Below are 53,612 nucleotides of genomic sequence, written 5' to 3'. Positions count from 1 at the left end.
TGGGGTGGACGAGGCGAATCGTCTTGTCTGCACCCCGGGTCCATCGGGCCACTGCCAGGCTGAGCGAGTCGCCCTTCGGGGACGACCTGGCTGAGAGTTGCAGGGCTCGGTGGCCCGGGACGCGCAGATCGGCCATAGGGCTATGCGCCAAGGACCCGGCAAGGTCCCGGAGCGCCTCAGTGAGCGACCGACCGTCACGTCCCGGACCGGAGTGCTGAATCCGTGGGCTGACGGAAGGAGCACTCTCATGATTGAGGCTACGCCCACCTACGCCGGGATCGACTGGTCCTGGCAGCACCACGCGCTGTGCATCGTCGACGACGACGGACAGCGCATCGAGGAAGCAACCGTGCCGCACACACGGCCCGGGTTGACCAAGATCACCACCCTGCTGCGTCGCCATGGCGTGGAACGGATCGGGATCGAGCGCGGCGACGGACCGGTGGTCGAGCACCTGATCCGCGACGGGTTCGAAGTCGTCGTGATCAGTGCACGGCAGGTGAAGTCACTGCGTGCCCGCTACGGCTCCGCGGGGAACAAGGACGACCGGTTCGACGCGTTCGTGCTGGCCGACGCGTTGCGCACCGACGCCGGTCGCTGGGCGATCGTGCAACCAGACAGCGAACAGACGATCGCGCTGCGGATGCTGGTGCGCGCCCGCCACGATCTGATCGATCACCGGATCGCCGTGCACAACCAACTGCTCGCAGTGCTGCAGCACAACTTCCCCGGCGCGATCGGCCTGTTCAGCCAGCTCGACATCCCCATCAGCCTGGCGTTCCTGCGCCGATTCCCCAGCGAAGCCAAAGCAGCCTGGCTCAGCGAGCTGCGGATGGCGCACTGGCTCAAGGCCAACGCATACTGCGGCCGCCACACCCCGACCCGGCTGGTCGACCACCTGCACGAAGCTGCGACCGGCCGCGTCAGCGGCGCGGCAGCCGAAGCCAGCGAGGTCATCGTGCTGACCCTCGTTGATCTGCTCGCCACCCTGCGTGATGAACAAGCCCGGCTCGAGGCCCGGATCAAGGAAGCACTCCTGGCTCACCCCGACGGCCCGATCTTCCAGTCCCTGCCCCGCGCCGGGACCGTCCGCGCAGCCACCCTGCTGGCCGAGATCGGCGACTGCCGGGCCAGGTTCCCCGACCCCCCAGCACTCGCCGCAGCCGCCGGCGTCGCACCATCGACCAGGCAGTCCGGCAAGCACCTCAACGTCGCCTACCGACGCGGCTGCAACAAACAACTCCGGGCAGCACTGGTCGACTGGGCCCAAGACACGCCCCGCGCGAACGCCTGGGCACGCGACACCTACGACCGCGCCCGAGCCCGCGGCTGCCGACACCCCCACGCAGCAAGAATCCTGGCCCAAAACTGGACCAGGATCCTGTGGCGCTGCTGGCACGACCACACGCCCTACAACCCCGACCTACACGGCCGACTCAACAGCCTCCTGACGAAGGCTGCTTGACATAGGGCTCTCAGCCGGGCTGGTTGCCGGGGACGTTGATCTCCCAGAGCAGGCCGAACCTGTCACGGACCTGGCCGTAGGTGTCGCCCCAGGGCGCCTGCTCCAGGGGCAGGACGACCTCGCCGCCGGCCGCGAGCTTGCCGGCCAGCACGTGGCCGTCGTCCACGGTGTCGGGGACGAGCATGATCGAGTAGGCGCTCGGGGCCAGCGGCAGGCTGTCGTCCATGGCGTCACCGCCGACCAGGTGCAGGCCCTCGGCGGTCAGGTCGGCGTGGGCGACGGCCTCGCCGGGGGGTTCGACCTCCATGCCCATGGGCGGGAAGTCGGCGTAGCGCAGGATCTGGACCTCACCACCGAAGACCTCGTGGTAGAAGGTGAAGGCTTCGGCGGCATTGCCGGGGAACTGGATCGAGATGGTGGAGGACAGGGTCATGATCGACTCCTTCGATCGGCGCGGGCAGCGGCCGCTGCACAAGTGGCACCGGGGTCAACGCTACGCCCCGGCCGTGGCGCTGTCCGGTGATTGCACAGTGGCACCAAGACTGCTGCGCGCCTCGTCCGGCGGCGAAGTTGACAGTTCAACCATCGACACGTAGATTAGTTGCGTATTCAACTTAAGTCCTCGTCACCCCAAGGAACTCACATGTCTGACCTGAACCAGCTCTCCGGCACCTACACCATCGACCCGAGCCACACCGAGATCGGCTTCGTCGCCCGTCACGCGATGGTGACCAAGGTCCGTGGTTCGTTCACCGAGTTCGAGGGCACCGCCTCGACCGAGGCCGGCCTCGTCAATGCCAAGATCAACCTGACCGCCCAGGTCGCCTCGGTCTCCACCGGCAGCGCCGACCGCGACGGCCACCTCAAGAGCGCCGACTTCTTCGACGTCGAGAACTACCCCACCATCACCTTCACCTCGACCGAGGTCAGCGCCCCGGTCGCCGACCAGCTGCGCGTGACCGGCGACCTGACCATCAAGGATGTCACTCGTCCGGTCACCATCGACTTCGAGTTCGAGGGCGCCGCCCAGGACCCCTTCGGCAACGAGCGCGTGGGCCTGTCGGGCAGCGTGGTGGTCAACCGCAAGGACTTCGGCCTGACCTGGAACGCCGCCCTCGAGACCGGTGGCGTGCTGGTCTCCGAAGACATCACCCTCAACTTCGAGGTCTCGGCCATCAAGGCCGTCGAGGCTGCCGCTGAGGAGGCCGCTGTCGAGGCCGCTGTCGAGGAGGCTCCCGTGGCCGAGGCTGCTGCCCCGGTTGCTGAGGCCGCTGCCCCCCGGGCCGAGGCCCCCAAGGCTGAGGAGGCTCCCGCTCGCGCCCAGGCCCGTCAGGGCGGGTTCATGGGCTGGGTGAAGAACCTGTTCTCGTCCTCCTCGACCCGCTGAGGCCGCCGGCAAGCCCTACTTGCCCTACATCGGTGCACTTGCCCCCGTTCCGGAACGGGGGCAAGTGCGTTTTTCTAGCGCATGGGGCGGTCGCGCGCCAGAAACCAATTGTGACCTGCGCCACATCGCCGTATCGTGGCAGGGCGTTCCACGCAGCACCGGAGGAGATGGGCGATGACCGAGGCAGACCACCCGACTCCTGACGCGCACCCGGCCGGGGTCGAGCTGCGGAACCCGGACGCGGTCGACACCAGCCGTCGTCCGCCCGAGCAGCGACGCCGGACCTTCCACAAGATCCTGCTCAACACCGGCCTGGCCAACATCACCACCGGCTACCTGTGGTTCGCGCTGGTCTTCTGGATCTACCTCGAGACCCGCAACGTCATCGCCACCGGGGTACTCGGCGGCGGCTACATGCTGGCGCTGAGTGTCAGCTCCATCAGCTTCGGCACGCTGGTCGACCGGTTTCGCAAGCTCACCCTGATGCGCTGGGCGAGCATGTTCACCCTGGGCATGTTCGCCATCGCAGCCTCGCTGTTCTTCCTGGCCCCCGAGGGCGCGCTGACCGACCTGACCCAGCACTGGATCTGGCTGCTCGGCCTGTCGATCCTGCTGGGTGCCGTGGTCGAGAACATGCGCAACATCGCCCTCTCGACGACCGTCACGATCCTGATCGACCCGGACGAACGGGCCCAGGCGAACGGCCTGGTCGGGGTGGTCGGCGGCCTGGCGTTCATGGTGACCAGCGTGCTGTCGGGGATCTCGGTGGGCCAGTTGGGCATGGGCTGGACCATGGTCATCGCGGTCGGGCTGACCTTCATGTCGTGGGGCCACCTGCTGACCCTCACCATGCCCGAAGAAGTCGAACCCGCCGCCTCGGACGCCCAGGGCAACTTCGACCTGGCCGGTGCCTGGAAGTCGGTGTCCGCGGTGCCCGGCCTGTTCGCCCTGATCATCTTCTCGACCTTCAACAACCTGGTCGGCGGGGTCTACTCCGCACTGCTCGACCCCTATGGCCTGGAGATCTTCAGCGTCGAGCTGTGGGGCATCCTGTTCGCGGTCGCCGGCACGGGGTTCCTGGTCGGCGGCGCGATCATCGGCAAGTTCGGGCTCGGCAAGAACCCACTGCGGACGATGCTGCTGTGCGTGGTCGGGATGGGCCTGCTCGGTGCGGTGTTCACGATCCGCGAGTGGGGCTGGTTGTTCATGGTCGGCATCTGGATCTACATGGTGCTGATCCCGGCGATCGAGGCCGCCGAACAGACCGTGATCCAACGGGTGGTGCCGCTGGAGCGGCAGGGCCGGGTCTTCGGGTTCGCCGGTGCGGTCGAACTGGCCGCAGCCCCGTTCACGGCCTTCCTGATCGCCCCGATCGCCGAGTTGTGGATCCTGCCGTGGTCGCGCTCGGAGGCGGGCGCGGCAGCCCTTCGTCCGCTGTTGGGTGAGGGCACAGGACGCGGGATCGCGCTGGTCTTCCTGGTCGCCGGACTGGTGATGGTGCTGGCCGCTGTCGCCGCGTTCTTCACCCCTGTCTACCGACAGGTCAGCCGCATCTACGCCGAGCAGTCCGCCAAGGACGCCGAGGAACAGGCCGCACTGGCCGCTACCGAGTAGGGCGTCGCCCACCACCCGAGGTCCTTCCAACACAAGCGAAACGCGCTTCGCTATGTAAGCGCCGATTCACATTCGCGAGCGCTGGCCCACGAACCCGGGTCAGCTCATCAGTAGCCGGATCAGGCCGATGAGCCCGACCACGACGATGACCACCCGCAGGGCCCCCGGCCGCAGCCGCCGCCCGTAGCGAGCCCCCAGCAGGCCGCCGATGGTCGAACCGACCGCGATCACCAGTACCACGTCCCACAGGATCCGGTCGGGGGCGACCAGGGTGTAGGTCACTGCCGCGACGACGTTGACCACCAGGGCGAGCACGTTCTTGGCAGCGTTGAGCCGCTGCAGGTCCTCACTGAGCAGGGCGCCGGTCAGGCCCATCAGCAGGATGCCCTGGGCGGCGGTGAAGTAGCCGCCGTAGATGCCCACGGCGAAGGTGCCGACCAGCAGCAGAATCATCCGCCCTCGTCCCAGCGGGGCATCAGCATCGGACGAACCACCCGTGCGTCGCCTCACCCAGTCCTGGATGCGGGGTTGGAACACGACCAGCAGCAGCGCCAGCACCAGCAGGCCCGGCACGACGGTCGCGAACACGGTCTCGGGCAGGTGCAGCAGCAGCCAGCAGCCGACCAGGGCACCGCACAGCGACATGATCACCTGCCAGCGCAGGCGTTTCCACTGGCCGCGCAACTCCCGGCGGTAGCCCCAGGCCCCCGACGCGGAACCGGCGACCAGCCCGATCGCATTCGACATGGTCGCCGAAACCGGCACCACCCCGAAGGCGATCAGGGTGGGGAAGGTGATCAGGGTGCCGGAGCCGACCAGCGCGTTGATGGCGCCCGCCGCGATCGCTGCGATCGCGAGCAGGGCGAGTTCACCCAGCGTCACTGGAGGGTGGCCGTCACCTCGACGGCGACCTCGTCGCCCACCTTGAGGGCGCCCATCATCAGGCTGTAGGGCTTGATCCCGTAGCGGGTCTGGGTGATGGTGCCGCTCACCCGGAAGCCGGCCTCGGTGGCCTCGATGTCGAACTGCTGCACCTCGTTGCGGGCCCCCAGGGTGAGGGTGCCCTCCATCTTCGCCTTGTCCCAGGCGCCGGCGATGGCGGTCGAGGTGAAGGTCAGTTCGGGGTTGGCCGAGACCCCCAGCGAGCTGGCGGCGTTCTTCTCGATCTGGGCCCGGTCCCCGTCGCTGAGCGGCTTGAGTCCCCCGTGGCCCTCACGCACCGACAGCGATCCCAGCTGGGCGACCACCCGCAGCGACGTGGTCTCGGGTGAGTCGCCGACCACGACGGTCGCGGTCCAGTCGCGGACGACGAGGGTCAGGTTGTGGCCGGCCTTGGCCATGCGTCCCTCGCTCGTGGTGCGGAGCAACAGGTCACACGTCTGGGGGCCGAGGTCAAAGCTGCCGGCGATCGGGTTCATGGCTCCCATCGTGCCACGCATCCCACCAGCGCAGCACACGCAGCGCATGGAAGGTCAGCCACCGCGACGGCTCCCCCTGCCCGGAGTCGACCTCGAACCAGACCCGACCCTGCTTGGCCACCTGCTGGTGCCAGGTGCCGTCGTCGTCGCGGGCACGGCGCAGGTCGTCGATGGCTTCGGCGAGCCGTTCGTCCGGGCCGGTGCCGTCGACCTGGGCGGCGGCACGGAAGTAGTCGAGCGCACGCAGGGCGCTGTACCAGCCGCGGTAGGGGTAGGACAGGTGGTTGACCCAGCCGTCGTGCCGCTCACCGGTGCTGAGCCGACGCAGCAGTCCGCGGGCCAACAGGTACTCCTCGGCCTGGCGCCGGGCGGGCTGCAGGGCCAGGTCACCGGTGCGCTGCTCGTAGTCGAGGATGCCGACCAGGCCGTTCAAGGTGGAATGGAACGAGGCCCGCGTCGAGCCGTTGACCCACTCGCAGTTCCAGCCGCCCTCGTCCAGCTGGTGGTCGCCCAGCCAGGTCACGATGGGGCTGACGTCGGTGCCCAGCCAGCCCCCGTTGGCCAGGGTGAAGGCGTTGATGCAGGCGTCGACCTCACCGTCCCAGTAGGGCAGGTCGTCGTACTCCCAGCGGGCGTTGGCGCGCAGCAGGCCGGCGGTGTCGGGCCTCAGCGCCGTGGGCTCCACTCCCCATTCGCGCAGTTGGTTGAGCGACCAGGTGGTCGCGGTCCACGGCTGTGGTTCGTCCTCGGTGACATCGGCGGGGAAGAATGCGCCGCCGGCCCACTGGCCGTCGGGCTGCTGCAGGGCGAGCAGGGCGGCCCCATGCCCCTCGGTGGCGACCCGCGCACGGGTGGCCTTCCAGACCGAATCCGGTTCGTCGGCCAGGTCGCGTTCGACCTGCCAGCGAAGACTCGGGTCGGAATCGAGCAACCAGCCCTTCAGGGCGTCGGGTGTCATGGGCCAACGCTACGCCGCAAGTGCCCCGCAGTCACCAGGACTGCGGGGCACCCTTGGCGCTGGCGCGGGGTGCGCCGGGTGTGGGTCAGCCGAACAGGGTCACACCGTTCCAGCCGGTGCCGATCTGCTTCGCCACTCCCCAGCGGCCGTTGCCGTTGTTGGAGTAGAGGAACAGGCTGCCGTCGGCGCGGCGGCCGACCAGGTCGACCCGGGCGTCACCGGTCAGGTCGCCGGGGGCGAACATCGCGGTGAAGCCGGTCCAACCGCGCCCGACCTTGGCGGCCTGGATGATCACGCCACCGTTGCCGGAGTAGTAGACCAGCAGGTCGCCGGCGGGGTTGGTGGCCAGGATGTCGGCGGTGCCGTCACCGTTGAAGTCACCCACGCTGGTCAGCTGGTTGATTCCGAGCCAGTTCTTGCCGATGTGGCGGGCGTCCTTCAGGCCGTCGGTGGTCATGGTGTAGCGGTACAGGTTGCCATTGGCACCCACCGCTGCCACCTCGGTCGAGCCGTCAGCGTTCATGTCGCCGACCACGACGATCTTGTGCATGTTGCCCCAGCCGGTGCCGACGACGCGCGCCGAACCGAACTGGCCCATGCCCTGGCCGTAGTACATGAACATCAGGCCGTCCTTGCGCAGGCCCAGCAGGTCGTCAATGCCGTCACCGTTCACATCGGGGGTGTGCGAGATCCAGGTGAAGTTCTGCCAGCCGCCACCGGCCTTCGCGTAGGCACCGGACAGGCCGCCGATGGTCCCGAAGTGGGTGGTCAGCACGCCGTCGGGGCCGACGGCCAGGATGTCACCGATGCGGTCACCGGACTGGTCGCCCCAGGCGTAGTCGGTGCCCTTGGGGGGCAGCGGCACGCAGTCGGCCGGGCCGTCACCGCGGACGAAGTCGCCGGTCAGGTCGGCCTGCAGGCTGTAGACCGAGCCGTCGGTGGGCTGGGAGCCGTCGGTGATGGCGCCGTCGAACTGCACCTGGAAGGCGGTGCCGGCGGGCAGGTCACCCAGGGTGAAGACGAGCAAGCCGTCCTCGACGGTAGGCGTCGGTGCGGTGATGAACGCGTCTGCGGGCCAGCGCAGTGCGTCATCGGCGTCCAGGCTGCTGAACTGCAGGAACTGGGTGTGGGTCTGGTTGGTCAGGCTGGCCGCGACGATGTCCCAGTTGTCGCCGGGGGTCAGCACCAGCTTGGCGTTGGTGATCGCATGGTCGGTCGCGACCGGGACGCGCCAGTGCAGCGGGCCGGCGCCGTAGTTGCCGGTCCAGTGGTGCAGCCGGAACAGGCCCTGGCTCTCGGGGTAGTCCTTCGGGTCGACCAGGTACCCGTAGCCGTTGTTGCTCGGGTCGGTGAGCTGCAGGTCGATGTCGGCCGAGGCGACCCAGCGGGCCACGCACCGGTCGGACAGGTCACCGTACTGCTCGAGCGGTGCGTCCTTGGTGGCGGTCTGGGTGATGGTGCCGTCGAAGCGGCGCCCGTTGTCGCCCCACTGGGTGGCCTGGTTGCTCCAGGTGAAGGTGTGGGTGCCCGCCAGGGTGTGGACGATGCCGTTGGCGACACCGCCGACCTCGGCCACCTCGGCGCCCGCACCGGTGGTCAGCGGCAGCACGGTGCCGTCGAAGTTCGTGACGGTGACGACGGCCGGGTCGAGGTTGACCAGGGTGTCATCAAGGGTCACGGTCTGCCGGTTGGCGTAGAGCTGGAACGGGGTGCGCTCCAGGTACTCCGCGATCGGGCTCAGGTCGGTGATGTGGTTGTCGTGCAGGCGCAGCTGGTTCAGCTTCGGCAGGTCGGTAATCTGCTCCAGGCTTTCGTTGGTCAGCGCCCGGTTGTTCAGGTACAGCTGCTGCAGGTTGGCCAGCCCGTCGATCGGGGTCAGGTCAAGAGCGGTGGTGGTGCCGGCCGGGCCCGAGGCCCACAGGCGAACCAGGTTGGGCAGGTCGGCGACGGGCTCGAAGGAAGCAAGGGGATTCGAGCTGGCGTAGATGGCGGTCAGGGTGTCGGCCGAGGCCACCAGCGGTGACAGGTCGGTGACCTTGTTGAACTCAATGTTGACCAGGCCCAGGGTGTCGACGTCCTCGAGGGGCTCGAGGCTGCTGATGCCGGCAGCCGGCGAGGTGGTCGCGTCACGGTGCAGCAGCAAGGTGGCGAGCGACTCCATGCCCGACATGTCGTCGGGCAGCGCCGAGAGGTGGTTGTTGTCGAGGTTCAGCGACGTGAGCTTGGCCGAGCCGGCCAGTTCATCGAAGTCGGTGATCTTGTTGCCCGACAGGTTGACCGTGGTCAGGTTGGTCGCGTGCTCGAGGCCCTCGAGCGAGGCGACGCCCTGCGAGGTGCAGGTAAGGGTGGTGAGGCCGGCCAGGTCGGCGGCCGCGATGGGTGCAGTGGCCCCCTGCCCGAGTGAGGTGTTGATGCAGGCCTTGAGCGCTGCATCGGTGACGACGCCGTCATCGGCGTGGGCGATGAGCGCCCCGCTGAACAGGACTGCGGCGGCCGTGACGAGGGCCGCCAAGCCCCGCTGGGTGGATTTCATGATGCTTCTCCTTGCCAAGGAGGGACGACAACCGTTGTCGCCCCCGCCGAGCTGTCAACCAACAGCCCGGTTAGGATTTCATGTCCTGAATATGAGGATGCAAGGAGGGTCTGACAATTCTTGCAGTGCGGGCACACGACAGGGGCCGGACGATCACTCGTCCGACCCCTGAAGCCCTGGTTTCGCGCTCAGAACAGCGCGATCTTTGCCACCTTCGGGAAGATGTCGTCCAGCGCGGCCTCGTCCTCGGCGGTGGGCACCCAGCCGGCCGCCTCGGCGTTCTGCTGCACCTGCTCGGGGCGCGTGGCGCCGGCGATCACCGAGCCGACGCTGGGCCGCGAGGCCAGCCACGAGAAGGCCACCTGGATCTCGGTGAGCCCACGCTCGGCGGCGAAGTCACCGAAGGCCTTCATCTGGGCCAGGTCGAGGTTCTCGACCAGATGCTGGCGGGTCAGGGTGAGCCGGCTGCCCTCGGGTGCGGTCCCCGAGGAGTATTTGCCGGTCAGCAGGCCGTTGGCCAGCGGGAAGTAGGGCAGCACACCCAGCCCGAAGTGCTCGGCGGCCGGGGTGACCTCGAGTTCGGCGCGCCGGTCGAGCAGGTTGTAGTGGTTCTGGCTCGAGATGAAGCGTTCGGTGCCGGTCATCTGCGCGGTGAACTCGGCCTCGGCGATCTGCCAACCGGACATGTTCGAGTGGCCGATGTAGCGCACCTTCCCGGCGCGGACGAGGTCGTCGAGCGCGGCCAGGGTCTCTTCGACCGGGGTCAGCGGGTCGGGGGTGTGGTACTGGTACAGGTCGATGTATTCGGTGCCGAGCCGGCGCAGCGACGCCTCGGCGGCCCGGACGATGTAGCGCCGCGACCCGCGCGCCTCGAAGTCGGGGCCGTTGACACCCTTCATGTCCATGCCGAACTTGGTGGCGACCACCACGTCCTCGCGGCGCGACCCCAGCGCCTTGCCGAGCATGACCTCGGACAGGCCCGGTTCGTAGCCGTAGGAGTCGGCCGTGTCGAACAGGGTGATCCCGGCGTCCAGGGCGGCGTGGATGATCGTGTCGGCCCCCTCCTGGTGCTCGGTCGGGGTGCCGCGTCGTCCGAGGTTGTTCAACCCCAGCCCGACGGCGGAAACGGTCAGTCCGGAATGGCCAAGTCGGCGGTAGTCCATGGTAACCCTCTCAAGTGTCGTCTGCCCTCGATCCTAGGCTCCTCAGTGGAGCTGGTCGTGGCGGGCCACCTCCCGGTCATGCTTGGTCACCGGGCCCTCGAGGTGCGGGGCCCGCATCTCGGCCAGGTCCTCGCCGCGGCCTTCGCGGCGCAGCGCCTCGATGACCCACTCGATCACCTCGGCGGTGACCTGCGTGCGGGTCCACCACCATCCTGGAGGCGGGCAACATCGTCTTCGACAAGGTGCCGGCCACCAGCTTCGTCTCGTTCAGCATGCGCGTCGATCAGGCCCCCTTCGACAAGCGCGAGGTGCGCCAGGCCATCGCCTGGGCATTGGACCGCGACGCCCTGACCCAGGCGATCACCGACGTTGCCCGAACGATCCTGGGTCGCGACGCCAGCCAGACCTCGGTGGACGAACTGCGCCGCACGCTGGAGCTCGACGTCCCGCTGTGGCAGCGCTACCTGCGTTGCTCGGCAACTTCGTCACCGGCGACTGGAGCACCTCACTGACCCTGGACGTGCCGGTGCGCGACCTGGTGCTGCTGTGCCTGGGCTACGTCGCCCGGCACGTGCGGGGGCGAACTGCAGCCCCGGCCGCAGCCGGAGTGAGCCGGGGCTCAGGCCCCGGGCAGTGACAGGTCGTTCCAGTGGCCCGGCCGCTCGAGGGTGGCCATCCCCACCTCAACCCCGTCGGCATCCACCGAGGCGACGCTGACCAGCAGCGACAGGGTCGGGTAGCCGTGAATGCGGTTGTCGCGGATGATGGCCCGGTCATCGGTCGGGCCGATCGAGGTGGTCCGGGCCAGCACGTCCAGCCAGTCGCCCCACCACGGGGACTCGCCGTCGCCCTCGGTGGGGGCGGCGGCGAAGTCGTCGAGCCAGGCGCTGATCCGCGCCGTGGTGGGGTCGTCGACGTCGTCGTGGGCGACCATGTGGGTGCCCGGGGCCAGGTCGACCACCCGCGGTGAGCCGCCCTCCCAGGAGGTGACCCGCGCCGCCTCAGCGCTCACCCGGACGAGGTTGAACCCCAGCGTGGTCAGCGGGTCCGGCAACGGCCGTCCGGCGACCGCGTCGAGGACCAGCGATCCCCGCGAGGTGACCTCGGGGCCGCAGGCCCCACCGGCGCGGTTCAGCAGCACCGCCAGGGTGGTGTCGTCGGCTGCCAGCCAGGCGCCGCCGGCGAGTTCGTCCATGATGCCCCGCACCCCGGGGGCGTCGGGCCACCAGGTGTCCAGGGGACGCCAGGGGCGTGCGGGGTCCTCATCGCGGACGGCCAGCACCCGGACGGGGCCGGCGCCGGGTTCCGGGACGCGGACAACAACGGTGCACATGGGCAGGCAGGCTACCCCCTGCGGCTGGGGGTGGAAGAATCCAGCCATGGTCATCATCGTTGGTGTCACCGGTGGTATTGCCGCCTACAAGGCTGTCCACCTCGTCCGCCTGTTCATCGCCGACGGGCACGAGGTGCACGTCATTCCCACCGAGGAGGCGCTGCGTTTCGTGGGTCGCCCCACGTGGGAGGCGATCTCGCGCAACCCGGTCACCACCTCGGTGCACGACGACGTGCCACGGGTGCGCCACGTCGCGCTCGGGCAGCGGGCCGACCTGGTCGTGGTGGCCCCCGCGACGGCGAACACCATGGCGGCCATGGCAGCGGGCCTGGCCGACGACCTGCTCGGCACGACGCTGCTGGCCACCACCGCGCCGGTGCTGGTGGCCCCGGCGATGCACACCGAGATGTGGAACCACCCGGCCACCCGCGCAAACGTGGAGACGCTGCGCTCACGCGGGGTCAGGCTGGTGGGCCCCGACAGTGGCCCGCTCACCGGCGGCGACTCCGGCCCGGGACGCATGAGTGAGCCCGAAGAGATCCACCGGGCCGCGCTCGAGCTGCTGCGTAGTGCCCAGGACCTGGCCGGGCTCACCGTGGCGGTCTCGGCCGGCGGCACCCGCGAACCCATCGACCCGGTGCGCTACCTCGGCAACCGGTCGAGCGGGCGGCAGGGGGTCGCCCTGGCGGCGGCGGCCGCCGACCGCGGCGCCCGGGTGCTGCTGGCGGCGGCCAACATCGAGGCCGACGTGCTGCGCGCGGCCCAGCGCCCAGGGGTCGAGGTGTCCACCGCGGGGTCGGCGGCTGAACTGGCGACGCTGATGCGCGGGGCCGCCGAGGAGGCCGACATTGTGATCATGGCGGCGGCCGTGGCCGACTACCGGGTGGCCGAACTGTCCCAGGAGAAGATGACCAAGGAATCGGGACCGGCGCCGGTGTTGACCTTGGTCGAGAACGAGGACATCCTGGCCGGGCTGGCCGCCGACCGGCGCCCCGGCCAGACGATCGTCGGGTTCGCCGCCGAGACGGCCACCGGAGAGGAACTGCTCGCCCGCGGACGACGCAAGCGGAAGCGCAAGGGTGCCGACCTGCTGGCGATCAACGAGGTCGGCTGGACGAAGGGTTTCGAGACCGCCGACAACCGGTTGGTGGTGATCGGTGCCGACGGCCAGGTGGTCGCGGAGGCGTCCGGGTCGAAGCGTGAGGTGGCCGAGGTGCTGCTGGGGGCGATCGCCGAGCTGCACCACGGGGCCGGCGCGGGGGACGCTGGCTAGGCTGGGCGCATGTTGGCGGTCCAGTACACAGAACATGGTGGCCCCGAGGTCCTGCACCTGGTCACCGATGCCCCCGAACCCGAGGTCGGCCCCGGGGAGGTGCGGATCGCGGTCAAGGCGTCATCGGTAAACCCGGTCGACTGGAAGATCGTCGCCGGGCGCCCCGACATGCCGGTGGACTTCCCGGCCACCCCCGGACGAGACGCCGCCGGGGTGGTCGAGTCGATCGGTGAGGGCGTGGTCGGCTGGTCGGTCGGCGACGAGGTGGTCACCTACGGGCACGAGGGTCGCGGGGTGCGCAGCGGCGGCTGGGCCGAGCTGATGACCGTGCCCGCCGACGCGCTGGGCCCGAAGCCGGCCACCGTCACCTGGGACGAGGCCGGCACCCTGCCCTGCGCCGGGCTGACCGCCTACCAGGTCAACCGGCTGGCCGAGGTCGGCCCCGGCGACACCGTGCTGGTGCATGCCGCCGCCGGCGGGGTGGGCCACTTCGCGGTGCAGGTCGCCCGGGCGCTGGGTGCCTCTCGGGTGATCGGGACGGCCTCCGCACCGAACCATGACTTCCTGCGCGGCCTGGGCGCCGAGCCGGTGACCTATGGCGAGGGCCTGGTCGAGCGGGTGCGCGAACTGGCCCCGGAGGGTGTCGACGTGGTGATTGACCTGGTCGGTGGCGGAGTGGTCGAGCAGACTCTGGCGGTGCTGGCCGAGGGTGGCCGGCATGCCTCGATCGCCGACCGACAGATTGTTGACCATGGTGGCCGCTACCTGCAGGTGGCGGCCGACCGGGCCGACTTCACCGCACTGGGCGAGCTGATCGACGCGGGCCGGGTGGGGGTGGTGCTGGCCGCGGTCTTCGAGCTGGCCGAGGCCGACCGTGCCGTCGAGCAGAGCCAGACCCGCCACGTGCAGGGCAAGATCGCCATCCACGTCGCGGGCTGAGGCCCCGGTCAGGTTCACCGTTCGGCGTGCCAGGCCCGGGTCACCGCTGCGGTCGCCTCGTCCAGGTCAATCCCGGACGAGCGGGCCGCTGCGACGTAGGCCAGTGCCGCCCGGTGGACGGCATCGGGAACCGACTGGCCGGGGGCGACCCTCGTCCCCCGGCCCCGTGAGCTGACCACCAGGCCCTCGGCCTCGAGCGCCGCGTAGGCCTTGGCGACGGTGCCGGGGGCGACGTCGAGGTCACCGGCGAGCTGGCGGACCGAGGGCAGCCGGGTGTGCTCGGGCAGGGCGCCGGCCAGGATGTGGCCGCGCAGTTGCTGGCGCAGCTGCTCCGAGGTGGGGGTCGGGCTGTGCGGGTCAAGGTGCAGGCTGAGGCTCATCGTCGGGCCGCCGTCACGATCGCCGATGCCCACAGGAACAGCCCGATGATGATCGCGCACAGGCCGACGCCGAGCTCCAGGACTGCCAGTGCGTCCAGGACCGGCAGGTCCCAGGCGAACTGCTTGCCGGTCTCGTCGCTGAACGTCCCCTCGGTCACCGACGAGGTGGCGCTGCTGGCCATCACGCTCATGGCCCCGGTGTAGAGCAGGGCGCTGCCGGTGCCGACGGCCATCACCACCCGGGCCAGCCCGGCCCGCCATTCACGCGCGGCCTCGCGTTCCTGCGAGGTTCCCCGCAGTGGGTGCCGGGCGATCCTGGCCAGGGCCACGACGGTGGCCACCAGCAACACCAGGGCCAGGGCCAGGGCGGGCAGCCCGTAGTACCACCCGGGGTAAGGGGAGGCAGTGGCTGCCATGAACCCGGAGTCGACCGAGATGATGCGCTGGCGGCCCTGGTCGTCGGGGCTGCCACTGGCCCCGAAGAAGAGGATGGCCGTCACCATGACGACCACGGCGCCGGCCGGGGCGCCGTAGAGCCAGGCCGGTCCCAGCCGGTTCCAGCCCCGGGGCGCCAGTTCGGCTTCGCTGCTGGAGGCGGTGCCGCCGGTGCCCGGGGAGGCGATCAGCCCCACCAGGACGACCAGGGCCCCGACCCCGGGGGCAGCCATCTGGACCAGACCCAGCGCTGGGCCGAACACGGCCCCACCCAGGACGAACAGCGCCACACCGACCAGCACTCCCACGCCGAGCATGATCAACACATTGCCCCGCCGTGGGCCCACACTGCGCCCCCTGCTCATGCGGCTGACCAGCCACGCCGCCACCACACACGCCGCCACCGGCACCAGGATGCCGAGGACACTCACCGCCATGACCGCCTCCTTGCTCGTGACGCGAGACCTTCGTGTATCGCGTTCTTGATACAAAGAGGCTAGCGCACGTGTATCACGGACGCAATACACTCGAGTGAATCCCTGGCGTCGAGTCGGTGGGCTAGCGACCCGGCCGGCATGGTTCAGGCAGTCAGCGACTCGCCGTCGGTTCGCTCGCCGTCGGTCCGCTCGCGCAGGGCCCGGCGCACCCCGAGCGCGGCCCGTCGTCCGGCCCGGTTTGCCCCGATCGTGCTGGCCGAGGGTCCGTAGCCGACCAGCTGCACCCGCGGGTCGACCACGGCGGTGGTCTCGTCGTCGCCGAGCTGGATGCCGCCATACCTCGACCGCAAACCCAGCGGGGCCAGGTGGTCGATCGCGGCCCGGAAGCCGGTGGCCCACAGGATCACGTCGGCCGGCTCGAAGCTCGGACGACCGGGTTCGGGCTCGTCCCAGCTGACGCCATCGCGTTCGATGCGGCTGAACATGGGCTGGCGGGCGTCGTAGACCCCGAGCGCGGCCGCCGCCTGTTCTGTTCGCGCAGGAACAGGCCGGTGTAGCTGACCACCGAGCGGGTGGGCAGGCCTGCGCGGGCCCGTTCGGAGACCTCGGCCACGACCTGGGCGCCGAACTCGGGGGTGAAGTCGTGGTCGATCCAGACCGGTTCGCGGCGCGTGGCCCAGACCAGGTTCTCGGCGCCAACCCGTGGTGCCAGCAGGCCCAGGAACTGCACCGCGGAGGCGCCGCCGCCGACCACGACGGTGCGTCGTCCGTCGAAGAACTCGGGCCCGGGAAAGTCGTGGGTGTGCAGCTGCGTGCCGACGAACCCGGCGCGGCCCGGGTAGTGCGGTACGAACGGCCGCGTCCAGGTGCCGGTCGCGTTGACCAGGGTGCGGCTGCGCAGGGTCAGGGCGCGGCCGTCCACCCGGGCCTCGACCAGGAAGTCCCCACTGTCGTCAGCGGCGCGCCGGACCCGCTGCACCGCCGCGGGGCGCACCACCGGCAGGGAGTGGGCCTGCTCATAGTCACCGAAGTAGGCCGGCACCGCCACATTGGCCCGTTCCTCGGGCCCGGACGAGGGGCGCTCGGTGCCGGGCAGGTCGGCGACCCCGTGCACATCGGCCATCCGCAGCGCGTCCCAGCGGTGCTGCCAGGCACCGCCGGGAGCGTCGTTGGCATCGAGCACGAGGTGCTCAATGCCGAGCCGGGCCAGGTGGTGGGAGGCGGACAATCCTGCCTGGCCGGCCCCGATCACCAGGCTGTCGTGCACGCGGGTGGGGTCGAGGTCAGGCATCACAGGAGGTCCAACGCCGCGGCGGCGCCGGATAGTCCCTCCTGGGCGTCGGTGCGCTCGACCGGCAGGTGGGTGGCCCACCAGCGCATGACGTGCTCGAACCGCTCCACCCGGTGGCGGGGGCTGCCGCTGCGGGTCAGTTCGTGGTTCTCGCCGGGGAAGACCAGCAGTTGGGTCTCCACGCCCTGCCGTTTCAACGCCGAGTAGTAGCGCTGCGCCTGTTCGAGCGGGCAGCGGTAGTCCTCTTCGGAGTGCACCACCAGGGTGGGGGTCCTCACCTGTTCGACCACCGCCATGGGGCTCTGCGCTGCCCGCTGGGCCGGGTCGTCGCCGGTGTAGCCCTCGCTGAAGTACCAGCCGATGTCGCTGGTGCCGATGAAGGTCTCGGGGTCGAGGAAGCCCCGCTCGACGATGGCGGCGGTGAAGCGGTGGTCGTGGGCAATCAGCCAGGCGGTCAGGTACCCGCCGTAGGAGCCGCCCATCACCCCGACGCGTTCGGCGTCGAGGCTCGGGTGGGCCGCGAGGGTGGCGTCGAGGAAGTCGAGCACGTCGGTGGCATCGACGCTGCCCATGGCGTGGCGGATCGCTCGTCCGAACTGTTGGCCGTAGCCGGCCGAGCCGCGCGGGTTGCACTGCACCACCGCGTACCCGGCGGCGACGGCGACCTGCGCCTCGTCGAAGACGTGCACGCCGTACTGGGCGAAGGGCCCGCCGTGGATGTTCAGCAGCACCGGGTGCGGGCCGGGCCCCTCGGGCAGCCAAACCCAGCCGTGCACCGGGCTGCCGTCGCGGGCGGTGAACTCGTGCTCGCTCGGCTCGACCACCCCGGCGTCGGCGAGGGCGGCCCCGAAGGTGGTGATCACCCGGGCCCGGCCGTCCTCGACGACGGCGAGTTCGGCGGCCGAGGTGGGGGTCGCGACCACGGCGACGACCCGCGGGCCACCGGCCCCGTGCGAGAGCACCTCGATGTCGCCGCTGGTCAGCAGGTCGTGGCCGAGCGGGGTGACCCGCGCCAGTTGGACCCGCCCGCGGGTGCGGAACTGGGCGAGGATCCCGCCGCCGGCCCCCTCGCCGGGTTCGGTGAGGTGGCTGCCGACCTCGCCGAGGTCGATGGTCTCAGCGTCGGTGAGTCGGCGGGGTGCCTCACCCGGGGAGTCGACCAGGTAGAGCCCGGCGTTGCGGGCCAGGAAGTCACGCCCAGTCGGGCCCATCTCCTGGGCGACCAGGGCGTACCCGCCGGCGGTGGTGGTGATGGCACTGTGGATCGACAACCCGGCGCTCGCCGGCACGACCACGTGCGGCTGCTCGTCGGGGGCGGCCACGTCGAACTCGACCAGTGACCCCAGCAGGTCGTGTTCGCGGGTGTCGTGGCGGGCGGTGATGACCGCCACCCGGGTGCCGTCGTGGGTCCACGCCGGGCCGGTGTGGTGGTGGTCGCCGCTGCTCAGCCGGGTGGCCGGCGCGACCGCCGGTTCGGGGGTGGGCACCTCGACGCCGTCGAGCCCGTCGCCGGGCTGCGGGGCGCGGCGGTAGCTGGGTTCACCGTGCGGGTCGGGCACCTCGGCGACGAACAGGTGCGCGCGGCGGTCCCTCGTCCAGCCCAGCCCGTTGCCCAGGTAGGCCAGTTCCTCGATCAGCCGCGGGGACTCGTCGCGCGGGCCCAGGCCCTCGACCGAGCCGTAGCGGCCGTGCTCGGCGACCCGGCTGGTGAAGGCGATCCGGTCGCCGTCCGGCGAGAACGCGAACTGGTCGACACCGCCCTCGGCGGCGGTGGCCTGCACCGGTTCGCCGCCGGCGGGGTCGAGGACGAAGACCTGCGGCTTGTCACGGTCGTCGGCGCGCAGGAAGGCGAGCAGTCGTCCGTCCTTCGACAGTTGCGGGGCGGCGTCGGCGACGCCCCGGGTGAGCCGGGTGGCTCGTCCGTCGTCAAGGTTGATGCGCCACAGTTGGCCGACGGCCCGGTTCGCGGCCAGGTCGGGCCGCGACGAGGCGACGACCGCCCACTCGCCGCTGGGGTGCACGGCGGGCCGCGACAGGGCAATGAGGTGTTGGATGTCCTGGGGCTGCATGGGTCTCCTTCGTGGGCCGGCGAACCGAGACTATCGAGCGGTTTCGAACTAGATTGGGGCAATGAGCACCGAGGCCAGCGATTCCATCGACATCAAGCCCCGCAGCCGGGTCGTCACCGACGGCATCGAGGCCACCACCTCGCGCGGGATGTTGCGCGGGGTCGGCATGGGTGACCAGGACTGGGACAAGCCCCAGGTCGGCATCGCGTCGAGCTGGAACGAGATCACCCCCTGCAACCTGAGCCTCGACCGGCTCGCCCAGGCCGCGAAGGAAGGGGTGCATGCCGGCGGCGGGTACCCGCTGCAGTTCGGCACCATCTCGGTCTCCGACGGCATCTCGATGGGGCATGAGGGCATGCACTTCTCGCTGGTCTCACGTGAGGTGATCGCCGATTCGGTCGAAACGGTGGTGATGGCCGAACGGCTCGACGGCACCGTGCTGCTGGCCGGCTGCGACAAGTCGATCCCCGGCATGCTGATGGCCAGCGCCCGCCTCGACCTGTCGAGCGTGTTCCTCTACGCCGGGTCGATCGCGCCCGGGCACGTGAAGTTGAGCGACGGCACCGAGAAGGAGATCACCATCATCGACTCCTTCGAGGGGGTCGGGGCGTGCATGGCCGGGCGGATGAGCCGTGACGACCTGAAGCGCATCGAGTGTGCCTTCGCGCCCGGTGAGGGTGCCTGCGGTGGCATGTACACCGCCAACACGATGGCCTCGGTGGCCGAGGCGCTGGGGTTGAGCCTGCCCGGTTCGGCCGCCCCGCCCAGCGCCGACAGGCGCCGCGACAGTTTCGCGCACCGCTCGGGTGAGGCGGTGGTGAACCTGCTGCGCCAGGGCATCACCACCCGCGACATCCTGACCATCGAGGCGTTCGAGAACGCGATTGCGCTGGCGATGGCGCTGGGCGGGTCGACCAATGTGGTGCTGCACCTGTTGGCAATCGCCCATGAGGCCGATGTCGACCTCGACCTGCACGACTTCAACCGGATCGGTGACAAGGTGCCGCACCTGGCCGACATGAAGCCGTTCGGCAAGTACGTGATGAACGATGTCGACCGGCACGGTGGCATCCCGGTGATCATGAAGGCGATGCTCGACGAGGGGCTGCTGCACGGTGATGCCCTGACCGTCACCGGCAGGACGGTGGCCGAGAACCTGGCCGAGCTGGACCCCCAACCGATCGACGGTGAGGTGATCCACCGGATGGACAACCCCATCCATGCCACCGGCGGGTTGACCATCCTGCACGGCTCGTTGGCCCCGGAGGGCGCGGTGGTGAAGTCGGCCGGCTTCGACGCCGATGTCTTCGAGGGCCCGGCGCGGGTGTTCGAACGGGAACGCGGCGCCATGGACGCGCTGGAGGCGGGCCTGATCAAGAACGGTGACGTGGTGGTGATCCGCTACGAGGGCCCCAAGGGTGGCCCCGGCATGCGCGAGATGCTGGCGATCACGGCGGCGATCAAGGGCGCGGGCCTCGGCAAGGACGTGCTGCTGCTGACCGACGGCCGGTTCTCGGGGGGCACGACCGGGTTGTGCATCGGCCACATCGCCCCCGAGGCCGTCGACGCCGGGCCGATCGCGTTCATTCGTGACGGTGACCGGGTGCGCGTCGACATCGCCGGACGAACCCTTGACCTGCTGGTCGACGAGGCCGAGCTCGTGGCCCGCCGCGAGGGCTGGGCGCCGCTGCCGCCGCGCTACACCCGTGGGGTGCTCGCGAAGTACTCGCGGTTGGTGAACTCCGCCGCCCGGGGCGCGGTCACCGGCTGAGCACCCGGCCCACCGGACGAGCACGACCAGCGTCCACCGTAGGATTCCGCCGTGACCGACGAGCCGAGCCCCACCAGTGATCCACCCGACGAGCAGGACTACCGGGAGCTGATCCGCGAGTCGAACCTGGTGCTGCGCACCGGCAACCTGATGCTCGGCGCCGGCACCAGTTCGCTGCGGGTGCGCACCGCGATGCTGCGGGTCTCCCGTGCCCTGGGCATCGAGCACATGCAGGCCACCATCTCGTTCACCAACATCGTGGTGACCACGCACCAGCGGACCCTGTTCCGCACCCTGGTCGGCGAGGTCACCACCCCGGGGGTCAATGCCGACCGGATCCGCGCGATCCAGAAGTTCGCCCGTGGCCTGCCGGCGCGGGCCGATGCCACCGACGTGACGGCCCAACTCGACCGGATCGAGGCTCGTCCGCCGGTGCACCCGGCCTGGATGGTCACCCTGGCCGTCGGCCTGGCCTGCATCTCGGTGGGCTTCCTGGGTGGTGGTGGCTGGCGGGAGCTGCTGGCGGTCTTCGTCGCGGCCATGGCCTCGTACTCGTTGCACCGGCAGTTGTTGGCCCGCAAGTTGAACCTGTTCGGGTCGGTGGTGCTCTCGACGTTGACCGCCTCGCTGGTCTACCTGGCGGTGTCGTGGTTCAGCCATGGGATGGTGCTGGAGAGCACGCCTCGGATGGTGGCCGGGTTCATCGCGGCCAGCATCTTCCTGGTGCCGGGGTTCCCGCTGTTCACGGGGTCCCTCGACCTGGCCCGGCTCGACCTGCAGGCCGGCATCGGACGACTGACCTACGCCGCCCTGGTGATGCTGTCGATCGGGATCGGTGCGTGGGTGGTGGCCTCGGTGGCGGGGCTGGTGCCGACCCCTCCGCCACCGGTGGTGCTGGACCCCGTGTGGCTGTGGACCCTGCGGGTGCTGGCCAGTTTCGGGGCGGTGTTCGGCTGGGCGATCATGTTCAACTCGCCCTGGCCCGAGGCGGTGTGGTCGGGCATGATCGCGATCGTCGGCAGCATGGTGCGGCTGCTGCTGCTCGAGGCGGGCACCCTCGAGCACGTGGCCACTTTCGTGGGGGCGCTGGTGATGGGGGTGCTGTGCCATGCCGTCGGACGATGGTTCGGCCTGACCCGCCTGATCATGCTGGTGCCGGTGATGCTGGTGATGATCCCGGGGTCGCCGGCGCTGCAGGCGCTGCTGCATTTCAACTCCGGTGACCTGTTCTCGGCCCTCGGCAGCGGCATCTTCGTGGTGCTGCAGGTGATCGCGATGGTCTGCGGACTGGTCGCGTCCATGATGGTGCTCGACCCGGCCTGGGCGTTCACCCGTCGGGACTCGGCGATCCTGAAGCGCTGAGAGCCCTTCGTCCGCTCGTCTGCAGGCCCAGGGGCGCAGTTTGCCCCCGAACGGTGCACTTGCCGCCGTTCCGGAACAGGGGCAAGTGCACCGTAGTAGGGCAACTGGAGGTTGGGTGGACGAGAGCCTCAGGCCTCGGAGTCGTCCACCTTCAGCACCAGTTGGGTGCCGGGCGGCATCGAGGCCACCAGCTGCTGGCGGGCCAGCGCCGGGTGGTCGTCGAGCAGCTTGGCGCCGTTGGCGAGGGCACGCAGCGCCGCGGTGCGGGCACGCGCCTCCTCCAGCTGCTCGAGGGCTCGGGCGCGGGCGGTGGCGAGGTCGATCGCGATGCGACGCACTTCGACGGGCAGCACCACATCACGGACGACGACCTCGAAGACCTCCATGCCCAGGCCCGCCACACCCTGCCGGACGAGCGAGTGCAGGCGGGTGGTCAGGTCGGGCTCGGTGCGCAGCCGGTTGACCAGCACCGCGGCCTCGATCTCGCCGATGATGTCGCGCAGGCCGGTCTGCAGCGCCAGGTACAGCACGCCCTGGGGGTCCTCGTCACGCTGGACGAAGGCGACCGGGTCGACGACCTTCCACCGGGCGACAGCCGTGGCGCGCACCTGCAGCGCATCGGCGGTCCCGATGTCCTGCTGGGCCAGCACGGTGGTGCGCGACTTCATCGAGACCGGGATGACCTTGTCGTCCCAGTGGCGCTGGTGGCGCCCGGGGGTGAGCACGCCCCGGAACTGGCCGCGGCGCAGGAGCAGGGCATTTTCGCCCGGCATGACGGTGACGTGGAACGGGGTGATCTTCATGACAGCGACCTCCTTCGGCGCGGTCGGCCCAGATCTTGGGCAAACAGGGTTTGGGCGAACGGGGTGGGTTGAACGGCTGAACGAACGGCTTGGCACCCTGGGGGCGCCGCCCCGGGAGCCCACGTCGGCGGGTCCACCCGCCGGTGGCGGGAGGACACAAGGCCTCGATGGACTGGAATCCTGGGGCGACACCCGATGGAATGGGGAGTCGAACCCCGCACCTTTCGAGGGTGTATGCCATGCACTGACCTTTTGTCAGCGCGCCCTGTCCCCATTCGCAGGACCTTGCCCGGTACCCCGGCTCGGCTGCTGTGAGGACGTCGTCCATGGTGGCAGCCGGGCCTCACCGGCCGCCACCGATTTATTGGGCCCCCGCTCAGGCCTCGGCCCGCTTGGAGATCTGGCCCAGCAGCTCAGGTTGTCGTCCGGCGCTGAACCGCACGGCGAAGGCCCACAGGCCCCACATCACCAGCGCCCCGACCAGCGCTCCGCCCAGCCCGGCCAGGCTGGGCCACACCGGGTGGTCGAGGGTCAGCATGGCGATGGCGAGGAAGGGACCACAGGCCACCCCGAGCACCGGGAAGGCCACCAGTTGCGCGACGAACGCAGTGAAGGTGCCCGTGTTGGTGGCCATCAACGAGTCCTCGGACTGGGCCACCGGGTAGGGGGCGATGACCGACTGCAGCACGCCGAGCCCGATGCTGACGAACCACACGCCCAGGGTGATGCCGAGCACCGAGACCACCAGCTTCGGCTCGATCACCAGCGGCAACGCGACCGCCATCAGCGCCAGCACCGGGGTGTAGACCAGCAGCCGGGCGACCAGTTTGCCGAGCAGGTCGCTGCGGGCGTCGTCCCCGGCGGCCACGTTGACCCAGTGCGAACTACCGTCGTAGCCGTACATGTTGGTGTAGGTGAGCCCCAGGATCCAGGCCACCGCGGCGACGATGAAGCTCGCGGCCGGGAGGTCGCGCAGCAGGACGGCCGGCACCACGATTGCCGCCAGGCCGAACACGACCAGGATGATCACCCCGACCCGTTGGGTGGGGTCGCGGAACATCAGGATGATGTCCTTGGCCGCCACCCCGCGCACCCGCGGACGAAGCCGTGCCAGCACCGGCGCGAAGGGGAGCTTGAGGGCCCGGGTGGACCGGTCGGACCCGCCGCTGGCCGGTGGGCTGGTCATCACCCTGGTCAGCACGAGCGACCACAGCCACCCGACCAGGGCCACCAGCGCAAGCCCGCCGGCCAGTTCGACCAGTCCGCGCAGCCATCGTCCGTCGTGACCGGCCAGCAGCACCTCGGCGGAGAAGGAACTGGGCAGGAAGCGGGTCACCCGCGCGACCTGGGCCAGCACGTGTTCGGCGGCCGCGGCACCCTGGTGCACGGCGAACTGGCTGATCAGGTTCGGCAGCTGGGACAGCAGCACCACCACCAGCGGCACCGCCACCGCCAGCACGTCACGGATGCCACGTCGGCGCAGCCCGAGCCCCACCAGGGAGATCACCAGTCGGCTCACCATGGCGCAGGTGACAGTGAACAGCACCGCCCCGATCACCACCAGCGGCACGTCGACCGGGCGCGCGGCCAGGCCGATGACCAACCCGACCATGGTCAACACGGTGGCCAGTCCCCCGGGCCCGACCAGCGCCGCCGCCGCCAGGCCGGAGGCGAGTTGGCGTTTCGACAGCGGCAGCAGGGTGAGCTTGACCGGGTCCATCGCGGCGTCGGAGGCGGCGATCAGCATCGGCCCGAGGATCCACACCAGCAGCACCAGCGCCAATCCCAGGTGCACCACCAGCCCCTGCCAGGGGTCGGGCACCCAGCGCAGCGCGATACCCAGGACCAGGCCCGACACCCCGGCGGCGAGCCCCAGCAGCAGCCCGAAGACCGACCCGATGATGCGGGGGAGGTTGCCGGTGCGGAAACCGGCAATGATCAGCGAGACCTTGAGTCGGACGAAGTGCCCAACCATCCCAGCCTCCTCTCGATCTCGGCGCTGGGGGCGCCGACGAGCTGGATGAACCGGTCTTCCAGGTCGAGCCCGCCGCGCACCTGGTCCATGCCCCCGGCCGCGACGATCACCCCGGCGGCCATGATCGCCACGTGGCTGCACAGCTGCTGGACGGTTTGCATCACATGGCTGGACAGGATCACCGTGGCGCCCCGGTCGACCAGCCGGGTGAGCACCTCGCGGATGGTGCGGGCCGAGACCGGGTCGACCGACTCGAGCGGCTCGTCCAGGAACAGCACCCGCGGGTCGTGCAGCAGGGCCGCGGCCAGCGCGATCTTCTTGTGCATGCCGGCCGAATAGTCGATGACCAGCTTGTCGCCGTCGTCGCTGAGTTCGAGGACGGCGAGCAGGTCTTCGAGCCGTTCGCGGACCAGCTTCTCGTCCATGCCACGCAGCAGGCCGTTGTAGAGGAGCAGTTCGCGGCCCGAGAGCCGTTCGAACATGCGACGTTCGTCGGGCAGGATGCCGATGCCGGCCTTGGCGGCGACGGGGTTCGCCCACACGTCGATGCCGTCGACCAGGACGCTGCCCTGGTCGGGACGAAGCAGTCCGGTGGCCATCCTGATCAAGGTCGTCTTGCCGGCGCCGTTGGGGCCGACCACCCCGTAGAAGCTGCCCCTGGGGACGGCCAGTTGGGTTGGTTGCACCGCCACCTTCTTGCCGAAGGCCTTGGCCAGGCCGCGGACGAGCACCGCCGGTGCCTGCACGTTCGGGTCAGCCGGGGCCGGGGTGAGTGGGGGCTGCAGGGGATCCATGCCCCTGACTCTTCCAAACCCGCCGGGGCCCCACAACCAACATGTGGCCAATCCCTCGCGCCACCCGGCTACAGCTGCCCGGCTACTGACGCCCGGCTACTGGTCGGTGGCGGCCAGGGCGTGGCGGTACCACTGCTTGGCCAGCGCCAGCCGTGAGGTGGCCTGGTCCTCGGGGGCGCCGGCGACCAGGGTCAGCAGCACCCCGGCCACCCGGGCCCGCAGCGCGGCGGCATCGTGGCCGACCTCGAAGACCCGGGCAGCCTGCTCGACCCAGCGCTCGAGGCCCGCGTAGTGCTGGGGGGACAACGCCGGGAGCACCGCGGCGTGGGCCAGCACGCAGGCCAGGTCGTCGACCCGGTGGCCGGGGCCAGCGGAATCGACGTCGATCATGGTCAGCCGATCATCGTCGACGAACAGGTTCGCCTCGTACAGGTCGCCGTGGACCGGCACCCAGGGCCCCGCCAGGCGGGAGTCGACGAACGCGGTGATGCCGGCCTCGAGGGCGGCGATCTCGGCGGTGGCCGCGGGCAGGGTGGCTTCGGCGCCGCGGGCGTGCACGTCGAGGCGGGCGGTCCAGGCCTCGCGGGTGGGCAGGTCCATCACCTCGGCGGGCATCGCGTCGAGCAGGTCGACGATGCGTTGCGGGTCGAACCAGTCACCGCCGTGGGTCCAGCGGCTGAGCACCTGCGCCAACGGTTCACCGGCTGCCGAGTCGATCACCAGCACCCCGGGGGCCGGTTCGGCGACCACCTCGGGTGACAGCCCGGCGGCACCCAGCAGCCGGTGGCGACGGGCCTGGTCGGCACCCTTGCGGGGCAGCACGACCTTCACGTACAGGGCGCCGCGCTGGGTGCCGGCCCGCAGCACGGCGCGGCGCAGGGGTCGGTAGGCCAGCAGTTGCAGCTCAACCGAGTCGGCCGGCTGGTCGAGCCAGTCGGCGACCGAGGCGGGGGTGCAGGCCTGCGGCAGGGACGGCAGCCGCGGGTCGGCGGGGTGCTGCCAGAACCGCAGCGTCAGGTCGTCGTGGGTGATGGTGGAGACTTCGCCACTGACCTGGGCCGTGGTGGCGACCAGGTACTCGACCACCTCTCGTCCGTCGGGGGTGGTGATGGTGACGTGGAAGCCCGCCGAGGTGTCGTGCTGGGGGCGGTGGTGCACCTCGTCCAGTTCCACGAGCACCGCGTCGCCCCCGCCGGTCGGTGAACCGGTGAGGGCGGCGCGCACCCATTGCTCAGCTTCGGACGAGGAGAGCACCCGCAGGGCAGTCAGGGCTTCGTCCATGGGTCAGTCAGCCGACTCGACCGAGGGGGCCGAGGCCGGGGAGTCCGGGGAGTTGGGCGAGTTCGGGGAGTTGGGGGTCTTCGGCGAGTCCACCGACTTCGCCGACGGGGCCGAGTTGGGCGAGTTCGGGGTCTTCGGCGAGTCGACCGACTTCGCCGAGGGTGCCGAGGCGACCTTCTTGACCGGCTTGGCCGGGGACTTCGCCGACGGGGCCGAGTTGGTCGAGTTCGCCGAGGCCTGCTTGGTCGGCTTGACGCTGGTATTCGCTGTCTGCTCGGTGGTGGTGGTCGAGGCAGTGGTGGCCGGGGTGGCCGGCCGCTGGGTCTCGGTGGGGGTGGCGGTGACCGTGACGGTCTCGGTGGGGGCCGGGAAGTCCTCGGCCTGGGCGCTGAGCAGCCCGGCCACGGCGGTGATGCCGATGGCTCCCGAGATGGCCCAGACGGTGGTGCTCCTGGAGATCTTCATCGCTTCATACCTTTCGTCGTGCTGTCGATGGATTCATCAAACACAGCGGGGATGAGGCGATGAAGATCTGGGGATGAGAGAGCTCTCATCGGCCCCCGGCTCGGACAAAACCCCTTGTCGGAGCCCCAAGAGTCCTCAGTCGACGACGGCGGCGTTCGCGGCGGCGATGATCCGCAGGTTGTGCGGCAGCGCCCCGTCAGCAGCGACCGCCGACATGGTCAGGATGACCGTGTCGCGCAGCGGGTTGTTCACGAACTTGGTCGAGAAGTAGCCCTGCCAGCTGTAGGCGCCGGCCCCGCCCAGGTAGGCGGTCGAGCCGACCGGGGCGTTGACGTCCTGCTGGATGTCGAGCTGGTAGCCCCACTTGTTCTGGGTCAGCTGCCAGTTGGTCAGCCCGCCGATCTGGTTGCTGGTCATCAGTTCGACCGCGGCCGGGCTGAGCACCCGCACCCCGTCGAGCTCACCCTTGTTCAGCAGCATCTGGGCGAAGCGGTAGTAGTCGCCGATGGTGCCGTGCAGGCCCGCCGCACCACTGAAGTAGGTGTGGTGCGGGCTGTGCGCGCCCTCGGGGCCGAGCGTGAGCGGGCCGACCTGCACGTTCTTGCTGTGCACCTCGTCACGGCCGGGCCAGTAGACCTCGACCAGGCGGTGGCGCTGGTCGTCGGGAATGTAGAACCAGGTGTCGTTCATCTGCAGCGGGCCGAAGACGTGCTCGCGCAGGTACTCGTCGAAGTTCTGGCCCGAGACCACCTCGACCAGCCGGCACAGGGTGTCGACGCTGTTGTTGGAGTAGTCAAACATCTCACCGGGGTGGGCGATCAGCGGCATCGCGGCGAGCTTGTCGATGTTCTCCTCCAGGGTGATCGGCGGGTTGTTCATGTCGTCGCGCACCCCACCCTCGGCATAGAGCTTGGGGACGACCGCGTAGGCGGGGTGCGGGAAGGCACTGTCCCACCAGGTGTTGGTCATGCCGGCGGTCATCGTGAGCAGGTCGTGGATGGTGATCTCGCGCTTCGCGGGAACCAGCTCGTAGCTGCCGTCGTCGGCGAAGACCGCGACCTTCGGGTTGGCGAAGGCCGGGATGTAGTTCGAGATCGGGTCGGCCAGGGCGATGCGGCCCTGTTCCCACAGCTGCAGCACCGCCACGGCGCTGGGCACCTTGGACATTGACGCGAGCCGGAAGACCGCCTCATCGGTCATCGGCACCCCCTCGGCGGCCTTGCCGAACGACTTCAGGTAGCAGACCTTCCCGTGCCGGGCGACCAGGACGACCATGCCCTGGTAGGCGTTCTCGGACAGGTGCTGGGCGACGAGTTCGTCGATGCGGGCGAGTCGTTCGGCGGAGATGCCGATGGTGTGGGGGTCAACGATGGTCTGGGTCATCTGGATCGGTCCTGTCTCGGCGATGAGTGATGTGGACGAACAGCATCCTAGGGATGGAGAGTAATTGTCAAGACCTGTGGATCGGCGTGTCACGCGACGTGTTGTTGGCCTCCTGATTCTTCGGGTCGTTCGACGAGCTTGCCCTTCTCGAAGGTGGCGCCGGCACGGACCAGGGCGACGAGGTGGGGTGCGTTCACCGCGCGCCAGCGTCGTTGCGCTGACTCGATGAGCTTGAACGCCATCGCGATGCCCGCCGCACGCGAGCCGGGTCCCTTGGTGACGCGCTGCCGGAGCCGGACGGTGGCGAAGGTGGACTCGATGGGGTTGGTCGTGCGCAGGTGGATCCAGTGCTCGGCCGGGAAGTCGTAGAACGCGAGCAGGACGTCGAGGTCATCGGTGACCTTCGCGGTCGCCTTGGGCCACTTCGCGCCGTAGGCGGTGCTGAACGCCTTCTCCGCGGCCAGGGCGTGCTCGCGATCCTGCGCGTTGTAGATCTCGGCGAGGGCGGCCTTGGCGTCCTTGTGCACCGACTTGGGCAGCGCGGCGAGCACGTTGCCGATCTTGTGCCACCAGCAGCGCTGCTCGGCGGTGACGGGAAAGACGTCGCGCAGCGCGCGCCAGAACCCCAGGGCGCCGTCGCCGACGGCAAGGACGGGGGCGCGCATGCCGCGGCGCTTGCACGAGCGCAGCAGGTCGGCCCAGGACTCGGTGGACTCGCGGTGCCCGTCCTCGAGCGCGACGAGCTCCTTGGTGCCATCGGCGCGGACCCCGACCATGACCAGCAGGCACACCTTGTCCTGGGTGAGGCGGACCTTGAGGTGGATCCCGTCGACCCACACGTAGACGTAGTCGGTGCCGGCCAGCGACCGCTGGCTGAACGTCTTGGCCTCGTCCTGCCACTGCTCGGTGAGCCGGGTGATCGTCTTGGCCGACAGGCCGGCGGAGGAGCCGAGGAACTGCTCCAGCGCCGGAGCGAAGTCCGAGCTCGACAATCCGTGAAGGTACAGCAGCGGCAGCACCTCGGCCAGCTGCGGGGACTTGCGCGCCCACGCCGGCAGGATCGCCGAGGTGAACCGCTTCCGCTCACCCGTGGCCTCATCGGTCCGCCGGTCGTTGATCCGCGGCTGGCGCACCGGCACCGCACCCGCGGCGGTGCTCACCTCCCGCGGTTGGTGGTAGCCGTTGCGGACCACCAGCCGGTGTCCGTGCTCGTCGACCTCGTCGGCGAAACGCTCGACGTAGGCAGCGACCTCGGCCTGCAGCGCCGCCGCGAGCATCTGCCTCGCGCCGTCACGGACGATCTGATCGAGCAGCGACCCACCACCCGTGGCCGCGTCGACGCTGGACTCGATGTCCTCCTGGACTACCTTGAGCATGGGCGTACCTTCCCGAGCCGGCGCGCCAACGCCGACCCTGATCAGAACTTGCATGGGCTTCAGATCTTGCTCGGGAGGTACGCCACTTTCACGTCACCCCGCCGAGGGCCATCCACAGGTTCTGATCATTGCTCAGGGATGGATCACCCGTAGTGACAGAGCGTTCACGGGACGAGCCGGCGCTGCTCGTCCGCCCTGGGGCGAACCGCCGCCGGTGAGCGAACGCCCAGTACAGCTGCACGCTTTCGTCCGAGTAGTGAGCGACCCGACTAGCGTGGGTGGCGTGATCGAATTCGGAACCGGCGGGTGGCGCGCCATCATCGCCGACGGCTTCACCCGCGCCAACGTCCGGCTGCTGGGCCAGGGCCTGGCCAACCGCATGGTCGCCGAGCAGGTCGCCGGGCGCGGCATCGTGATCGGCTATGACCGGCGCTTCCTCTCGCGTGAGTCGGCGTGGTGGCTCGCCGAGGTCTTCGTGGGAAACCAGATTCCGGTGACCTTGATCGACCGGGCCGCCCCGACCCCGATGATCATGTACACGGTGCGCAGCATCGACACCGCCTACGGCATCGCGGTGACCGCCTCGCACAACCCGGCCTTGTACAACGGCGTCAAGGTCTTCACCGCCGGCGGACGAGACGCTGACGCCGAGGTCACCTCGTCGCTGCAGGCCCAGGTCAATGCGCTCACCGACGACGACGTGGTCGCGGTGCCCAGCCATGAGATCGTCGGCCACGAGCTGGTGACCGTCCAGAAGTCCATGAACTGGTACATCGACTCGATCCTCGACCAGGTCGACACCGAGACCATCCGCCATGCGCACCTGAGGGTCGTCCTCGACCCCATGTTCGGGGTCTCGCAGACCTGCCTGCAGACGATCCTGATGACGGCACGCTGTGACGTCGAGGTGATCAACAGCCGCCACGACACCCTGTTCGGTGGGCGGCTGCCCTCCCCCAACCTGGACACCCTCCACGAACTGCAGGCCAAGGTGCGCGATTCCGGCGCCGACCTGGGCATCGGCACCGACGGTGACGCCGACCGGCTGGGCATCATCGACGACCGCGGCAACTACCTGTCGGCCAACCAGGTCCTGGTGCTGCTGTACCGCTACCTGCTGGTCGACAAGGGCTGGCAGGGCCCGGTGGTGCGCAACTTGGCCACCACCCACCTGCTCGACCGGGTCGCCGCCCGCCACGGTGAGGTCTGCTACGAGGTGCCGGTCGGTTTCAAGCACATCAGTTCAGCGATGGCTGCCCACGACGCGATCATCGGCGGGGAGTCCTCGGGCGGGTTGACCGTGCGCGGCCACATCGCCGGCAAGGACGGTGTCTACGCCGCCTCGCTGCTGGTCGAGATGCTGGCCGCCAGCAAGCGCCACCTCAGCGAGCACTGGGCCGACATCGTCGCCGAGTACGGCTCGCTCGAGATGGTCGAGACGGCATGGGAGTTCACCCCGGTCCGGCGCCAGGCCCTGATGGAGCAACTGTTCGACCGTCGCGAACTGCCATCGTTCGACCGTGAGGTCAGCGAGACGTCCTACCCGGACGGGTTGAAGGTGCGTTTCGGGGACGACGCGTGGCTGGTCGTCCGCTTCTCGGGCACCGAGCCGGTGCTGCGCATCTTCGCCGAGGCACCCACCGAGGCCGAGGCCCACGCACTGGTCAACACCATGGTGGGGTTCCTCGGCCTGGGCCGGTGAACCGCCCAGGACACATCGTCACAACGTTGCGTCGGGTTCACCGCCGGGACTGAAAGGGCGCTGTTAAGCTCTCAGCGTTCGGCCCCAGCAGTGGCCGAGGCCCCGCGGCAACGACGCCGCGTGACCAGTCTCGTGAGGTGTGCCCATGCTCGTCCCCCTGGAGTTGGCGTTGTCGGCCAACAGCGTGACCATCGTGATCGTCATCGCCGCCCTGGCGGCCATCGCCGTGGCGATGTCGCTGGTTTATCGAGGCGAGGTGCTGCGCGCCGCCGACGGCACCGAGAACATGAAGTCGATCGCGCTGGCCGTGCAGGAAGGTGCTTCGGCCTACCTCGGACGACAGTTCCGCACCCTGGGCATCTTCGCCGTGATCGCGTTCCTGGGGTTGCTCGCGCTGCCGATCCACGGGGACGGCAACCCCTGGGTGCTGCGCATCGCCCGCTCGGTCGCGTTCCTGGGCGGGGCCGGGTTCTCGGCGCTGATCGGCTACCTGGGCATGTGGCTGGCAGTGCGCGCCAACGTCAGGGTTGCGGCCGCCGCCCGTGACACCGGCCGCGAACCGGCCATGAAGATCGCCTTCCGCACCGGTGCGGCCGTCGGGATGGCGACCATCGGGCTGGGGCTGCTGGGCGCAGCCCTGGTCGTCCTCGCCTTCGGTGGCAGTGCACCGGTGATCCTGGAGGGCTTCGGCTTCGGTGCCGCGCTGCTGGCGATGTTCATGCGCGTCGGCGGCGGCATCTTCACCAAGGCCGCCGACGTGGGCGCCGACCTGGTCGGCAAGGTCGAGCAGAACATTCCCGAAGACGACCCGCGCAATGCCGCGACCATCGCCGACAACGTGGGTGACAACGTCGGTGACTGCGCCGGCATGGCCGCCGACCTGTTCGAGTCGTACGCGGTGACGCTGGTCGCCGCGCTGATCCTGGGCCGGGCGGCCTTCGGCGAGCACGGGCTGGTGTTCCCGCTGATCATTCCCGCCATCGGTGTGCTGACCGCGCTGGCCGGGGTCTACCTGATGCGCCCGAAGGCCTCGGAGAACGGGTTGACCACCATCAATCGCGCCTTCTACGCCTCGGCGGCCATTTCGCTGGTGCTCTCGGGGGTCGCGTCGTTCACCTACCTGCCCTCGTCGTTCGCCGAGCTGGGCATGACCGACTTCAGCGGCCCGGTGGACGACCCCCGGCTGGTGACCTTCGGCGCGGTGGCCATCGGTATCGCGCTGGCCGCGGTGATCCTGGCGCTGACCGGCTACTACACCGGCACCGAGCACAAGCCCGTGCAGGGTGTCGGCAAGACCTCGCTGACCGGTGCGGCCACCGTGGTGCTGTCGGGCATCGCGCTCGGCCTGGAATCGGCGGTGTTCACCGCGCTGCTGATCGCACTGGCCGTGCTGGGCGCCTTCTCGCTCGGGGGTGCGGGCGTGGTCGGGTTGTTCGCGATCGCGCTGGCCGGCTGCGGGCTGCTGACCACCGTCGGCGTGATCGTCGCCATGGACACCTTCGGCCCGGTCTCGGACAACGCCCAGGGCATCGCCGAGATGTCGGGTGACGTCGATGGTGATGGGGCGCAGATCCTGACCGAGCTCGACGCGGTCGGCAACACGACCAAGGCGATCACCAAGGGCATCGCCATCGCGACCGCGGTGCTGGCCGCCACCGCCCTGTTCGGGGCCTTCACCGACTCGGTCGCCGGTGTCCTGCAGGATCGCTACGCCGACTTCGAGCTGCAGTCGGTGGTGTTCTCCCCGGCGGTGCTGGTCGGGCTGTTGGTCGGTGCCGCAGTGGTCTTCCTGTTCTCGGGCCAGGCCATTCGTGCGGTCGGACGAGCAGCCGGCGCGGTCGTCGTCGAGGTGCGTCGCCAGTTCCGCGAGATCCCCGGGATCATGGAGGGCACCGGTCGTCCGGAGTACAGCAAGGTGGTCGACATCTGCACCCGCGACTCGCTGCGGGAGCTGTCGACCCCCGGCCTGCTGGCCATCACCGCCCCCATCGTGGTCGGCTTCAGCCTCGGTGCGCCGGCGCTGGCCGGGTTCCTCGCCGGCGCCATCGCCGCGGGCACCCTGATGGCGGTCTTCCTGGCCAACTCGGGTGGTTCGTGGGACAACGCCAAGAAGCTCGTCGAGGACGGCCACCACGGCGGCAAGGGCTCGCCCGCCCATGAGGCGACCGTGATCGGTGACACCGTCGGTGACCCGTTCAAGGACACCGCCGGCCCGGCCATCAACCCGCTGCTGAAGGTGATGAACCTGGTCGCGCTGCTGATCGCCCCGGCGGCGGTCGGCATGTCGGCCCTGGGCGAGTCACCCAACCTGCTGCGCTACCTGATCGCCGGGGTGGCCCTGGTGATCGCGGTGGTCATGATCATCTTCAGCTCGCGGACCGGTTCGACCGTGCTGGCCGAGGACGAGCCGAACCCCGGCCTGGACGGACTGCCCGGCAACCCCGAGTGGGAGGCCACCCGCCACGCCGCCGACCGCACCGGCCCCCTGGCCGAGATCGAGGCCGAGGTGGAGGCAGCCACGGAGAAGTCGCACGCCGAGGTCGACCAGGCCTGACGCCTAGGCTTGGGGCATGCGTGCACTGAGCCTCACCGAGACCCTCAAGGCCACCGACATGGTGGTCACCGACCTGCCCACCCCTGAGCCCGGGCCCGGAGAGGTGCGTATCAAGGTGGCCGCGGTCGGCCTCAACCCCGTCGACTACAAGGTGGCCGGTGGCAAGTCCCCCGGTGACGTGCTCGGGCTCGACATCGCCGGCACCGTCGACGTACTCGGCGAAGGCGTCGACGGTTTCGCGCTCGGTGATCGGGTGGCCCTGCACAACGACCTCGGACGACCCGGTGGCCTGGCCGAGTTCGTGGTGGTGGCCGCCGACGTGCTCGCCCGCGTGCCCGACGGCGTCACGTTCGTGGCGGCCGCGGCGCTGCCCTGCGCGGGCATGACCGCCTACCAAAGCGTGAACCGCCGCCTGCACGCCGGTGCCGGCGACACCGTGCTGGTCACCGCCGCCGCGGGTGGTGTCGGTGGGTTCGCGGTGCAGCTCGCCCACCTGGCCGGGGCCCGCGTGATCGGGACAGCGTCCGGGGCGAACCGCGAGGTGGTGCTGGCCCTGGGCGCGGACGAGGTCATCGACTACCGCACCGAAGACATCCCCACCCGCGTCCGCGAACTCACCGGTGGCGTCGGCGTCAACGGCGCCATCGACACGATCAGCAGCGACTCGGCGACGCAGAACCTGTCCCTGCTCACCTTCGGCGGCGGGCTGGTGGCGATCCAGGGCCGCCCCGACTGGGACGTCGTGCCCCCGTTCACCACCGCACCCTCAGTGCACGAGATCTCCCTGGGCGCTGCCCACCAGCACGGCGACGCCCGGGCGCGCGCCGAGCTGCGGCTGATGCTCGAGGAACTGCTGGCCCTGGTCGATGCCGGACGACTCGACCCGCGGGTGGTCGAGGTGGTGCCGTTCGAGCAGGCTCCCCGTGCCTACGGCGTGCTGGCCGATGGGCATGTCGCCGGCAAGCTCGTGGTCGAGCTGTAGTCGGTGACACGCCGCGGTAGGTGACGATCGACCAGATTGTCGTCCGCGTCTACAACGCCACTCGACGTCTGCAGTGCCAGCCTGAGTCTGCACGTCGTACAGACGGGCAGACTCAGGCCCGCGCTGCAGACGCGAACCCGGGCTGCAGACGCACCGGTCAGGCCAGCTCGCCGGCAACCCCGAGTGACCGGGCCGAGGTCGATGGGGCCTATCGGGGTGATCCGGACACAAACCAAACCATTGACCCGTGCTTCCCCTCTCCACTAGCCTCACGCCATGGGGGACGGCGGCTACTCACGCAAGAGTCTGTGGGGTGATCACACCAACCATTACGACGCCAAAGGCAACAAGATCGGCGAGTCCCGCGACAGCATCTGGGGCAGCCACACGAACACGTTTGACGCCGCGGGGAACAAGATCGGCGAGTCCCGCGACAGCATCTGGGGCGACCACACCAACCACTACGACTCCAGCGGGACCAAGATCGGCGAGTCCCGCGACAGCATCTGGGGCAGCCACACCAACCACTACGACTCCAGCGGGACCAAGATCGGCGAGTCCCGCGACAGCATCTGGGGCGATCACACCAATCACTCGGGTGACTGGCATGTCGGCCATCACGGCGGCGCGGCCAGCCCGGACTCACCAGAACGGTTTGGCTCCGCCGGCGCGTTGGCGGGCGGTGCGCCCAGTGGGAAGCTCCTCGAGGGGCCGAAGTCGCGGTGGGGGCTTGTCGCCTTGCACCTCATCATGCTCCTCGGCGGCAGCGCCGCAAACCTGGTCGTCATCCTCGCCCTCGCGATCCTTGTGGGCAGTTGGCCGAACAACCTCAGGAACGCCCTCACCTACCAGGGGATGTTCGGCGTCGGCCTGGCCGCGTCGTGGTTCGTGGCCTGCCTCATCCTCATCGTGGTCGGCCAAATCCTGTTCAGCAGGGATGGCAAACGCGTCCTCAGTTGGGCCTACCGGGGGCTGATCGGGGGTGCCGTCACGCTGGTGGTGATCGGTTCGTTGGGCTGGGCCGACGGCTGGGGTTCGGTGCTGCCGTCGACGGGCATGGTCGTGGGTTATATCGCCGGGGCGCTGCGGGACCGGGCCGACCACCGCTGACCAGCCAAGGCCACATCGACGAAGCCTGCGCAGGCTCCATCGTCCGGTGGTTGACTGGCCCCAGGGTCGGGCACCGAGCCGGGCGTGATCCGATCCCAAGCGGAGGGGATCCATCATGGCCAGATCATTCGTCCCCAGAACCTGCGTCAGGGCCGCCGTCGGCCTGATCTCAGCCGGGCTGCTGCTGTTCGCCGGCTGTTCTGCCGACTCGTCCTCGGACGCGCCGAGCACCACTGCCGACACGACCGTCGGCGTGGGGACCACCACGTCTGCGTCGACGGCCACCACCGCCACCACGACCGAGGACAGCGAGCCCGAGACCACCACCCAGACGACCGAACGCACCATCGTGCTGCAGAATCGCGATCGACATCGGGTGACCGACGCCGCCAGCGCCGTCGTGCACTGCGAGGGCCGCGCCGAGGTGACGATCGTCGCCTCTGACCTGACCGTGGCCATCACCGGCACCTGCGATGACGTCGACGTCGAGGGCTCCGGCAACACCATCACCATGGAGGCCTCCGAGGACCTGGACATCGACGGCAACAACACCACCGTCAGCGCCACCACCGTGGACTACGTCGACATCGACGGCAATGACAACACCGCCACGCTCGAGGGCATCAACCGGGAACTCGACATCGAGGGCAACAACAACACCGTCACCTTCACCACCGGCAATCCAGAGGTCGATGACGACGGCCGGGGGAACAGGATCATCCAGGGGTGACGCGGCCTCAGGTCCAGATGCCGCCGGGGGCGAAGACCTCCTCAACCAGGCTGTCGAACCAGCCGATCTCGCGGGCCACGTCGAGCACGGTGTAGCGCGAGCGGTAGTACATCGCCCGGGGGAAGGTCTCGCGCACGGCCTGCGCCGTCAGCCCGATGTCCTCCGGGCGGGCGGGCGCGCCGGCCTCGGCCAGCATGCGCTGCAACTCGGACGCGGACAGCAGCTGCCCCTCGAGTCGTGCGCTGGTCTGCGGCCAGCTGTCGACCAGTCGGCCCAGGCGTTGCCGCAGGCCATCGGCGTCGACGTACTTCTCCTTGGTCTCGTTGAGGCCCTTGTCGACCAGCGGGCCCGACATGGTCGCGCGGATGTGGTCGGCCACCTCGTCCCACGAGGGCCAGCGGGCAGCCACCTCGTCGAGGTCGAGCCCGGCCACGTCACGCTGCAGGAACTTCTCGTAGAAGGCGGTCATCGCCAGGGTGCCGATCGCCACCTTGAAGCCGTGGCTCAGTGGCGGGTCGAGCTCGGCACCGACGTGGTCGAGTTCCCACAGGTGGCTGAAGTAGTGCTCGGCGCCCGAGGCCGGCCGGGTGCCGCGGGCGACCTGCATGGCCAGGCCCGACAGCACCAGTCCCCGGCACAGCCCGTCATAGGCCTCCGGCACCCCGGCCGCCAGTTCGGCCGGGCGCGACAGTGCCTCCTGCACCCCGCCCTGCACCAGTTCCCAGGCCAGCGGGTCGATCGGGTCGACACCGGTGACGTCGGCGAGGATCCAGTCGGCCCCGGCGGGGATCTTGGCCGACAGGTCGCCGTAGCCGGAGGCCGCCATCGGGGCCGGTGCCGCAGCCGCCACGTCCAGGTCGAAGATGACCACCGTCGGTGCCGGGCAGGGCATGGTGATCTTCAGCCCGCCGCGGGTCATCGGGGCCCCGAAGCCGGTGTAGCCGTCCATCGAGGCGGCGGTGCCCACCACGGCGTAGGGACGCTCGAGTTCACCGGAGGCGAGCTTGACCAGGTCGTTCAGGGTGCCCGAACCGATCGCGATGCCCACCGCACCCTGCTCACGCAGCCGTTCACGGATCTGTTCGGCGTGCTCATAGGCGGCGTAGAGGGTCGGTGTGCCGGGGAAGACCATGGGTTCGACCAGGGCGGCGCCGGCCTCCCGCAGCGACTGCTCGACCTGGGCGCCGGCGGCCTGCCAGGTGCGTTCGTCGGCGACCAGCAGCCCGGGGCTGGCCTGCTGCAGCAGAAGTGCGTTGAGAATCTGGCCTGATCGAGGCAGAACCCCTCGTCCGACTTCGACGACCTTGGTCGTCTCGGCGTGCTGGAGGCCCTTGCTGACGGCGTCATTCATGACTGGTTCCTCTCCTTCGCCGGCACTCAGCCGGCGAGGTGGTCGTGGACGGCGTGCTGGACGTCCTTGAGGGCGGGGTACAGCTGGGCGTACTGCGCCACCCAGAAGCGGTATTCGTCGTGGCGCTCGGGGTCGGGGCGGTAGACGTGCGCCTCGTGCACCATCGCCGCGGCCGCCTCGGGCAGGTCGGCGAAGCGGCCGGCGGCCACCGCGCCCATCATCGCCGAGCCGAGGCTGGGGCCGTCCTGCACCTCGGTGATGACGATCTCGACCCCGGTGACGTCGGCGTGCATCTGCATCCATGGCGGGCTCGACAGCGCCCCGCCGCAGGCGATGATCGACTGGGCTTGCAGCCCGTGCTCGCGCAGGGTGCGCAGGTTCATCTCCAGGCCGTAGCAGGTGGCCTCCTGGATGGCCCGGTAGAGGTGCTCGCGGCGGTGGTGCAGGCCCAGGCCGGTGAAGGTGCCGCGTGCCTTGGCGTCGCTGTAGGGGCTGCGGTTGCCCTGGAAGTACTCGGTGACCAGCAGGCCGTCGGAGCCCGGCGGGATGTCCTTGGAGGCCTCGTTCAGCACGTCCCAGGCCGACGGTCCCCCGTTGCGGTGCCCCTCGAGCAGGTCCTGGGCCGACATCTGCAGGAACCAGCGCATCACCGAACCGGTGGCCGACTGCGACGCCTCGACCGTGTACTGGCCCGGCAGCACCGCATCGGTGTGGGCGCCGACCAGCCCGGGGGCGAAGATCGGGGTGGCACTTTGGGCCAGCAGCGGGTTGCTGGAGCCGGTGATCAGCGCCATCCGGCCGGGGGCCAGCACGTCCATGCCGATCATGCCGGCCTCGGCGTCGATGGTGCCGACCGCGACGGGGATGCCGGACGGCAGCCCGAGTTCGGCGGCGGCCGCGGCGCTGAGGCCACCGAGTTCTTCACCCAGCGGACGAACCTGGCTGGGCATCTTGTCCATCAGGCCCTCGGCCCCGACGGCCTGGTAGTAGTCGAGCGGGAAACCGCCGTGGTCATTGTTGTGGTGCATCTTCAGCGACGCCGAGGTGATGTTGATGACGGCCTCACCGGTGAGTTTCAGGCCCATCCAGTCGGGGGCATCCAGCAACCAGACGCTGTCGGCCCAGACCTGGGGCTCGTTCTCCTTGACCCAGACCGCCTTGTACAGGAACCACTCGGCCGAGGGGGCATCGGCGCCACCACCGTTGTAGAGCCGGGCCCAGTGGTCGACCTCGGCGCCCCGCTGGGCCTGCTCGCTGGCACGCACGTCGGCCCACATGATGCCCGCACGCAAGGGGCGAAGGTCCTCGTCGAGTGCCACCAGTGAGGCGGAGTGGGCGTCGTAGCCGATCCCGGCGATCTGTGCCGGGTCGATGCCGGCCTTCTCGACGGCGCCGCGCACCGAGCGGACCAGTGCGGCCCACCACTCGTCGACGTCCTGCTCGACCCACCCGGGGTGTGGGTAGGAGGACTGGAGTGGCGAGTCCTCGAAGGCGAGCGGCCTGCCCGTGTCGTCGTAGATGCCCACCCGGCAGCCGCCGGTGCCAAGGTCGATCCCCATGAATACGCTGCTCATTGCCGGGCCTCCGTAACGTCATTGTTGCTGTCCATTGTGCATTCTTGGCGGCCGGAGAATGTCGTTGGGTCGAGATCTTCAACCTGTCCTCCGTCTCATGCGCGATCGGGTGCGACCGCCTCGGCCTGCTGGGCAGGTTCGTCTGACGGGCTGCCCCCGGCACCGGCCAACCAGTTCGCGCACGTTTCATGCCGCTGGTCCCTACTGCAGTGTCCGCGGACTGCATGAAGTTGGCGCGAACTGGAGGCCTGATGATCTGCCAAGGAGGATTCCTGCCACGACCTGCGTCACCGCAGCCCCCACAGCGTCTCCGCCAGCACCGGGTGCAGACCCGCCAGCGGCGGCTGCAGCTCATAGGCGTAGGCCTTCAGGTCTGCATTCACCAGACCGTGCTGCCAGCAGCGGAACATGGCCTCCCACCACACCAGCACCGAAATGGCCAGACGTGCTCGGGTCTGCGACGGCACCGTCTGGTCACCCGACAGCAACCCGTCAAACAGACCGAGGTCGGTGAGGCACTCCATCTCGAGCTCGCTCCACATGTGCACGGGCGAGTCCTCCTCGGCCGCCTCGCCGACCATCGCGGCCAGGCTGCGGTAGCGGCCTCGGCTGGCCGCCCACGCTTCCAGAACACGGACGACGCCAGCCAGGTACGGGTCGGTCTCGGCGTCTGCGAAGCGGGTACCGACCCATCTCGACTTGTCCTGCGGCAGGGGTGCATGCACCTCGTCCCACAGACCGACGAGTCCGTGGCCCCAGTTGGCCAGTTGGGCGTTGGTGGTCGTCAGGCCCTGCGCCAGCCGCTGGGCCTCCCAGGTCACCTTGAGCAGCCGTTCGACACCAGCGGCCAGCAGGGTGAACGGCACCGCGGGGTTCTCCGGTTCCCAGTCGTCACCGACGAGGTGGTTGAGGCCCTGGGCCAGATATGCGCGCGGCTCGTTCAGGGCGATCGCACGCCCGATGGCCTTCACCACATGGGGTGGGGTCGTCATCGTCGGTGCCTCCTGTCCGCGCCGGCTGAAACCATGGGGGCGGGCTCCTCGTCCGCGCCCGCCCACCCGATCCACGGCCGACCCACCGACCAGTCCAGTGCGACCGTCTCACCGGCGCCCTGGGAAGTCAGGTGCCACCCGCGGCACACATTGCACTGGTAGCAGCGGCACTCGCGCCGGCCCGACCCGACCCCACGCTCACCCGCGGTCTTGCGTGCGTTGCTTGCCTGGTGCAGCGCAATCACGGCTTCACGGTGATCGCGGAAGCGGCGCTTGCCCGTCACCGGGCAGTGGTCCCTGTCCCAGGGCCTGACCCGTCGCGTCATCATCGTCAGCCCAGCTGGTAGAGGACCGACTCGTGGTCGAAGTCGGGTCGCAGTTCCATGACCAGGTCGCTGGGATCCTTGACAGCGAAGGCCATCTTGAACTTGGCCTCGCGACCGTTCAGCAGCTTGGTCGAGGGACGCTCACCCAGCTGCTCGGAGTCGTAGATGGTCGGCGCCTCCTCATTGGCCGACTGCAGCGTGGCGTAGAACATGCCCGGGTCCCACGGCGTGCCGGAGTTGTTGACCAGGGTGATCTCGAAGACGACGTACTTGTCGTAGCCCTCCTCCTGCGACCACTCGCCGGGCTTGAAGTCAGCCGGCTTGCTGACGGTCACGGCCAGCCCGTCCTCCCAGGTGTAGGAGGCGCCGAAGGCCTTGACCGGGTCGTCGGTCGGGGTCGGGGACGACTCCGCCTCGGTGGTGGCCGGGGCCGGATCGGTCGTGGCCGCATCGGTGGCGGCCGGGGCGCTGCTGGCAGGGCGGTTGTTCCCGCTCGGTTCAGCGGTCGACGGGCCGGCGGCGACGCCGGTGCAGCCGGCGAACAGGACGGCGACCGACAGGGTCGCACCCAGGTGGATGAGGTTCTTCACGGCGATTTCTCCTTGCTCGTGTGCGGTGGAATGCGTTGGAACCAGCATGGGGCCGCACAGTCCTTATGCCCACCCGATTTCCTGATAAGCCCCCTTATCATCTACCCCCCTAGTCCCAATCCCACGAACCCGTAGACTCATCACATCACCCCGAAAGGAGACCCGATGCCCCCCACGCTCTCGCTCGCCGAAGTCGCACGCCTCGCCGACGTCCAGCGACCCGTCGTGAGCATGTGGCGCCGCCGCCCCAAGGCTGGCCTGGGTTTCCCCTCCCCGCTTCCTGACGGACGCTTCGACGCGCTCGAGGTCGTCGACTGGCTCGAGGCCACCAAGCGGGGCAACAATCCCGATGCCCGCGGTGACCTCGCGATCGGCACTACGCTCAGCTCCACGGCCGACCCCGAGCTGCTGGCCATCCTGCGGCTGCTGGTCGCCACCCGCGCCCTGCTCAACGAGCCCCTCGCCGGCCTCGACCCCGACGACCTGCTCGACGAGGCCGAGGAGCTCGACCCCGACGACGAGTTCTTCTTCACCGAGCTCGACGCCCTGGACCAGCCAGCATTCGAAGACCGCGCCACCCAGGCCGACGCCCTGGCCGACGCGGCGTGGCATCCACGCAACGCCTACGAACAACTCAACGACGCGCTCAGCCGCTCGTCCGCGACCCACGACCCCCGCCTCGCCTCCGAGCTGGTCGACCTGCTCGCCGCCACCGCGACTGCGTTGCTGGGGCCACGGGCCACGATTGTCGACGTGCTCGGCTCGTGCACCGACGTCACGATCGCCATGGTCGCCAACGAAGACCTGCCCACCCCCGACGTCACGATCGCGTCCGGGGCGGCTGCCCGCACGACCCTGCTGCGCTACCGCGTCCACGGCGTCACCCCTCGTCTGGTCGAGCTGGGCGGTGACTGGGCCCTGCACGCCGGCAACCTAGTCCTGGCCCGCCTGCCCGACCACGCCGATTCAGCCTTCGACCTGCTCGACGAGGTGGCGCTGCAGTTGCCGTCGGGCAGTCACGCGCTGCTGGTCGGGCCCGCCCAACTGCTCACCGATCCGCTCACCCCGGCCCTTGTCGGACGACGCGACGCGCACCTGCGCAGCGGTCTGCTGCGCGCCGCAGTCCGACTGCCCCAGGGCCTCACTCGGGGAGGCACCCGGGAGCACCTCGCTCTGTGGTTGCTCTCCCCCACGGACGAGCAGCTGCCGCTGTGGGCCGGTGATGTTTCGGGGCGCGAGTTCTCCGCGGCGCTGCGCCAGAACCTGCTGGACGACCTGCTCGCCGCCACGGCCGGCAACAGCCGTGCCCGCGCCTTCCTCACCCTGGAACGCGCGGACCGCGGCCAGGTGCTGGCCCGCGGCACCTCCCTGGCCGAATCGCCCAACGCCCGCCCGCAGGAGTCCACTCACTCCCCCGCCGACGACTCGGCACGGATCCAGGCGCTGCGGACGATGTTGAACACGAAGCTGCCCGACGTCTTCCCACACGAGCCGGTGGCCGTGGCCCCGAGCACCGGGTACACGATGCGGCTGGGCGATGCCGTGGGGCAGAAGGCGGTGACGATCCAGCCCGGCACCCGCCTGGTCGACCTGCCCTCGGGCAGCATCCGTGTGTGGGACGTGGCCGCGATGACCACCGGCACGCGGCGCACCGTCGACCTGCTGGCACTGACCCAGGCCCACCCCGGCCTGCACCTCACCGAACCAGGTGATGTCGTCTTCACCAGCTCAGGCACACCGCGGGCCATCGTTGACGTCGACGGCGGCTCGGTGGTGGCCTACCCCGCCAGGGCGCTGCGCGTGGTCTCCGAGAGACTGGTGCCCAGCGCCATCGCCGGGGCCATCAATGCCGTCGCCACCGGCAACAGCAAGTGGCGCACCTGGGAGTTGCCGGTCAGCAACATCGACCGGGCCCAGGCCGACACGATCATGCAGCACCTGCAGGACTGGGAAACCCAGCTGGAACAGCGGCAGACTCAGCTGCACGAGCTCCGCCGCCTGGTCACCCGCTCGGTCCTGTCCGGCGCAATCACCCTGACCAGCACCACTGAAGAGAAAGGCCATTGATGGCACGCATGAAGAAGGCCGAGTCGCTGGCGCCGACCACACCCAAGGAGCTCAAGGACACCTTGTGGAAGGCCGCCGACAAGCTGCGAGGCTCGATGGATGCCTCGCAGTACAAGGACGTCGTGCTCGGCCTGGTCTTCCTGAAGTACGTGTCGGACGCCTTCACCGAACGCCGCGAGGCCATCGCCGACGAGTTGCGCGCCGAGGGCTACGACGACGACCAGATCGAGGACACCCTGGAGGACCCTGACGAGTACACCGGCGCAGGTGTCTTCTGGGTCGACCTGGATGCCCGATGGCAGTCACTGGTGGCCTACGCCAAGGTCACCGGCACGAGCCACAAGACCATCGGCGAGCGCATCAATGACGCCATGGACATGCTGATGACCGCCAACCCCAGCCTGACCGGCACGCTGCCGCGGTTGTTCAATCGCGCCAATGTCGACCAGTTGCGGCTGGCCGAACTGCTCGACCTGCTGAACTCGGTGCAGTTCACCGGTCAGGGCGCCTCGAAGGCGCGTGACCTGCTCGGTGAGGTGTACGAGTACTTCCTGGCCAAGTTCGCCTCCGCCGAGGGGCGCCGCGGCGGGGAGTACTACACCCCGGCCAGCGTCGTGCGCGTAATTGTCGAGATGCTGCAGCCCAAGCAGGGGCGGGTCTACGACCCCTGCTGCGGGTCGGGCGGCATGTTCGTGCAGGCCGAGAAGTTCCTGGCCGCCCACCACGAGGACCCGTCGAACCTGTCCGTCTACGGGCAGGAACTCAACGAGTCGACGTGGCGGATGGCCAAGATGAACCTCGCCATCCACGGGCTCAACGGCAACCTCGGGCCGAAGTGGGGCGACACCTTCGCGCTGGACTATCACTCCGGCGTCCAGATGGACTACGTGATGGCGAACCCGCCGTTCAACATCAAGGACTGGAACCGCCGCGAGGAGGATGCCCGCTGGGTCTACGGCACCCCGCCGGCCAACAACGCCAACTTCGCGTGGCTGCAGCACATCGTCGCCAAGCTCGGCCCCCAGGGCACTGCGGGAGTGGTGCTCGCGAACGGCTCGATGACCTCCAACAGTGGTGGCGAGGGCGAGATCAGGGCCCAACTGGTCGAGAACGACCTGGTTGCCTGCATGATCGCGCTGCCCGAGAAGCTGTTCCGCTCGACCGGGATTCCGGTCTGTCTGTGGTTCTTCGCCAGGGACAAGTCCGCCGGTCGGGGTGGGACGATCGATCGTCGCGGTGAGGTGCTGTTCATCGATGCCCGCGACCTGGGGCACATGGTCACCCGCGCTGAGAAAGCCTTCTCGGACGCCGACATTCACCGCATCGCCGACACCTTCCACGCCTGGCGTGGGATGGAGCGGCTGCCGCTGGGCACCACCGACGTCACCGAGACCGGCGAGAACGGGGCGGACGAGGACGTCGAGCTGCCCGACGAGTACGCCGATGTGCCCGGCTTCTGCCGGTCAGTGGGCCTGGCCGAGATCAAGGTCGCGGGGTATGCGCTGACGCCCGGGCGGTACGTCGGGCTGGCCGAGGCCGAGGTTGATGCCGAGCCGTTGGACGACAAGATCGCGAGGTTGACGGCTGAGTTGGAGGAGCAATTCCGGGAGTCGGACCGGTTGGCTGGTGTTGTGCGGGAACAGTTGGGGAGGCTGTGATGAGGCTGGACCAGGCATGCACCCACATCGTCGACTGCGAACACAAGTCCGCGCCAATTTCACCGGGCGGTGGCTATTACGCAGTGGGGACCCCTGCAATGGCCGGGAATCGAATCAACCTCAATGACTCGCGCGAGATTTCCAGGGAAACCTTCAAGCTTTGGACACGACGGCTGCTCCCGCAGGAAGGTGATCTGCTCCTCGCCAGAGAGGCACCCGTCGGCCCCGTAGTCATACTACCGAGCACCGGCAATATTGCACCGGGCCAACGCACCGTCCTGCTGCGGCCAGACACCACTCGGGCGCTGCCTCGGTTCCTGTACTACGCCCTGATCGCACCGACCTTGCAGCGCCTGATAGCTGATCTCTCACTGGGATCCACGGTGGCGCATCTGAATGTCTCGGATGTGCGCGCTCTCGAGGTTTGGCTACCACCACTCCCCGAGCAGCAAGCCATCGCCGAGGTCCTCGGAGCCCTGGACGACAAGATCGCCGCGAACACTGCGCTCGCCAATACTGCAGATGCCCTCGTCCGTGCTTGGTACGAGAAGTTCGCTCACTCTCACGGCAAGCACCCTCTGCGAACCCTCTGTTCCAATGTGCGAGAGCCGATTGACCCTGCCGATGCACAAGGGGTTTATGTTGGCCTCGAGCATCTCCCCCGGCGCCACATGTGGCTTCACGAGCAAGGTGACGCCTCCGAGGTCACCAGCGGGAAGTCTTCTTTCCAATCCGGGGATGTGCTCTTCGGGAAGCTGCGCCCCTACTTCCACAAAGTCGCGTCAGCCCCCTCCAGCGGTGTGTGCTCAACAGACATCCTTGTACTGCGCGCCACAGCACCAGCTCTTCAGGGTTTGGTCCTTGCAGCGGCCAGTTCGGACAAGACGGTGGCAGCAGCCAGCGCCAAATCAGCGGGGACAAAGATGCCACGCACCAGCTGGAATGACATTGGAGATTCCGAGGTGCCATGGCCAGGAGAGCGGGAGGCACTTGAGTTCTCCGGGCGCGTGATGGCGACTCGCAGCATGGTTGAGGCAGCCCTGCGCGAATCCCAGTCCCTCGCCGAACTCCGGGACGCCCTGCTGCCCGCCCTCATGGACGGCACCCTCCAGGTCAAGGACGCCGTCCGACACGCAGAGGCAGCGCTGTAGCGACTAGTTACATCCGTATGCAATAGTTTCTCTCAGCACTGGATTCCGAAAGGCTTGGACATGGATGACACCTCGCGCCTGATCCTCGACCGAGTCGGCGCCATCGCGCCCTCACTGGACGAGGCGATGGCGTCGGCGATCCTCCAAGCCGAGACCCGGGCCCGCGGCCTCGACCATGCGCGGTTCCCCCACTACCGTCCGCTCAGCATTCGGCAGGACGTCCGACTTACCCTGGAAGCGCAGGGCGGGGCATGAACACACCCAACGAGCTTGTCGGCGATCGCATTCGAGCCTTGTGCGAACTGCAGGCGATTTCCCGCAAGAGCCTTGCTGACGACCTGCAGATCAGTCCAGCCACACTGTCGAAGATCGAGAGTGGTTCCCAGCGGTTCCCCCAGGATCTGGCGCACGAGCTGAGTGTCCGCTTCGGGCTGCCACTGGGGTTCTTCTCAGCACATGACGCGATCTCGGAAGCCGTCACCCCGACATTCCGAAAGCGCGCTCGGGCACGCGTGATCGACGAGAAGCGCATCGTCCGTCTTGCCCGCGAAGCAACGAGAGTCTTCAGCAGCGCCTCCGAGCAGTCCGGCTACCGTGAATTCGTCTTCCCCACCGACCCGAACCTTCTGGAAGACGAAGAGCAGTGTGCCGTCGAGATCCGCCGCGCGGGAGGTCTGGACTCGGTGGAACCAGTGCCGAACGTCACCCGATTGTTGGAGCGTCAGGGCATCGGCGTCGTAGCCGCTCTGACACCCGCAGGCGACTCGCCGAGTGACCACACCGGCATCACCCTTCCCTCGCGTCACAACTCGCGACCGCTGATCGCTCTGGTCGATCCGACTGCAGGGGCAGTGGCCCGATTCACCTTGGCGCACGAGGCCGCTCACCACATCTGGGACAAGGACCTCGCGACTCCCCTCACCAGCACCAGGGACCCCAGGGAGCTCAGGGCCCACCGCTTTGCTGGCGCTCTGCTGCTACCGAGGTCTGTGATGGTGAAGCGCGTGACCGAGGGCACCACGTTGCGCGGTCTCCTGCCGCTGAAGGCTGACTATGGCGTAAGCGTTGGTGCCATCATCAAACGAGCCAGCGCGCTGCATCTCATCAGTCAGCATCGGGAGCGCAGCCTGCAGATCCAGCTCTCTTCACTGGGATGGCGCGACCAACACGTTGAACCTGTTGAGGTTGCGGTCGAGCGGCCACTGCTGCTGAAACAGGTGCTGGCGCGGGTCACTCCACTCGATGCCCTCAGCCTCGCTCGCTACACATGCCTGGCCCCGGAACTCGTCCAGCAATGGGTGGGGACCCCACCCGGCCACACCGCGCCCGACCAGCCGATTGGTGAGGTCATCGACCTGGCCTCACGGCGACGAGGCCACGCAGGGGGCAACCCTGCCAGCACGCTGGAGGAGAGGCTCTGATGATCACCGAGTCGCAGTGGGAAGCCAGCATGCTGGACTGGCTGGGCGACTACGCCCTGATCAACGCCAACACAATCAACCCTCCTGGTCAGTGCCACCTATGAGCGATCACTCCGATCCTCGCCGCAGCAGGTCCTGAGAGGAATCCGCATGCGAATCACACACATCACTGCTCACAATTGGCGAAACTTCAAGAACATCGACTTCGACCTGGACGACAGACTGTTCGTGGTCGGCCCCAACGCCTCAGGAAAGTCCAATCTGCTCGACCTCATGAGGTTCTTGACCGACCTGTGCCGGCCCGGCGGTGGGCTCGCTGCGGCTCTCGCAGCCCGTGGGGGACTCTCGAAGGCACGCAGCCTCTTCAGCCGCAACCACAAGCACGGTCGCCTGGTCATCGAGGTCCATCTCGTTGACGCAGCTCACTCTTGGAAGTACCGACTTGCCGTGGGCAGCGAGACGCGGGGGCACCATCGTCCGTTGGTCCAGGAGGAGGTGGTGGAGCGCAACGGTGAAACCCTGCTACAGCGGCCCAACCGCGACGACGAGAGCGACCCGGAACGGTTGACCCAGACACACCTTGAGCAGATCGCAGCCAATCAGGCCTTCCGCGCCGTCGCGGACCATCTCGCCAAGACCACCTACTTCCATCTGGTTCCCCAGGTTATTCGTCATCCCCAGCAAAGCAGCACCTCGACCGATGCCTCGTTCGGCAGCTCGATGATCGCTGACATGAACGCCACCCCACAGAGAACTCGTGATGCGTGGCTTCGTCGAATCCAGGGGGCCCTCACCGCGGCGGTCCCGGGGTTTGAGTCACTCAGCCTCGAAGTGGACCCCGCGGGCAAGCCCCATCTGGTCGCCGGCTACCGCAACTGGCGACAAGCCCCCGCGCGCCAGGACGAGACCGATTTCTCTGATGGCACCTTGCGCTTGATAGGCCTCTTGTGGACCATCGTGAGCGCTCCCGCCAATGGTGGAGTTCTCCTGCTCGAGGAACCCGAGCTCTCCCTGAACTCGGCCGTGGTCAGGGTACTCCCCACACTTCTGGCACTGGCGCAGCGCGACGCCAACATGCAGGTGATCATCACGACGCATTCACCCGAACTGCTCGACGATGAAGGAGTCGCCGCCGAGGAGGTTCTGGTTCTGCAGGTCACGGATGACGGTACCCGAGCGACTCCGCTCGACCGCATTCCCGACGCCGGTGACCAACTGGCTGCGGAACTGCCGCTGTCGGACGTGGTGGAGCAGCTCATCGCTCCGGAGAGCCTGACGGGTTTGCTCTCTGCAGTGAGGCGTTGACGTGCACATCGTTGTCGAGGGCACCTCGGACGAGGAGACCATCAGGGCCGTCGTTCGAACTGCTGGACGAGAAGTCACACGGGTCCATGTCACCCACGGCTCAGCGACGCTCGACGCACGACTCATCAAGTATTGGCGAGCTGCGGAGCGAACTCCCTGGGTGGTCCTTCGTGATACTGACGCCGCGTGTCCCGTGGACCTCCGGAAGGCCCTGCTCGAAACACTCCCCCACCACAATCCGCTGTTCTGCCTGAGGCTCGCCCATTCGATGACCGAGGCATGGCTGTTGGCAGACCCCACCAACCTGGCCAGCTTCCTGAAGGTACCTGTCAGTCAGGTACCCGAGGACCCCGAGGCCCTGCCCCATGCGAAACACGCCCTGTTGGGCCTGTGCCTCAAGAGCCGCGATCGGGCGCTCCGCCGTGACATGGCCCGCTCGGCCACCACGATCGGGCCGCTGTACCCCCTGCGCCTCAATGAGTTCGCCGAGCAGCACTGGGATGTCGCTGCGGCCTGCGAGAACTCACCTTCTCTGCGGCGGGCGGTGGCCGCCATTCGGGAGCTACCGCAGGAGCAGGAGAGATCATGATCACCGAGTCGCAGTGGGAAGCCAGCATGCTGGACTGGCTGGGCGAACTGGCCTGGCAGGTGGGCAAGGGCCAGGACATTGACGAGCAGCGCTCGTCCGCCGGTGACCTGGTCCTCCACGACGACCTGCTCCAAGCCCTTCGGCACCTCAACCCCTCGGTGCCCGACCAGTACCTGCAGCAGGCCAAGGCAGAGATTCTGCAGCCTCGTTCGCAGGACCCGATGGCCGAGAACAAGACCTTCCACGACCACCTCACCAAGGGCTTTCGTGGGCTGACCTACACCGACACCACGGGCCTCGAACAGACCCCCACCCTGCGGCTGCTCTCCGACAAGCCCACGGACAACACCTTCCGCGCCGTGCAGCAGGTTCGCATCCGTGACAACCAGTCCAGCCGGCGTTTCGACGTGCTGCTCTACGTCAACGGGCTCCCCCTGGCCCTGGTGGAGTTGAAGCAGGCCGGCGCCCTCAACGCGACCATCGCCAAGGCGCATGCGCAGCTGGCGACCTACCTGCACGAGTTCCCGTTGGCCTTCCGCACCCTTGTGACGACGGTGATCAGCGACGGGCTCAGCGCCCAGTACGGCACCCCGTTCACCCCGCTGAACCACTACTCGCCGTGGAGGGTGGACGACGAGGGGCTCCCGATCGACACCGACGCCGAGAACACCGAACTCGAGTTGCTCACCTTCGGGCTGTTCGACCAACAGCGCTTCCTCGACCTGGTGCTGAACTTCACCGCCTTCGACGCCGACGAGCAGGGCCTGACCAAGCGCATCGCCAAGCCCCACCAGTACTTCGCGGTCCGCAAGGCGGTGGACCGCACCCTGACTGCGGTCAACTCCAACGGCAAGGCCGGTGTCGTCTGGCACACCCAGGGCTCAGGCAAGTCGATGGAGATGGAGCTCTACGCCAACCTGGTGATCACCCAGCCGGCGATGCTGAACCCGACCATCGTGGTCATCACCGACCGCAACGAACTCGACGGCCAGCTCTATGAGACCTTCAAGCGCTCGACCCTACTGCCCGAACAGCCGATCCAGGTGCGCAAGCGCAGCCAGCTGCGCGACGAGTTGAGCAATCGCAACAGCGGCGGCATCTACTTCACCACCCTGCAGAAGTTCAGCCGCGACAAGGACGAACGCGACGCCGGCCTGGACCACCCGCTGTTGAGCGATCGCCGCAACATCATCGTCATCGTGGACGAGGCGCACCGCAGCCACTACGACGACCTCGATGGCTATGCCCGCCACCTCAAGGACGCGCTGCCGAACGCCACCCTGATCGCGTTCACCGGCACCCCCATCAGCGAGGACGAACGCAACACCCGCCAGGTCTTCGGCGACTACATCGACATCTACGACCTGAGCCGGGCGGTGGCCGACGGCGCGACGGTTCCGGTGTATTTCGAGCCCCGGCTGATCCAGGTCAAGCTCGCCGCCGGCGTCACGGCTGAGGACCTCGACGCGTTGGCCGACGAACAGACCCGCGGCCTGGATGACGCCGAACGCAACCGGGTCGAGCAGTCGGTGGCGGTCATCAATGCCATCTATGGTGCCCCCGACCGTCTGGCCGCCCTGGCCAAGGACATCGTCGAGCAGTGGGAGATTCGTCGCGCGGCGATGGCCGAGGCGCTCCAGCCCACCGATCCGGACGATGATCGCGAGCCGCACGGCAAGGCCATGATCGTGTGCTCCACGCGGCTGATCGCCGCGAACCTGTATGCCGAGATCGTGAAGCTGCGACCGCAGTGGCATTCGTCCGACATCGACAAGGGCGCGATCAAGGTCGTCTATTCGGGCACCCCGGCTGACCCGCCTCCGCTGCGCGACCATGTGCGTCGCGACTCGGAGAACGCGGTGATCAAGAACCGGCTGCGCGACGTCAACGACGAGCTGGAACTGGTGATCGTCAAGGACATGATGCTCACCGGCTACGACTCACCGCCGCTGCACACGCTGTTCCTGGATCGTCCGCTGAAGGGGGCACTGCTGATGCAGGCCCTGGCCCGGGTGAACCGGACCTTCCGCGGCAAGCAGGACGGGCTGATGATCGCCTACGCACCGCTGGCGGAGAACCTGCGCGAGGCGCTGCAGGAGTACAGCCCCAGCGACCAGGTCGGCAAGCCGCTGGGCAGGGACATCGACTCGGCGGTGGAGGTGGCCCGCTCGCTGGTGGAGGCACTGCGGGAGATGCTGAGCGGTTTCGACTGGCGCACCATCTTGGAGGGTTCGGCGCCGGATCGTGCGCGTCATGCCATCGGTGGTGCGGTGAACTACCTGCGTTCACCGCGCACGCCGGGCAACCAGGTCGAGGAGGGCCAGTTGACGCTGGCCGATCGCTACCGGCAACTGTCGTCGAAGCTCGGACGGATGTGGGCGCTGGCCTCAGGGACCGAGTCGATGGCTGACTTGCGCAACGAGGTGCGGTTCTACGAGGAAGTCCGCGTGTGGATGGCGAAGTTCGACGCCAAGGAACGCGAAGCCACCGGCCAGCCGATTCCGGACGAGATCGTACGGGTGCTGAAGGGTGCGGTGGCCGAGGCGACCTCGGCCGGGGAGATCACTGACATCTACGACGCGGCCGGGATTTCGCGGCCGGACATCCGCCATCTGTCGCGCAAGGCATTCGACGAGGCGGCGGTGGCGAAGAGTTCGCACTTGGCGATCGAGGCACTGCGGGACCTGCTGGTGCAGGAGGCCGAGCAGCTGACTCGGAACAACCTGGTGAGGCAGAAGGCGTTCAGCGACCGGATCAACGAGTTGATGCTGCGCTACACCAACCAGCAGCTGACTGCCGCCGAGGTGATCCATGAGCTGTGGGAGATGGCCCAGGAGGTGGCGCAAGAGGCAGGCCGTGGGGAACGGTTCGACCCGCCGCTCAGCCATGACGAGTTGGCCTTCTACGACGCGGTCAGCCAGAACGACTCGGCGTTGATGGAGCAGGGCGAGGACATGCTGGCGCGGATTGCTCGGGAGTTGGTCGCGGTGATGCGGCGCGACACCCGGACCGACTGGACGCGGCGGGCGGATGTGCAGGCGAAGCTGCGTGCCGTGGTGAAGCGGTTGCTGCGGAAGTACGGGTACCCGCCGGACAAGTCGGCTGCGGCGGTGGTGCTGGTGTTGGAACAGATGGAGGTTCTGGCGCCGGAGTATGCGGGGGACCTGAGGGCTGAGTAATGGGAAAGAACCCCCGGCCTGTCATTGGCTTCCAGAAGCTCACCTGTCGCCGCTGTAGCGCCGAGCGTATCCGGGGTCAGGTATGCATCAGCTGTGGAATGAAGCCAGATCCCCGGGAGGTCGACGAGCACACCGCGGCACGCAGAAAGCTTGTCGCCCCACTCCTCACAACCCTCGAGCAGCGCAACATGGAAAGCGGCGCACTACCCACTCCACATGACGCTGAGGACCTCAGGAGGATTATCCTCAACACAGTCAATGACTTCAGACAAGGGGTCGCAGCAATTGGCCAGAGCACACCTTCAGTCACCGCACTCGAGGAAGCAATCAGTCGATTCCATTCCAGAGACACGGCCCTTGGGAGCATTGAGCGTCGACGCCCTCAACTAGACCTGCATGATGCCGCGCAGGTGACCCGGATTGAAC

47 protein-coding genes (1 of these 47 cut by a window edge) are annotated in these 53,612 nt (G+C 68.8%); 23 read left to right on the top strand and 24 right to left on the bottom strand.

From position 1 onward, the window contains the following. Positions 1 to 247 precede the first annotated feature (247 nt). Positions 248 to 1,465 (top strand): IS110 family transposase, encoded by a 1,218-nt coding sequence (locus tag ACQE3C_RS04110; RefSeq protein ID WP_434537930.1) that lies wholly within the window; start codon positions 248 to 250, stop codon positions 1,463 to 1,465. Positions 1,466 to 1,475: 10 nt separating this feature from the next. On the opposite strand, the gene ACQE3C_RS04105 is transcribed toward ACQE3C_RS04110, so the two are convergent. Next, positions 1,476 to 1,898: a VOC family protein gene (locus ACQE3C_RS04105; RefSeq protein WP_434537929.1), complete on the bottom strand. Its 423-nt coding sequence runs from the start codon at positions 1,896 to 1,898 to the stop codon at positions 1,476 to 1,478. Between ACQE3C_RS04105 and ACQE3C_RS04100 the strand changes: the two genes are divergently transcribed. The 3 genes from ACQE3C_RS04100 (at position 1,897) to ACQE3C_RS04090 (ending at position 4,466) form a co-directional block, all read left to right on the top strand. Beyond that, positions 1,897 to 2,061 carry a hypothetical protein gene (locus ACQE3C_RS04100; RefSeq protein ID WP_434537928.1) on the top strand — a complete coding sequence of 55 codons (165 nt, stop codon included), beginning with the start codon at positions 1,897 to 1,899 and terminating at the stop codon, positions 2,059 to 2,061. The two genes, ACQE3C_RS04105 and ACQE3C_RS04100, sit on opposite strands and share 2 nt — an antisense overlap. A 47-nt stretch (positions 2,062 to 2,108) precedes the next feature. Next, entirely contained in the window at positions 2,109 to 2,852 is a 744-nt protein-coding gene (locus tag ACQE3C_RS04095; protein WP_434537927.1) for a YceI family protein, read from the top strand. 174 nt (positions 2,853 to 3,026) lie between these two features. Then, the gene (locus tag ACQE3C_RS04090; protein ID WP_434537926.1) at positions 3,027 to 4,466 is read left to right on the top strand and encodes an MFS transporter; all 1,440 of its coding nucleotides are present in this window, start codon (positions 3,027 to 3,029) and stop codon (positions 4,464 to 4,466) included. A gap of 99 nt (positions 4,467 to 4,565) precedes the next feature. On the opposite strand, the gene ACQE3C_RS04085 is transcribed toward ACQE3C_RS04090, so the two are convergent. The 6 genes from ACQE3C_RS04085 to ACQE3C_RS04060 form a co-directional block, all read right to left on the bottom strand. Next, the gene (locus tag ACQE3C_RS04085) at positions 4,566 to 5,348 is read right to left on the bottom strand and encodes a sulfite exporter TauE/SafE family protein (RefSeq protein ID WP_434537925.1); all 783 of its coding nucleotides are present in this window, start codon (positions 5,346 to 5,348) and stop codon (positions 4,566 to 4,568) included. After that, positions 5,345 to 5,884 (bottom strand): YceI family protein, encoded by a 540-nt coding sequence (locus ACQE3C_RS04080; protein ID WP_434537924.1) that lies wholly within the window; start codon positions 5,882 to 5,884, stop codon positions 5,345 to 5,347. The genes ACQE3C_RS04085 and ACQE3C_RS04080 overlap by 4 nt, the downstream gene beginning before the upstream one ends. Further along, complete coding sequence (locus tag ACQE3C_RS04075) at positions 5,859 to 6,842, bottom strand: squalene cyclase (RefSeq protein ID WP_434537923.1); 984 nt, start codon at positions 6,840 to 6,842, stop codon at positions 5,859 to 5,861. The genes ACQE3C_RS04080 and ACQE3C_RS04075 overlap by 26 nt, the downstream gene beginning before the upstream one ends. 85 nt (positions 6,843 to 6,927) lie before the next feature. Then, positions 6,928 to 9,375 carry a leucine-rich repeat domain-containing protein gene (locus tag ACQE3C_RS04070; RefSeq protein ID WP_434537922.1) on the bottom strand — a complete coding sequence of 816 codons (2,448 nt, stop codon included), beginning with the start codon at positions 9,373 to 9,375 and terminating at the stop codon, positions 6,928 to 6,930. 188 nt (positions 9,376 to 9,563) lie between these two features. Beyond that, positions 9,564 to 10,538: an aldo/keto reductase gene (locus ACQE3C_RS04065; protein WP_434537921.1), complete on the bottom strand. Its 975-nt coding sequence runs from the start codon at positions 10,536 to 10,538 to the stop codon at positions 9,564 to 9,566. Positions 10,539 to 10,580: 42 nt separating this feature from the next. Then, entirely contained in the window at positions 10,581 to 10,715 is a 135-nt protein-coding gene (locus ACQE3C_RS04060) for a hypothetical protein (RefSeq protein WP_434537920.1), read from the bottom strand. A 32-nt stretch (positions 10,716 to 10,747) separates the two neighbouring features. Here ACQE3C_RS04060 and ACQE3C_RS04055 point away from each other — a divergent pair, with 32 nt between their 5' ends. Then, complete coding sequence (locus tag ACQE3C_RS04055) at positions 10,748 to 11,050, top strand: ABC transporter substrate-binding protein (protein WP_434537943.1); 303 nt, start codon at positions 10,748 to 10,750, stop codon at positions 11,048 to 11,050. Positions 11,051 to 11,157: 107 nt separating this feature from the next. Here the strand turns inward: ACQE3C_RS04055 and ACQE3C_RS04050 are convergent, their stop codons facing one another. Further along, entirely contained in the window at positions 11,158 to 11,871 is a 714-nt protein-coding gene (locus tag ACQE3C_RS04050; RefSeq protein ID WP_434537919.1) for an NRDE family protein, read from the bottom strand. Positions 11,872 to 11,917: 46 nt separating this feature from the next. Here ACQE3C_RS04050 and coaBC point away from each other — a divergent pair, with 46 nt between their 5' ends. Both coaBC and ACQE3C_RS04040 read left to right on the top strand, forming a co-directional pair. Further along, positions 11,918 to 13,144 (top strand): bifunctional phosphopantothenoylcysteine decarboxylase/phosphopantothenate--cysteine ligase CoaBC, encoded by a 1,227-nt coding sequence (coaBC, locus tag ACQE3C_RS04045; RefSeq protein WP_434537918.1) that lies wholly within the window; start codon positions 11,918 to 11,920, stop codon positions 13,142 to 13,144. A 9-nt stretch (positions 13,145 to 13,153) separates the two neighbouring features. After that, a complete protein-coding gene (locus ACQE3C_RS04040; RefSeq protein ID WP_434537917.1) occupies positions 13,154 to 14,083 on the top strand; it encodes an NADP-dependent oxidoreductase in 930 nt (309 codons plus the stop codon). 14 nt (positions 14,084 to 14,097) lie between these two features. On the opposite strand, the gene ACQE3C_RS04035 is transcribed toward ACQE3C_RS04040, so the two are convergent. From ACQE3C_RS04035 to ACQE3C_RS04015, 5 genes are all read right to left on the bottom strand, one after another. After that, positions 14,098 to 14,463 carry a GntR family transcriptional regulator gene (locus ACQE3C_RS04035; RefSeq protein ID WP_434537916.1) on the bottom strand — a complete coding sequence of 122 codons (366 nt, stop codon included), beginning with the start codon at positions 14,461 to 14,463 and terminating at the stop codon, positions 14,098 to 14,100. Then, entirely contained in the window at positions 14,460 to 15,335 is an 876-nt protein-coding gene (locus ACQE3C_RS04030) for a hypothetical protein (protein WP_434537915.1), read from the bottom strand. The genes ACQE3C_RS04035 and ACQE3C_RS04030 overlap by 4 nt, the downstream gene beginning before the upstream one ends. Positions 15,336 to 15,478: 143 nt before the next feature. Further along, the gene (locus ACQE3C_RS04025) at positions 15,479 to 15,820 is read right to left on the bottom strand and encodes a hypothetical protein (RefSeq protein ID WP_434537914.1); all 342 of its coding nucleotides are present in this window, start codon (positions 15,818 to 15,820) and stop codon (positions 15,479 to 15,481) included. Continuing rightward, positions 15,739 to 16,626: an NAD(P)-binding domain-containing protein gene (locus ACQE3C_RS04020; protein WP_434537913.1), complete on the bottom strand. Its 888-nt coding sequence runs from the start codon at positions 16,624 to 16,626 to the stop codon at positions 15,739 to 15,741. Before ACQE3C_RS04020 ends, ACQE3C_RS04025 begins: the two co-directional genes overlap by 82 nt. Beyond that, complete coding sequence (locus ACQE3C_RS04015; RefSeq protein WP_434537912.1) at positions 16,626 to 18,695, bottom strand: S9 family peptidase; 2,070 nt, start codon at positions 18,693 to 18,695, stop codon at positions 16,626 to 16,628. The genes ACQE3C_RS04020 and ACQE3C_RS04015 overlap by 1 nt, the downstream gene beginning before the upstream one ends. Before the next feature lie 61 nt (positions 18,696 to 18,756). On the opposite strand from ACQE3C_RS04015, the gene ilvD reads away from it, so the two are divergent. Both ilvD and ACQE3C_RS04005 read left to right on the top strand, forming a co-directional pair. After that, positions 18,757 to 20,466, top strand: coding sequence for a dihydroxy-acid dehydratase (gene ilvD / locus ACQE3C_RS04010; RefSeq protein ID WP_434537911.1), 1,710 nt, complete (start codon positions 18,757 to 18,759; stop codon positions 20,464 to 20,466). A gap of 51 nt (positions 20,467 to 20,517) precedes the next feature. Further along, on the top strand, positions 20,518 to 21,828 hold the full coding sequence (locus tag ACQE3C_RS04005) for a threonine/serine ThrE exporter family protein (RefSeq protein ID WP_434537910.1): 1,311 nt from the start codon (positions 20,518 to 20,520) through the stop codon (positions 21,826 to 21,828). 128 nt (positions 21,829 to 21,956) lie between these two features. Here ACQE3C_RS04005 and ACQE3C_RS04000 read toward each other — a convergent pair whose 3' ends face one another. The 7 genes from ACQE3C_RS04000 to ACQE3C_RS03970 all read right to left on the bottom strand — a co-directional run bounded on the left by ACQE3C_RS04000 (position 21,957) and on the right by ACQE3C_RS03970 (position 29,905). Then, positions 21,957 to 22,631, bottom strand: a complete 675-nt coding sequence (locus tag ACQE3C_RS04000) for an SPFH domain-containing protein (RefSeq protein WP_434537909.1) — start codon at positions 22,629 to 22,631, stop codon at positions 21,957 to 21,959. Between the two features lie 376 nt (positions 22,632 to 23,007). Further along, on the bottom strand, positions 23,008 to 24,606 hold the full coding sequence (locus tag ACQE3C_RS03995; RefSeq protein ID WP_434537908.1) for a hypothetical protein: 1,599 nt from the start codon (positions 24,604 to 24,606) through the stop codon (positions 23,008 to 23,010). Then, complete coding sequence (locus ACQE3C_RS03990; RefSeq protein WP_434537907.1) at positions 24,570 to 25,400, bottom strand: ABC transporter ATP-binding protein; 831 nt, start codon at positions 25,398 to 25,400, stop codon at positions 24,570 to 24,572. The genes ACQE3C_RS03995 and ACQE3C_RS03990 overlap by 37 nt, the downstream gene beginning before the upstream one ends. A gap of 96 nt (positions 25,401 to 25,496) precedes the next feature. Then, entirely contained in the window at positions 25,497 to 26,681 is a 1,185-nt protein-coding gene (locus ACQE3C_RS03985) for a phosphotransferase (protein ID WP_434537906.1), read from the bottom strand. A 3-nt stretch (positions 26,682 to 26,684) separates the two neighbouring features. Beyond that, positions 26,685 to 27,146, bottom strand: a complete 462-nt coding sequence (locus ACQE3C_RS03980; RefSeq protein ID WP_434537905.1) for a hypothetical protein — start codon at positions 27,144 to 27,146, stop codon at positions 26,685 to 26,687. Between the two features lie 135 nt (positions 27,147 to 27,281). After that, positions 27,282 to 28,529, bottom strand: coding sequence for a serine hydrolase domain-containing protein (locus ACQE3C_RS03975; protein ID WP_434537904.1), 1,248 nt, complete (start codon positions 28,527 to 28,529; stop codon positions 27,282 to 27,284). 89 nt (positions 28,530 to 28,618) lie between these two features. Continuing rightward, the gene (locus ACQE3C_RS03970) at positions 28,619 to 29,905 is read right to left on the bottom strand and encodes an IS256 family transposase (protein WP_434537903.1); all 1,287 of its coding nucleotides are present in this window, start codon (positions 29,903 to 29,905) and stop codon (positions 28,619 to 28,621) included. A 274-nt stretch (positions 29,906 to 30,179) separates the two neighbouring features. Here ACQE3C_RS03970 and ACQE3C_RS03965 point away from each other — a divergent pair, with 274 nt between their 5' ends. The 5 genes from ACQE3C_RS03965 (at position 30,180) to ACQE3C_RS03945 (ending at position 36,983) form a co-directional block, all read left to right on the top strand. Further along, positions 30,180 to 31,607, top strand: a complete 1,428-nt coding sequence (locus tag ACQE3C_RS03965; protein ID WP_434537942.1) for a phosphoglucomutase/phosphomannomutase family protein — start codon at positions 30,180 to 30,182, stop codon at positions 31,605 to 31,607. A gap of 145 nt (positions 31,608 to 31,752) precedes the next feature. Then, the gene (locus ACQE3C_RS03960) at positions 31,753 to 34,161 is read left to right on the top strand and encodes a sodium-translocating pyrophosphatase (RefSeq protein ID WP_434537902.1); all 2,409 of its coding nucleotides are present in this window, start codon (positions 31,753 to 31,755) and stop codon (positions 34,159 to 34,161) included. Positions 34,162 to 34,177: 16 nt separating this feature from the next. Further along, entirely contained in the window at positions 34,178 to 35,143 is a 966-nt protein-coding gene (locus ACQE3C_RS03955) for a zinc-binding dehydrogenase (protein ID WP_434537901.1), read from the top strand. A gap of 276 nt (positions 35,144 to 35,419) precedes the next feature. Then, complete coding sequence (locus tag ACQE3C_RS03950; protein WP_434537900.1) at positions 35,420 to 36,253, top strand: hypothetical protein; 834 nt, start codon at positions 35,420 to 35,422, stop codon at positions 36,251 to 36,253. A gap of 115 nt (positions 36,254 to 36,368) precedes the next feature. Continuing rightward, positions 36,369 to 36,983 (top strand): DUF3060 domain-containing protein, encoded by a 615-nt coding sequence (locus tag ACQE3C_RS03945; RefSeq protein ID WP_434537899.1) that lies wholly within the window; start codon positions 36,369 to 36,371, stop codon positions 36,981 to 36,983. A gap of 7 nt (positions 36,984 to 36,990) precedes the next feature. Here ACQE3C_RS03945 and ACQE3C_RS03940 read toward each other — a convergent pair whose 3' ends face one another. The 4 genes from ACQE3C_RS03940 to ACQE3C_RS03925 form a co-directional block, all read right to left on the bottom strand. Next, positions 36,991 to 38,334: a sn-glycerol-1-phosphate dehydrogenase gene (locus tag ACQE3C_RS03940; RefSeq protein ID WP_434537898.1), complete on the bottom strand. Its 1,344-nt coding sequence runs from the start codon at positions 38,332 to 38,334 to the stop codon at positions 36,991 to 36,993. A gap of 26 nt (positions 38,335 to 38,360) precedes the next feature. Continuing rightward, positions 38,361 to 39,908, bottom strand: a complete 1,548-nt coding sequence (locus ACQE3C_RS03935) for an FGGY-family carbohydrate kinase (protein WP_434537897.1) — start codon at positions 39,906 to 39,908, stop codon at positions 38,361 to 38,363. A 287-nt stretch (positions 39,909 to 40,195) separates the two neighbouring features. Continuing rightward, positions 40,196 to 40,900 (bottom strand): hypothetical protein, encoded by a 705-nt coding sequence (locus tag ACQE3C_RS03930; RefSeq protein ID WP_434537896.1) that lies wholly within the window; start codon positions 40,898 to 40,900, stop codon positions 40,196 to 40,198. Between the two features lie 331 nt (positions 40,901 to 41,231). After that, positions 41,232 to 41,816: a hypothetical protein gene (locus tag ACQE3C_RS03925; protein ID WP_434537895.1), complete on the bottom strand. Its 585-nt coding sequence runs from the start codon at positions 41,814 to 41,816 to the stop codon at positions 41,232 to 41,234. 165 nt (positions 41,817 to 41,981) lie between these two features. Here ACQE3C_RS03925 and ACQE3C_RS03920 point away from each other — a divergent pair, with 165 nt between their 5' ends. The 9 genes from ACQE3C_RS03920 to ACQE3C_RS03880 form a co-directional block, all read left to right on the top strand. Then, entirely contained in the window at positions 41,982 to 43,883 is a 1,902-nt protein-coding gene (locus ACQE3C_RS03920) for a hypothetical protein (protein ID WP_434537894.1), read from the top strand. Then, on the top strand, positions 43,883 to 45,541 hold the full coding sequence (locus tag ACQE3C_RS03915) for a type I restriction-modification system subunit M (protein WP_434537893.1): 1,659 nt from the start codon (positions 43,883 to 43,885) through the stop codon (positions 45,539 to 45,541). Before ACQE3C_RS03920 ends, ACQE3C_RS03915 begins: the two co-directional genes overlap by 1 nt. Then, positions 45,541 to 46,692 (top strand): restriction endonuclease subunit S, encoded by a 1,152-nt coding sequence (locus ACQE3C_RS03910; protein ID WP_434537892.1) that lies wholly within the window; start codon positions 45,541 to 45,543, stop codon positions 46,690 to 46,692. Before ACQE3C_RS03915 ends, ACQE3C_RS03910 begins: the two co-directional genes overlap by 1 nt. 60 nt (positions 46,693 to 46,752) lie before the next feature. Beyond that, positions 46,753 to 46,947 (top strand): hypothetical protein, encoded by a 195-nt coding sequence (locus ACQE3C_RS03905; RefSeq protein WP_434537891.1) that lies wholly within the window; start codon positions 46,753 to 46,755, stop codon positions 46,945 to 46,947. Next, positions 46,944 to 48,113 (top strand): helix-turn-helix domain-containing protein, encoded by a 1,170-nt coding sequence (locus ACQE3C_RS03900; protein WP_434537890.1) that lies wholly within the window; start codon positions 46,944 to 46,946, stop codon positions 48,111 to 48,113. The genes ACQE3C_RS03905 and ACQE3C_RS03900 overlap by 4 nt, the downstream gene beginning before the upstream one ends. A gap of 150 nt (positions 48,114 to 48,263) precedes the next feature. Then, the gene (locus ACQE3C_RS03895) at positions 48,264 to 49,418 is read left to right on the top strand and encodes an AAA family ATPase (RefSeq protein WP_434537889.1); all 1,155 of its coding nucleotides are present in this window, start codon (positions 48,264 to 48,266) and stop codon (positions 49,416 to 49,418) included. Between the two features lies 1 nt (position 49,419). Then, positions 49,420 to 50,007 (top strand): hypothetical protein, encoded by a 588-nt coding sequence (locus ACQE3C_RS03890; RefSeq protein WP_434537888.1) that lies wholly within the window; start codon positions 49,420 to 49,422, stop codon positions 50,005 to 50,007. Continuing rightward, positions 50,004 to 53,186, top strand: coding sequence for a type I restriction endonuclease subunit R (locus ACQE3C_RS03885; protein ID WP_434537887.1), 3,183 nt, complete (start codon positions 50,004 to 50,006; stop codon positions 53,184 to 53,186). The genes ACQE3C_RS03890 and ACQE3C_RS03885 overlap by 4 nt, the downstream gene beginning before the upstream one ends. Continuing rightward, positions 53,186 to 53,612 carry the beginning of a hypothetical protein gene (locus tag ACQE3C_RS03880; RefSeq protein ID WP_434537886.1) on the top strand. The gene runs 1,529 nt beyond the window's last position, so 427 of the gene's 1,956 nt are visible here — the first part of the coding sequence; it begins with the start codon at positions 53,186 to 53,188; its stop codon lies off the right edge, out of view. Before ACQE3C_RS03885 ends, ACQE3C_RS03880 begins: the two co-directional genes overlap by 1 nt.

It is taken from the genome of Aestuariimicrobium sp. Y1814 (assembly GCF_050113895.1).
GTDB lineage: Bacteria > Actinomycetota > Actinomycetes > Propionibacteriales > Propionibacteriaceae > Aestuariimicrobium.
The sequence above is the reverse complement of the archived record's forward strand: the minus strand, read 5'-3'. Positions and strand labels throughout refer to the sequence as shown.

Excerpts from the sequence above, each read along its gene's own strand:
- ACQE3C_RS04110 (WP_434537930.1), top strand. The coding sequence starts at position 248 with ATGATTGAGGCTACGCCCACCTACGCCGGGATCGACTGGTCCTGGCAG.
- ACQE3C_RS04100 (WP_434537928.1), top strand. The coding sequence starts at position 1,897 with ATGATCGACTCCTTCGATCGGCGCGGGCAGCGGCCGCTGCACAAGTGG.
- ACQE3C_RS04105 (WP_434537929.1), bottom strand. The coding sequence starts at position 1,898 with ATGACCCTGTCCTCCACCATCTCGATCCAGTTCCCCGGCAATGCCGCC.
- ACQE3C_RS04095 (WP_434537927.1), top strand. The coding sequence starts at position 2,109 with ATGTCTGACCTGAACCAGCTCTCCGGCACCTACACCATCGACCCGAGC.
- ACQE3C_RS04090 (WP_434537926.1), top strand. The coding sequence starts at position 3,027 with ATGACCGAGGCAGACCACCCGACTCCTGACGCGCACCCGGCCGGGGTC.
- ACQE3C_RS04080 (WP_434537924.1), bottom strand. The coding sequence starts at position 5,884 with ATGAACCCGATCGCCGGCAGCTTTGACCTCGGCCCCCAGACGTGTGAC.
- ACQE3C_RS04075 (WP_434537923.1), bottom strand. The coding sequence starts at position 6,842 with ATGACACCCGACGCCCTGAAGGGCTGGTTGCTCGATTCCGACCCGAGT.
- ACQE3C_RS04070 (WP_434537922.1), bottom strand. The coding sequence starts at position 9,375 with ATGAAATCCACCCAGCGGGGCTTGGCGGCCCTCGTCACGGCCGCCGCA.
- ACQE3C_RS04065 (WP_434537921.1), bottom strand. The coding sequence starts at position 10,538 with ATGGACTACCGCCGACTTGGCCATTCCGGACTGACCGTTTCCGCCGTC.
- ACQE3C_RS04050 (WP_434537919.1), bottom strand. The coding sequence starts at position 11,871 with ATGTGCACCGTTGTTGTCCGCGTCCCGGAACCCGGCGCCGGCCCCGTC.
- coaBC (WP_434537918.1), top strand. The coding sequence starts at position 11,918 with ATGGTCATCATCGTTGGTGTCACCGGTGGTATTGCCGCCTACAAGGCT.
- ACQE3C_RS04040 (WP_434537917.1), top strand. The coding sequence starts at position 13,154 with ATGTTGGCGGTCCAGTACACAGAACATGGTGGCCCCGAGGTCCTGCAC.
- ACQE3C_RS04035 (WP_434537916.1), bottom strand. The coding sequence starts at position 14,463 with ATGAGCCTCAGCCTGCACCTTGACCCGCACAGCCCGACCCCCACCTCG.
- ACQE3C_RS04030 (WP_434537915.1), bottom strand. The coding sequence starts at position 15,335 with ATGGCGGTGAGTGTCCTCGGCATCCTGGTGCCGGTGGCGGCGTGTGTG.
- ACQE3C_RS04025 (WP_434537914.1), bottom strand. The coding sequence starts at position 15,820 with ATGTTCAGCCGCATCGAACGCGATGGCGTCAGCTGGGACGAGCCCGAA.
- ACQE3C_RS04020 (WP_434537913.1), bottom strand. The coding sequence starts at position 16,626 with ATGCCTGACCTCGACCCCACCCGCGTGCACGACAGCCTGGTGATCGGG.
- ACQE3C_RS04015 (WP_434537912.1), bottom strand. The coding sequence starts at position 18,695 with ATGCAGCCCCAGGACATCCAACACCTCATTGCCCTGTCGCGGCCCGCC.
- ilvD (WP_434537911.1), top strand. The coding sequence starts at position 18,757 with ATGAGCACCGAGGCCAGCGATTCCATCGACATCAAGCCCCGCAGCCGG.
- ACQE3C_RS04000 (WP_434537909.1), bottom strand. The coding sequence starts at position 22,631 with ATGAAGATCACCCCGTTCCACGTCACCGTCATGCCGGGCGAAAATGCC.
- ACQE3C_RS03995 (WP_434537908.1), bottom strand. The coding sequence starts at position 24,606 with ATGGTTGGGCACTTCGTCCGACTCAAGGTCTCGCTGATCATTGCCGGT.
- ACQE3C_RS03990 (WP_434537907.1), bottom strand. The coding sequence starts at position 25,400 with ATGGATCCCCTGCAGCCCCCACTCACCCCGGCCCCGGCTGACCCGAAC.
- ACQE3C_RS03985 (WP_434537906.1), bottom strand. The coding sequence starts at position 26,681 with ATGGACGAAGCCCTGACTGCCCTGCGGGTGCTCTCCTCGTCCGAAGCT.
- ACQE3C_RS03980 (WP_434537905.1), bottom strand. The coding sequence starts at position 27,146 with ATGAAGATCTCCAGGAGCACCACCGTCTGGGCCATCTCGGGAGCCATC.
- ACQE3C_RS03975 (WP_434537904.1), bottom strand. The coding sequence starts at position 28,529 with ATGACCCAGACCATCGTTGACCCCCACACCATCGGCATCTCCGCCGAA.
- ACQE3C_RS03970 (WP_434537903.1), bottom strand. The coding sequence starts at position 29,905 with ATGCTCAAGGTAGTCCAGGAGGACATCGAGTCCAGCGTCGACGCGGCC.
- ACQE3C_RS03960 (WP_434537902.1), top strand. The coding sequence starts at position 31,753 with ATGCTCGTCCCCCTGGAGTTGGCGTTGTCGGCCAACAGCGTGACCATC.
- ACQE3C_RS03955 (WP_434537901.1), top strand. The coding sequence starts at position 34,178 with ATGCGTGCACTGAGCCTCACCGAGACCCTCAAGGCCACCGACATGGTG.
- ACQE3C_RS03950 (WP_434537900.1), top strand. The coding sequence starts at position 35,420 with ATGGGGGACGGCGGCTACTCACGCAAGAGTCTGTGGGGTGATCACACC.
- ACQE3C_RS03945 (WP_434537899.1), top strand. The coding sequence starts at position 36,369 with ATGGCCAGATCATTCGTCCCCAGAACCTGCGTCAGGGCCGCCGTCGGC.
- ACQE3C_RS03940 (WP_434537898.1), bottom strand. The coding sequence starts at position 38,334 with ATGAATGACGCCGTCAGCAAGGGCCTCCAGCACGCCGAGACGACCAAG.
- ACQE3C_RS03935 (WP_434537897.1), bottom strand. The coding sequence starts at position 39,908 with ATGAGCAGCGTATTCATGGGGATCGACCTTGGCACCGGCGGCTGCCGG.
- ACQE3C_RS03930 (WP_434537896.1), bottom strand. The coding sequence starts at position 40,900 with ATGACGACCCCACCCCATGTGGTGAAGGCCATCGGGCGTGCGATCGCC.
- ACQE3C_RS03920 (WP_434537894.1), top strand. The coding sequence starts at position 41,982 with ATGCCCCCCACGCTCTCGCTCGCCGAAGTCGCACGCCTCGCCGACGTC.
- ACQE3C_RS03915 (WP_434537893.1), top strand. The coding sequence starts at position 43,883 with ATGGCACGCATGAAGAAGGCCGAGTCGCTGGCGCCGACCACACCCAAG.
- ACQE3C_RS03910 (WP_434537892.1), top strand. The coding sequence starts at position 45,541 with ATGAGGCTGGACCAGGCATGCACCCACATCGTCGACTGCGAACACAAG.
- ACQE3C_RS03905 (WP_434537891.1), top strand. The coding sequence starts at position 46,753 with ATGGATGACACCTCGCGCCTGATCCTCGACCGAGTCGGCGCCATCGCG.
- ACQE3C_RS03900 (WP_434537890.1), top strand. The coding sequence starts at position 46,944 with ATGAACACACCCAACGAGCTTGTCGGCGATCGCATTCGAGCCTTGTGC.
- ACQE3C_RS03895 (WP_434537889.1), top strand. The coding sequence starts at position 48,264 with ATGCGAATCACACACATCACTGCTCACAATTGGCGAAACTTCAAGAAC.
- ACQE3C_RS03885 (WP_434537887.1), top strand. The coding sequence starts at position 50,004 with ATGATCACCGAGTCGCAGTGGGAAGCCAGCATGCTGGACTGGCTGGGC.